Origin of the sequence: Comamonas sp. AG1104 (assembly GCF_003350425.1) — a bacterium.
GTDB classification, from domain to species: Bacteria; Pseudomonadota; Gammaproteobacteria; order Burkholderiales; family Burkholderiaceae_C; genus Comamonas; species Comamonas testosteroni.
Genome location: NZ_QQAS01000005.1, coordinates 404,413 through 461,442 on the forward strand (window position 1 = coordinate 404,413; position 57,030 = coordinate 461,442).

The window sequence follows — 57,030 nt, forward strand, 5'->3', positions numbered from 1 at the left end:
CCTTCGCGCTGGCGCTGGCTGCCGTCTGGCAAATAGTATTGAGCAGTTGAGTGGGGCACCGTGAGATAGCTGGCTCCCCACTCCAGGCCCGGTGCCATCGCATGTTCGACGTTCAGACCATTGATGCGCGTATGTGTGTCCAGCAGCGGCAACTCATCGGGATTTACATGGAATGCCTCCAGCTTCCACTGGTTGTAGCGCAGCTGCGCCAGGCCGACGAAATCCGATGCCCAACGGGCGTTAGCCTGCAAGGCAGCCCTGTCCTGACCGTTTGCCGCCGTGTTGACGATCAGCATGCCATCGCCCAGCGTGAAACGCTGACGTCCAGCAGAGACATGCAACACCCAGCGATCTCCTAGCTCCGTCGTCCTGCCTGTCACCAGGCCCACATAAGCCTCTTCGATATCCGCATTGCTGCGCGTCCGGTCGGTAAACAGCTCCCTGCCTTTGGAGCCTGTCAGCATCACGCTACCGCTGCCATACAAATAGGTATGGGGGCTGAGCGGAGTCAGGCCATAGAGCCCCGCATGGACATAGCCCTCCATCCACCCCTGGTAGCCAGCCCCCGAAGGTCGACCCTGCACCATAGGGTTGCCGGCCAGAAAACGATCGGGTCGGCCATACCAGGCATTTCTGTTGCCGTAATACAGACCCAGCGTCTCCAGCTTGACACGCAGAAAACTCCGGCTGTCCTGATACAGCAACGGAAAGCCTTGTGGTGAGTCCTTGACCAGGGCACCAGCAGGCCGGGAGCGATCGGGGGCGGCGTTGGCCGCCAGCTCCACATCCACCTGCACCACCACGCCACCTGTCGCCCCCCGCTGCACATCGAGCTCGGCGGCCGACACATTGGGGTTGCTGCGCAGTCTGGCGAGTTCAAAGTCCAGCTTTTCCTGGCTTGCCCGGTCTCCTGGAAAAATGGACATGGCCTTGCGCAGACGATCAATGGCACGCTCCAACGAATAGGCATCCTGCCCGGGATTTCTAACCTGAAACTGAACCGCCTCTATGCGCGGCGTTTCGTCCGGCCCCAGTGAATACTGGGCATATGCAGAATGTGCCAAACCAGCACAAAGCAGCAGTGCATGGCGTACACGCAGCCCTTGCATGGCAGACGTTGAGAGCAAGGTCTTTGCAAACCGCCACAGTGCCGCGTGCATGCACTTCGCGGCCACCTGAGGCCGGATGGCTGAGAAATCTCCAGCGCTCCGGCTCGAATCGGGGGTAAGGTCTCTGACAGTCATCAGCCAACCTCAGGGCTTGACAAAGCGCTGCCACTCACCGGCACGCAGCAGGCGCCGACAGCTTTGCCCATTGAGTGCGGCGCCCAAAAACTGGCCACGCTCGAGTGCCTTGTCCCTGGCCGCCAGCGCGCGCAGCCGATCGGAGCGGTGCATGACAGAAACCTCATCGGCGGCACGCAGCTGCGCCCATCGATAGCGCCGCAGATGATCGACATGCCGGTCGCCGCAGAAATGCATGGCACCGGCGAAAGCGCCTAGACGAAAGGCCTGATCGGCATCCTGTGCCCAGGCATGAGGAGAACCAATCCCGGATACAGCAAGAAAACTGACAGTAAATACATGTGACTTGATATTCATAGAGGGAGATTTTCATTTCCCGTCTTGCGGCGTCAATGCAATATCGCCCAAAATGGGCGCGCTGCACAAATCGCCCAGAATCAAGTCCTTGCCATTGACATTGATCAATGTTATGGTTGAAATGTCTATACAAAGATTTTTCACTGAAAAAATCAATATTCAATCAATTCAGAAAAATCTCTTTGCAAGACATTTAATAAATAAATACATTTCGATGATTTATATTAAATTTAATTGAAGACCGAAAAAATAAGGAGACAACATGAATGAAATAAACGAAAAACTCAATATCGGGTTCAAACATCACACCAGAATCAACTCTCTCAAGAATTTTCAGAATTTTGATATAGCCTACAATAAATCTTTTGTTCTAGTCGCATATATTGCCAATCGATTCCTTATCGATCACATGCTCCGATCAGCGCGGCTTTTTGCCAATAATGATTTCGAAACCATGGTCATCTGGGGGGTCCTGGCCCATCAGAATGTGGGCCATCTCATGCCACCTGGCACTGTTCCCGATGCCGTCCTGTCCGAACGTGGCCGTCTTGAGAGCGAAGAAAAACTGCGTCCATTGCGCTTGCGCGATGTTTCAGCCATTACGGGTATTCCACGAGAAACCACACGCCGTAAACTGGAGGCAATGGCCGACAAGGGATTTGTGCGTAAAACAGATTGCGGCTGGATTGTGATTGGAGAAAGAGCAGAGCCTGAAATACGTGAATTCACCAAAGAAACCATTATGAGAATGGTTTCCGCTTGTGACGATGTGCTGGCTGCCCTGAAGAAGTCGGACTCTGCCGCTGTGACGAGATATGCAGCATGACACAGCAGCGATTAAAAAAAGACACCGTAAATCGGTGTCTTTTTTATTGAACTCTTGAATCGACAATCTTCAACCAGATCAGATTAATAATGAAATACATCCAATCTCAACTTGAAATAAAATCAAAATGATTTGAACAAATTTAAAAACTGCGCAAACAGGCTGCTTAAGTAGAAGATTATTATTTAATCAAACAATTCTTACATGAAATTACTCCCTCCAAGAGCGGGTGATATTCCTTGCCGAATGCACCCACCGCCTCGCTGAGGCCCTCTTCAACCACGCGCCGGGGCTGATCTCCAGTCCCTTGTGAGGCGGCGACAGTTGCTGCCACGACATGTCCCAGCGCAGGTATGGTTGGCTCACTTCAAGTCAATTAGGTTTTTCCGAAGTCGCAGACCCTTGTCCTCAAGAGGCAGCGCTGATCGCCAATAGATATCAGCAAAAATCTAGTACAAAATCCTTATCCTGCTTGTGAAAATAGCTATCAAATAGATATCAATACATGCTGTCTCACCAGCTCAGCGCCTGGGCCAGCTGTTCGGCCCGGGTTTGCTCGCGCGGACTCGCCACCGAGGCGCGCAGGATGGCGCGGCTTTCGCCCTGGTCGACAATCCAGAAGACGACACGCTTGACGGGAGCTGCGCCCGACCTACTCTCCTGCGGGCTCACTTCAAACGTCCATTCGCGGCCTTCAGGCCGTCGGTCCCTGGAGCGCGTCTGTGCAGTGAAGCTGCGCTTCTTCAAGCTCCCCGCCTTCAAGCGGAACTGCTTTTCCAGCGCGGTGCGCAGCAGCTTTTCCTGCACCTCGTCGGACTCGGGGATCTTCAGCCCAGTGGTCAAGCCCAGTTGCTGCCCGGTCATCAGATCGCGGTACATCATGCGCTGCGAATCCTTAGGCTCTTGCAGATGAAAGCCTGCTGCGCGCATGGGCAGCACCATGCCGGTGCGACGATTTTCCAGGTCGGCCACCTGTGGGTCCCGGGCCTGCACCCAGATGTTCTGCAGCCCGCCCGCATTGCGCAGGTACTGGCGCATCAGTCGAGCGGCATCGGCGTCGCGGCCCTGCTGCGCCGCCAGCTCAGCCCCATATTGCTGAGCCTGGTCCACCAGCTCGGACTCCAGCCTGAACAAGCTGACATAGGGCCAGGCCTGCAGTGCCTGATCCAGATAGCGGCCAGCCTCGGCTTGCTGACCGGCCTTGAAGGCCGAGATGCCAGCCACTGTATTCAGGCGCGCAAGCTCGGCAGGGAACTGTGCATCGGCCAGGGCCGCGCGGGCCAGTTGCCCGGCCCTGGGCCAGTCGTCATCGACCCGCCAGGCATGACTCACCTCGCGCTCCTGGCGCGGTAGCTCTGGCGGCAGCTCGGGCGCTTTGGGCCATTGCATGGCCTGCCACAGCTGGGGCAGCTGCAGCAGCGCGCTATCACGCTCGCTGTCCATTTGCTCGGCGTGCAGGCTCAGTTTCCAGTTGCCGCGCACCAGCCCCCAATCCAGATGCAGGATGTCGGGCCTCCCCTCCTCTCTCTTCTCGCGGCTGGCCTGCTGGCTTTGCACTGCGTCGGCGAACGGCAGGGCCGGCAGCCTCAGCCCAGGCTCTGGCGTCTGCTCGCTGGCAAAAATGCCACGTTCCTGCTGCAACGACTTCTGCCTGGCTGCTGCTTCCATGTCTTTCAGACCATCGTCATAGCCGAGCCGCATGCGGACCCGCAGGCGCCTGCCATCGGGCTTCAGGTAGACATACTCCAGATTCGCGACCTCTTTGCGATCCCTGGCCGGCTCCAGCTGGACCAGTACCCAGCGCCCCTGCACCAGCGGCACGCTGAGCTGCGCGGCCTGGTAGTGCAGTTGCTGGTCTGCAGTATTCCACTGCCACAGCGGCTCAAAAGCCTTGGACTCCTGCTTGAGCGCCAGCAGATAGCGAGCCAGTGCGCCCTGATCGCCAGCCATCATTGCGGCCGTCAGACCGCGCTGTATCAGCGCCTGCATCTGACCGCTGACCGGGCCGTAGCCGTCGGCAGCGGCCAGAGCCATCATCTGGTCGGTCTGCAACACGGCCTGCGCGTACTGCCCCTGCTGATAAAGCAAGGCGTAGAGCAAGCCCGATGCATCGAGCTGCTCGTATGGATTGCCGCGCGGCAGCGTCATGTCCAGCAGCTTGCGCGCCTGGGCGATGGCATCGTCCCAGCGTCTGGCCTGCGCGGCCTCGACCACGGCACGGCGCAGCCTGAAAAAAGGCGAATCCTGTTCGGCAGGCGAATCCGCCTGTCGCGCAACCCCCGTCAGCCTTTCAGGCTCGGCCGCCTGCGGCGCAGGGCCCGCCAGCAACAAAGCCACCGCCATAGCGGTCAAGGAAACAGGCGCGGGAATGCGAGGTAAAAAAACCATGAAGTCGATCCACAAGACAGTTCAGCAGGCTTGCAGTATAGAAAGCGGCTGCCGGGCCGCAGGCCGGGGACGACTCAGGACAAAAAAAGAGCGGCCCAGGGCCGCTCTCTTTGCCAGACGGCAATGGCTTCAGTCCACCAGACCCGCGTAGACATGCTGCACGTCGTCGTCGTTTTCCAGACCGGCCAGGAATTCCTGCACTTCTTCCTGCTGCTCGGCAGACAGGCTGCTCATGCTGATGGGGTTCTTGGCCTTGTAGCCCAGCTTGACCGACAGCACCTTGATGCCTTGCGCCGGCAAAGCCTTGCTCACGGCGTCCAGATCGGCAATATCGGTAATGAACAGGGTGGTGCCTTCTTCTTCGCCAGCTTCGAAGTCTTGCGCGCCGGCTTCGATGGCGGCCATTTCGACGTCGGCACCGTTTTCAGGCTCGCCTTCGATCATGCCCACATGGTCAAAATCCCAGGCCACGGCGCTCATCTGGCCCTTGCGGAAGCAGACACGCATATTGGGAGCCGTGCGATTGGGATTGTCGGTCAGACATTCCACCATCACGGGCACGCGATGAGGGGCATAACCTTCAAACAGCACGCTGGAATAGTTCACGGCGTCGGCACCAACGCCGGCGCCCTTCTTGATGGCGCGATCCAGCGTGTCCTTGGGCATGGAAGCCTTGCGGGCCGCTTCCACCGCCATGCGCAGGCGCGAGTTGGCAGCAGGGTCGCCGCCGCCCAGTCGGGCTGCAACCATGATTTCCTTGACCAGCTTGCCAAACAGCTTACCCTTGGCATCGGCGACCAGCGCCTTGCCCTTTGCTTTCCATTGCGCGCCCATGGCTGCGTTCCTTGTTGAATGTTGTCAAAACCCGCGCTATGCACACGCAAGCCGCCCGCCAAAACATCGGCGAGCAAAAGCCGGATTTATACACCTGCGCGCGATCTTTTGTCGGCAAACTGCATCAAGTCCGGGTCATAAATACAGGCAAACAGCAAGCAGTTGACCGCCCACCCAGGAGGAAAAAATGCACCGCATCACCATTCACGCCCTCGCTTGCAGTGTGCTGGCCCTGCTCGGCTCGCAAACCCTGGCGGCCGCCGAGCTGAGCACGCAAACCGTGGCAACGGGGCTGGAGCACCCCTGGGCACTGGCCTTTTTGCCGGACGGACGCTATCTGGTCACGGAGCGCCCCGGCCGCATGCGTACTGTGGAGGCCGGGGGCAGGCTCAACGCCCCTCTCAAAGGCCTTCCCGCCATCGCTGCCGCCGGGCAAGGCGGCCTGCTGGACTTGGTGCTGGACAGCGACTTTGCCAGCAACCGCCAGCTCTATTTCTGCTTCTCGGAGCCGGGGCAAGGTGCGGACAGAGGCAAGAACAGCACGGCCCTGGCCAAAGCCCGGCTCTCGGCCGACGCCAGCGCCCTGGAAAACGTGCAGATTCTGTTCAGCCAGCGTCCCAAGATCGATTCGGCCTTGCACTTCGGCTGCCGCATCGTGGAACGCAAAGTCAACGGCAAACCCGACGGCTCGCTGTTTCTGACGCTCGGAGAGCGCTACAAGGCCATGCAGGAGGCCCAGAATCTGCAAACCCATCTGGGCAAGATCGTGCGCGTCAACAAGGATGGCAGCGTGCCTGGCGACAATCCCTTTGCGGGCAGGCCCGATGCACTGGCCGAGATCTGGAGCTATGGCCACCGCAACAGCCAGGGTGCGGCGCTGGGGCCAGGAGACGAGCTCTGGATGACAGAGCATGGCCCGCAGGGCGGCGATGAACTCAACCGCATCGAGCCGGGCAAGAATTACGGCTGGCCTGTCATCACATACGGCGAAAACTATGGAGGCGGCAAGATCGGTGCCGGCATCACCGAAAAGACGGGCATGGAACAACCCCGCCATTACTGGGTACCGTCCATCGCTACTTCCGGACTCGCCTATTTGAGCAGCGAGCGCTATGGCGTGGCCTGGAAAGGCTCGTTCATCACGGGTGCGCTCAAAGGCATGCAACTGCAGCGCCTGCAGATTGCCGATGGCAAGGTCACCGCCACCGAAGTGCTGCTGCCGCGCCTGGGCCAGCGCGTACGCGATGTGCGCCAGGGACCGGACGGCCTGCTGTACCTGCTCACCGATTCATCCAATGGGCAATTGATGCGCGTGCTGGCAACGCCTTGAGTTCGGATCAGCGCAGCACGCCGCGGCTTCTGAGCCAGTAGAGATAGCCCACAATGCAGAACCAGAAGATGGCCTCTCCCAGCCACAGGCCCAGCGACAGCATATCGACCTGGCTGCCGAGCCTGCTGACATACCAGAACATGCCAGCCTGGCTGACCACGCCGAGCACCACGTAAAGAACGCCTAGCAGCAAAGCCGCGCGATTGCGCGTCCACAGCAGCCACACCAGCGTGAAGCACATGGCCGAGTTCAGCGCCAGCATGGCCTGCAGCACCAGCGCCCACTGGAGCCTGGCGGCATTGCGCCAGCCGTCTGAAAAATCGGCCTCCAGCAACATCCATCCGCTCATCAGGCCAAGAAAACCGAACAGACACATCAACAGAGCCAGCCCCTTGCCATAGGGCTGCTCCCAGAGAGCTTGCTTTGCTGTCATCCGTCCACTGTCCCTGTCTGATTCAAAACATCTGAGGGCCCGTCATGCTCTCCCGGGCAACCAAGGTGCCACAGTGTGCCATTGCTGCCCCGGTTTCGCGCCACAATCGGCTGCAGTACAAAACAGGCGCTTATATGCTCAATGCCTTGTGGCTCGGTTTTTTTCTCGTGGCAGCGGCAGCTGCGCTCGCGCAGTGGCTGCTGGGCGGTCAGGCAGATGTGTTCTCGTCCATGGTGCAGGCCCTGTTTGCCATGGCCAAGCTGTCCGTCGAAGTGATGGTGCTGTTGTTTGGCACGCTCACGCTGTGGCTGGGCTTTCTGCGCATTGCAGAAAAAGCGGGCGTGGTCGAATGGCTGGCAAAAATGCTGGGCCCGCTGTTTGCCAAGCTCATGCCCGAGGTACCGCGCGGTCACCCCGCACTGGGCCTGATCACGCTGAACTTTGCCGCCAACGGGCTGGGGCTGGACAACGCGGCCACGCCCATGGGCCTCAAGGCCATGCGCGCTCTGCAGGAGCTGAACCCGAAGCCCGACACCGCGACCAATGCGCAGATCCTGTTTCTCGTGCTCAATGCCTCGTCACTGACGCTGCTGCCGGTCACCATCTTCATGTACCGCATGCAGCAGGGTGCGGCCGATCCGACGCTGGTCTTCCTGCCGATTCTGCTGGCCACGTCCGCTTCCACACTGGTGGGCCTGTTCAGCGTAGCACTCGTGCAGCGGCTGCCCCTGTTCAGTCCCGTGGTGCTGGCCTATCTGCTGCCCGTGGGGCTGGCGCTGGCAGCCTTCATGGCCTTTCTGGCCACGCTCAGCGCGGCGGCGCTGGCCCAGCTTTCCTCGCTCATGGGTAACCTCACTCTATTTGCGCTGATCGTGCTGTTCGTGGGTCTGGGTGCATTGCGCAAGGTGGCCGTGTACGACAGCTTTATCGAGGGGGCCAAGGAGGGCTTTGATGTGGCCAGAAACCTTCTGCCCTATCTGGTCGCCATGCTTTGCGCCGTGGGTGTGTTTCGCGCCTCGGGGGCACTGGAATATGCGCTGTCGGCCATCCGCTGGACGGTGGACGTCCTGGGCATGGATGCCCGCTTTGTCGATGCCCTGCCCACGGCGCTGGTCAAGCCCTTTTCCGGCAGCGCAGCGCGCGCCATGCTGATCGAGACCATGCAAAGCCAGGGCGTGGACAGTTTTGCAGCTCTGGCTGCAGCCACGATTCAGGGCAGCACCGAAACCACGTTCTACGTGCTGGCCGTGTACTTTGGTGCCGTGGGCATTCAGCGCGCGCGCCATGCCGTGCCCTGCGCGCTGGTGGCCGAGCTGGCCGGCGTGGTCGCTGCCATCGTGGTTTGCTATCAATTTTTTGGATAAATCTCAGAACTGGCGGTCGTTGCAAGCCGTTTTGCATCAAATCATTCAGAGAGAGAGAGAGAGAGCAAGGCCATGGACACTGCAGCTTCCCTGTTCCAAGCCTCCTGGCAACGCACATGGCAGGCCCTGGGCCTGAGCCCCCCCGCAGATCTGCTGCAATGCCTGCTCGCAGCCTGGGCCGAACCCCAGCGCCACTATCACACCCAACAGCATCTGGCCGAATGCCTGGGCCAACTCGACTGCGTCTGGGCACAGGCGCAGCGGCCCGGCGAAGTGGCTGTAGCACTCTGGTTTCACGATGCCGTCTACGACATCAAGGCCAGCGATAACGAGCTGCGCAGCGCCGACTGGGCGGCACAGGCACTGCAGGACAGTGGCGCGTCCGAGGCCTGCTGGCGCCGGGTGCATGAGCTGATCATGGCAACCTGCCACACCGCCACGCCCACGCAGGCCGATGCCAGGTTGCTGGTCGATATCGATCTGGCGATTCTGGGCGCCGACCCCGTACGCTTTGCCGAATACGACCGCCAGGTCGCCGCCGAATATGCCTGGGTGCCGCGTCTGGTCTATGGCTTCAAGCGCAAGCAGGTGCTGCGCGGCTTTCTGGACCAGGCCTTCATCTATGCCACGCCGCACTTTCGGCAACTGCTGGAGGCCAAGGCCCGCAGCAATCTGCAGCGGGTCACCTGAGCAGGCCTACATCTCGTCAATGATCGTGCTGGCCGTGGCGCTCAACGCGGGTGCCCGGCCCTCATCGGCTTCGACGGCAAAGCGGTCGCGGCAGTTGACGTAGAAGCTTGCCCCGAAACGCCCCACGGGGAAGAACTCCTGAAGACGCACCCGCCATTTCTCGGTGTCCACCAGCCCTTCGCGCACGGCCAGCCATTGGACGCGGCCGATAAAGACATAGCGGCTCTCGGTCTCCAGCGTCTCGTGCAACACGCATTCAAAGGCCACCGGCGCCTGGGCAATGCGCGGCGGCTGCACGCTCTGCGACGGGGTCGCTATCAAGCCTGTGTGCTGCAACTCGCTGTGCTCGGGCGGCAGGCTGTCGCCGCAGCGGTGCATGGCGGCGGCCATGGCCTCGTCGGTGATGTGCACCACGAACTCGCCCGTACGCAGGATATTGGTGGCCGTGTCCTTCTGCGCCATATCCTGGCGCTTGTTGACGCTGAGCATGACCACCGGCGGGTCCTCGCCCATCATGTTGAACATGCTGAAAGGCGCCGCGTTCACCGTGCCATCGACTCCCAGCGTGGTCACGAGTGCGATCGGGCGCGGCACGATCAGGCTGGCCATCAGCTTGTAGCGGGCATAGGTGTCCAGTTGCGCAAAATCAATTTCGGTCATTGCAGTCTCTCCCGGCCCTTGCGGCCGCTCTCGCCCTGGCGGCGGATCTGGTATGGATTCGATAGCAGGCTGCGCAATCAGCAGCAGCCCTGAAGCTGTACAGGACTGCAATATTCATGCCGGCCCCTCCAGCTAACCCGCACTCGATCTGCGCACGGTCACGCACCATCGCAGGCGCCCCATGCACCAGAGCCGGACATGCAGGTCCGGCACGCACCGTCGCAGTGCCCTCTCCAGCGGTTCACGCTTTGTATACACATTGGCATCGATCTTGCGCACAGGCAGCAGTCCCTTCGCCATCGATAAACCAAGGAGTCATATGCGCAAACGAACCTTTCTTCAGGCCGCCACGGCCGCTGCAGCTCTGAGCTGGGGAGCTGCCCAGGCGGCGGACACGCCGCTCAAGTTCCAGCTGGACTGGCGCTTCGAAGGACCTGCAGCCCTGTTTGTCCACCCCGAGCAAAAAGGCTATTTCAAACAGGCCGGTCTGGATGTGAATGTGGAGGCCGCCAGCGGCGCAGGCGCCATCCAGCGCGTGGCCTCAGGCACCCATGATCTGGGCTTTGCCGACCTCGCCGCGCTGATGGAATTCCACGCCAACAACCCCGACGCGCCCATCAAGCCCGTGGCCGTCATGGTGATCTACAACACCACACCGGCCTCGGTGATGGCACTCAGGAAGTCAGGCATCACCAAGGCCGCCGACCTGACGGGCAAGAAAATGGGAGCCCCCATCTTTGATGCCGGCCGCCGCACCTTCCCCATCTTCGCCCAGGCCAATGGCGTGGGCGAGGTGCAATGGAGCACCATGGAGCCGCAGCTGCGCGAAACCATGCTGGCGCGTGGCGACCTGGATGCCGTCACCGGCTACACCTTTACCAGCCTGCTCAATCTGGAGGCCCGCGGCATCAAGCGCGAGGATGTGGTGGTGCTGCCCTACGCCACCCACGGCGTTCAGCTCTACGGCAATGTGATCATCGCCAGCCCCAGGCTGATTGCGGAAAAGCCGGAAGCCGTGCGCGCCTTCCTCAAGGCCTTCGCGCGGGGTGCCAGGGAAGGCATTGCCAATCCCGAAGCCGCCATTGCGTCCATGAAAGCCAAGGATGGACTGGTCAACGTGCCGCAGGAGGTCAAACGCCTGAAGCTGACGATCGAAACCGCCATCGACAGCAAGGGCGCACGTGAAGAAGGCTTTGGTCAGTTGCGCACCGAGCGCCTGGCCAGGATGGCCGAGCAGGTCGCCAAGGCCTATGCCACCAAGAACCCGGTGCCGGCCAACGCTGTATGGAACGGCAGCTTCCTGCCCTCCGCAGCAGAGCTGGACATCCTGCCCAAACGCTAGGCCTGCATTGAGTCAGCCAGCGCCACCGCCGGGGCCTCAGGCCTCGGGCACCATGGCGTCGGCATAGTCGTAGAGCTCGCCCAGAATCTCCTCGGCGCGCTCGTCGGCGGTTTCGGACAGGGTGTCGATCATGGCGAACATCTGCTCCGCCGTGCGCGCCCCTCCCTGGCCTTCGATCAGGCAGGCAGCGCGGTGCTGCTCCCAGCGCTGCTGCTCGCCGGCATCCAGAGTCTGCGGGAAATTGCGCGCACGGTAGCGCCAGACCAGCTCGGTCAGGCGTGCGTCATCAAAGCCGGTCTTGTCCAGCGCCAGCTCCTGGGGCAAGAGGCGCTTGATGCGCTCCAGGCGGCGGCGGTCCTCGTTGCCTACAAAGCCGCCATACAGATCCTGGTCCGCGTCCAGCGGCTCACCCGCCTCGCGCGTGAAGACGGCCTTCCATTGCGCGCTCATGTCGGGCAGGTCGCGGGCAATCGCCGCATGCTGCATCGCCAGTTCCATGTCCACGCCCCATTTTTCGGCCATGGCCGGGCTCAGGGTCTTGAGGCTGCCCACCACCATGGGCGACTTGTTGACGTGGATGCTCTTGATGGGCAGACGGCTCACGCCTTCGGGCAGCTCTGCCTGACGCGTGAACAGACGCAGACACAGGTCCTCGATGCTGATGCCCGAAAGCTCGCTCGGGTCGGCCGCCAGATCCCAGCAGATGACTTCGTTCTTGTTGGTGGGGTGGGTGGCCAACGGCCACATCACGGCCAGGCAGCCACGCGCGGGGCTGATCATGCCAGTCACATGCAGAAAGGGCCGCGCGTGCTCCTGCGTGGCTGGCAGGCCCATCTCACGCAGGGCGCCGTCCTTTTTATGCAGGCCAAAGGCAAAGTCAAACAGGCGCGGCTGCTTTTCGCGGATCAGCCGGGCCAGGGCAATCGTGGCGCGCACATCGCTCAGCGCATCGTGGGCCTGCTCGTGCAGCAGGCCATTAGCGCGGGCCAGGTCCTCGAGTTTGAAGCTGGGCGTGCCGTCTTCCTTGGTCGGCCAGTGAATGCCGTCGGGACGCAGCGCATAGACCATGCGCACCACGTCGAGCAAATCCCAGCGGCCGCAGCCGTTTTGCCACTCGCGCGCATAGGGGTCGATGAGATTGCGCCAGAACATGAAGCGCGTGATCTCGTCGTCGAATCGAATCGTGTTGTAGCCCACGCCCACGGTACCGGCCTGGGCCAGCTCGGCCTCGATCAGCGCTGCAAACTCATGCTCGGCAACGCCTTGCTGCAGTGCACGCTGGGGCGTGATACCCGTGATCAGACAGGATTGCGGATCAGGCAGATAGTCATTGGCCGGCTGGCAGTACCACATCACGGGCTCGCCGATTTCGTTGAGCTGGTCATCCGTGCGTATGCCCGCAAACTGCGCGGGACGGTCATAGCGCGGCTGGGCGCCAAAGGTTTCGTAGTCGTGCCAGAAGAAGGTATGAGCCATGGGCCCGAAGTATGCCTGCGAACCGGCACAGCTTGCGGCTCAGCCCCATCAACTTCAAGCCTTTTTGGCCCTTATCCTTTATGAATAAAGCGCAAGCAGCTATCAATATGATTGTTTGAGCTGCTCCCAATTCAAACCAAATTTGTGCAGAAATTTGCGCAGCCGGTCTGCATCGTTGACCACGGCTTTTTGCTGGCGCGACTGGTCAAACAGTTTGCGCCCCGCATCGGACAGCGTGGTCGATGCGCGGCAGACTGCGATGACGGACTGCAGTTGCAAGCGGTCAAACAGATCGATCTGGGCGATGGCGTCTTCGGACAGATAGTCGCCCAGATCCACCTCAGCCTTGGGCAGGACATGGTTCTGCGCATGCTGCCACAACCAGTCCAGGCGCTTGATCTCGGCCTCCACCTGCCTGGTCGTAATGCGACCGCTGTCGGCCAGCGTGGCCAGCCGCGTGATGCTGGCCGCAAGGTCGCGGAAGTTGCCGCTCCAGGGAGCCTGGGCAGACTTGGCGAACTGCAGATACAGCGCCCTGGCCTCGGCGTTGAAGCGCACGGAACTGCCGGTCTCGGCCACGGCGCGCAGCAGCAGGTGGTCGATATTGGGCTCCAGATCTTCGGGGCGCTGTGCCAGACCCGGCAAGGTATAGGACCAGAGATTGATACGCGCAAACAGGTCTTCGCGAAAGCGCCCCTCGGCCACATCGACGCGCAGGTCACGGTGAGTGCCAGCTATGAGCTGAAAGTCGCTGCTGACCTCCTTGTCGCTGCCCATGGGGAAAAAGCGCTTTTCTTCCACGGCCTTGAGCAGCATGGCCTGCTCGTCCAGACCGAGCTCGCCGATCTCGTCGAGAAACAGCACGCCTTCATGCGCCGTGCGCAGCAGGCCGGCACGGTCTGCCGCCGCCCCGGTGAACGCTCCCTTTCTGTGGCCGAACAAGGTGGAAGCCGCGCCGTCACCACGCAAGGTGGCGCAGTTGACCTCGACAAAATCGCCGGCCACCTGGTGGCGCGATTTCTTGAGCTCGAAGATACGCCGCGCCAGATGTGACTTGCCCGCACCCGTGGGCCCTGTGAAAAGAATCGGTGCACGCGAGCGAATCGCCACGCGCTCTATCTCTTCAATCAGCTGGTTGAACTGCGGGTTGCGCGTGGCAATGCCGTTCTTGAGGAAGTCCAGCGCCTCGGTCTGGGCCAGATGGAAGCGCTGCGCCAGGGCTTCGTAGCGCGTGAGGTCCAGATCGATCAGGATCATGTTGCCCGGCGAGCCAGCCTGCTGCTTGCGCGGTGGCGAGGTCTGCAGCAGCACACCCGGTATCTGGCGCGACTCCACCATAAGGAACATGCAAATCTGCGCCACATGGGTGCCCGTGGTGATGTGTACCCAGTAATTCTCGCGCTCGGTATCAAAGCGGTAATTGCGCGCCCAGTCGTAAAGCGAGGCATACATCTCGCCAAAGTCCCAGGGGTCCTGGACATCGAATTCCACCAGATTGACCCGGGTTTCGGGCGAGACATTGGCAATGTCCTGCACCAGGGTCTGCGCCAGCTTGTCGTAGCGGCTGGAGTACAGCAGCTCCAGCCGGTCTATCACCTGGTCTTCATGCTGCATCAGAGATACCGTAGGCCGCCACTTGCTCCAGCGCCCTGCTCCCTGCCCTGAATCGAGCTGCGTGCCCATGAAGCCAATCACCACATTCTTTTTTGACATATCTTTTTAGATAAATATTTATCTTTAATTCTAATAATCTTTCAATTCCTCTTCCGCCGCATCTGCCACCCAAAGCAATTGAAATGAAATTTATCCAATTAATTCAATGACTTGAAAATTAACCACTCCACCTTCGAGAAGTTGGCACACCACTTGCAATAACCAAAGCATCTGCAAGTTGAATGCAAACAGGAGAAGAAGAATGGTCAACACGCAATTGTTTCAAACCAGCCGCGGCGCACTGACTGCAGCCTCCAACACGGTCAATCAGGAAGACGCCGCAGCCTATGCCTTCAGCCCCCGCCACCAACTGGCCCAGATGGCCGTGACCGGCTGCCTGAGCCAGACTTTCTATGCCAGCGGTCAGGATCAGCTGGAGCAGCTGGGCAATCTAGTGCTGGAGGTGGACACGCGCTTTACCGCCCAGACGGCCGTCTATGCCCGCCAACGCGGCTATATGAAGGACATGCCAGCCACCCTGGCTGCCGCGCTGGCTGTCTGGGATACCGCGCTGCTGAACCAGGTGTTTGGCCGCGTGATCGACAACGGCAAGATGCTGCGCAACTTTGTGCAGATCGTGCGCAGCGGCGCCATGGGTCGCAAGTCCCTGGGCTCGGCACCCAAGAAGCTGGTGCAGAACTGGCTGCTCAATGCGAGCGAGAAGCAACTGCTCAGCGCTTCCGTGGGCCAGCAGCCATCGCTGGCCGACGTAGTGAAGATGGTGCACCCCAAGCCTCAGGAGGCCTGGCGTTCCGCATGGTTTGCCTGGTTGATCGGCAAGCCTTTTGATGAAGCGGAGCTGCCTCCCATCACCCAGGCCTTCGAGCGCTTCAAGCGCGATGCGGCCCAGGGCCTGGTGAGTGCCGAGCTGCCTGATGTTCCGTTTCAGATGCTGACCGCACTCGAGCTGAAAGCCCAGCAATGGGCGCAGATCGCCTGCAGCGGCTCATGGCAGATGGTGCGCCAGAACCTCAACACCTTTGCACGCCATGGCGTGTTCGAGATCAAGGGAATGGCGGCACTGATCGCCCGCAAGCTGGGAGATGCCGACGCCGTGGCCAAGGCCCGTGCCATGCCCTACCAACTGCTGTCGGCCTACCAGGCTGCCGGTGAGCAGGTACCGGCCCAGGTGCGCGATGCGCTGCAGGATGCCATGGAGCATGCCATTGCCAATGTGCCCTGCTTTGCAGGAGCGGTGGTGGTCTGCCCCGATGTATCGGGCTCCATGCACAGCCCTGTGACGGGTTATCGCACCGGAGCCACCACGGCGGTGCGCTGCATCGATGTGGCCGGCCTGATGGCCGCCGCCGTGCTGCGCAAGAACAGGACGGCCCGTGTGCTGCCCTTCGAGCAGAAGGTGGTGAAGCTGGAACTCAACGGCCGCGACTCGGTGATGACCAATGCGACCAAGCTGGCAAAGATCGGCGGCGGCGGGACCAACTGCAGTGCACCACTGAAGCAACTGGCCGATGAAAAGGCAAGAGTGGATATGGTGATCATGGTCTCGGACAACGAGTCCTGGGTCGATGGTGTGCGCCGCGGTGCCACCGAAACCATGTTGCAGTGGGAGCGCATCAAGCAGCGCAACCCCGACGCCCGGCTGGTCTGCATAGACATCCAGCCCTATGGCACAACGCAGGCCATGGAGCGTGACGACATTCTGAATGTCGGCGGCTTCAGCGATGCGGTGTTCGATGTGGTGGCAAGTTTTGCCGAAGGCAGGCTTGGCGCCGAGCACTGGGTGGGCGAGATCGAGAAGATCGCTCTCGAGCCTCAGTGAGTTGAAGTGATCATCTGTTGCTGGCGAATGCTGGTGGGACTACATATCCAAACTGTCCCGTCTCACCAACCCCTTGTCGCCCGCAGCAGATGTCCTGAATGAAGTTGAACGGTTTGAATGACTGGCTGCGAATGCCGGTGGAACTACATGGGTGCCCGGATTGCAGGTTCGATTCCTGCCCGCCTCGTCGGATCGAAAGATCAACGAGCGGTAGCCAAAGGTACAGCGCGGGTTATGTTTCACCCAACCCTTGTCGCAGCAAGGCATTCATCACCATGGTTTGAGTTTGGCGCGAATGCCAGCAGGACTACATCTGGTTGCCGGGGTTCGATTCCCCAGCCGGGAAACCGGTCATGGCTATGTCTTGCTTCTCTGGTCGCGCCGCCTTTTTTGAACAGGACTTGCGCAAGCGTGAGTCCCATTGAATTTTCGGTTTGGCTGCCCTGCAGCGAATGCCGGTGGAACTACAGACTTTTAATCTCGTGGTCGCAGGTTCGAATCCTGCCAGCAGTTGCAAAGCTGTTGTAGCTCAGCCTGGTAGAGCACGATGTTTCACCAACCCTTGTCGCTGCAAGACCGCCATCGATGACATGAACAACAAGGAAACGACTTAGGCAAAACGGGTTCAGGCATGACGACTTCCTCAGTAGGTAGTCCGTTGTTGCGCTCCTGTTTGCGTAGGTCCTGAAGGAAATCAAGATGTCCGAACACAATTACCAACTACTGGAAGTCGCTGGCGGCGTGCCCGTCAAGATGTGGACCAAGGGTGTGCCCGTGGAAACCGAGGCCCGGCAACAGCTGGCCAACGCCGCGCGTCTGCCCGTTGTCTTCAAACATATTGCCGCCATGCCCGATGTGCACCTGGGCATTGGTGCCACCATCGGCTCGGTGATTCCCACCGTCAAGGCCATCATCCCCGCAGCCGTCGGCGTGGATATCGGCTGCGGCATGATGGCCGCCAAGACCACGCTTCGCGCCGAAGACCTGCCCGACAGCCTGGCCACGCTGCGCTCGGCCATCGAGAAAGCCGTGCCCCATGGGTCGGCACCCAAAAGCCGTGGCCGTGATCCTGGCGCCTGGGAGAACCCTCCCGATCTGGTGGACCAGAAATGGGCCACGCTGGTGGACGAGTTCGACGCGCTGTGCGAGCTGCACCCCCGCCTGGAAAAGACCAATAACCGCAAGCACCTGGGAACTCTGGGTAGCGGCAATCACTTCGTGGAAGTGTGCCTGGACGAACTGGGCTTTGTCTGGTTCATGCTGCACTCGGGCTCACGTGGCGTGGGCAATGCCATCGGCAACCATTTCATCGAGCTGGCCAAGAAGGATGCCGAGCTGCACCAGCGCAATCTGCCCGACCAGGACCTGGCCTACCTTGAAGAGGGTGCCCGCTATTTTGGCGACTATGTGCGCGCCGTGTCCTGGGCGCAGAAGTTCGCCATGAGCAACCGCGAAGTGATGATGGCCAACCTGATCGCCACCGTGCGCCAGGTGATTACCAAGCCTTTCGAGTCCCACGTGGAGGCCGTGAACTGCCACCACAACTATGTGCAGAAGGAGCATCACTTTGGCGAGGATGTGTTCGTCACCCGCAAGGGCGCCGTGAGCGCCAAGCGCGGCGAGATGGGCATCATCCCCGGCAGCATGGGCGCGCGCAGCTATATCGTGCGCGGCCTGGGCAACCCCGAGAGCTTTGAAAGCTGCAGCCACGGCGCGGGCCGCGTAATGAGCCGTACCAAGGCCAAAAAGCTGTACTCAGTGGCTGACCAGATCAAGGCCACCGAAGGCGTGGAATGCCGCAAGGACGAAGGCGTGATCGACGAGATCCCCATGGCCTACAAGGACATCGACGCTGTCATGGCCGCCCAGAAGGACCTGGTGGAAGTGGTCCATACCCTCAAGCAGGTGATCTGCATCAAGGGTTGAATGAAGCGGGAGCATGGACTCACGCCTCATTGCCAGAAAGGAGATCCATTGTGCAAACCATTGAGCACAAAGCCATTCCGGGTGCATACCTGCTACTGGAGGTCATGCGCGCCATGCACTGCAAACAGAAGCACGATATGACGGCACTGCTTGCCGGTGAATCGGGCAAGCAAGGCTGGGGCTTCACCTCGCCCAATAGCAACCAAGACTTGCTCATTTAGCAGGTTGTGCGATAGCGCACAGGTGAAGCAGATTCCGAAAACGCGTGTGCAGAGGCGTTAAGCTCAGCGCCCGAGAAGTGCATATGCTCAAGCCTGGAGCAAGGTGCAAGCAGCGATTCGGTTTTGTTGGAGAGTTGAATGAATGGTTCCGCAGTAGCGGCCCTACTACCGGTGATTGCGTTGATCGGTACAGGGTTTGGCTTGGCGCGTGTCGGACTGGTGCGACAGGCAGCAGTCAAGGACATGTCCAACCTTGTGTTCCTATTGCTGCTGCCTTCACTGCTGTTTCGCACCATGGCTCAGGTCCATATCGGCGAATTGGATTACCGACCGATTGGCGTGTATTTCCTATCGGCCATCATCGTATTCGTGACAACGATGCTGGTCTACGGGTTCAACACCCTGGCTGCGGCGCGCGGATTGGCCAGCATGTTCAGCAATGCAGCCATGATCGGCGTACCGCTCGTGGGCCTGGCCTTTGGCGAGCAGGGACTGGTGACGCTGTTCACCTTGATCTCGGTGCACGCCCTGGTATTGCTGACGGCCGCGACCATGGTGTTCGAGTTGGCATCCTCCCGTGAACAGCATGCGGACGACACCCACAACAAACGGTCCATGGGGCGCACTGTCTGGCAGGCAGTGCGCAATAGCGTCATCCACCCGGTGCCTTTGCCGATTCTGGCTGGCTTGCTGTGGTCATTGACAGGCTGGCCTCTGCCTGAAGTGCTTGATACCTCACTCAAGATGCTGGGCTCGGCCATGGGTCCCATGGCGTTGCTGCTCGTCGGCATCACGCTGGCCTACACCAGGATCGGTGCTTACTGGCGAGCCGCGATGCGCATCACGCTGGTCAAGTCGCTGGTGCACCCACTTGTGTTTCTCGTCTGCGCCTGGACACTTCAACTGCGCGGCCCGGCCATGGGGGTGATGCTGATCTGCTCAGCCTTGCCCGTGGGCGCCAACGCACTGCTCTTCACCCAGCGCTACCGGGTTGCCGAGGATGAGGTGGTGGCCAGCATTGCTCTCTCCACACTGCTGGCCCTGGTGACCATGCCGCTGCTGCTGATGCTGCTGCACGTCCTGCATGGGACATAGTCATCAAGGTAGTCCTTCGCGTATATCCACCCTGATTCAATCGGAGCTCGGTCTTGCCCTGCCGACGCATGGCACTGCGGCATTGGCTGAAACATTGCAGTGAACCGGCCATGAGCAGGCCAGTGAAAGTTGCAGCAAATCTCGACCTGTCCTGAAGAAAAGCTTGGCTTTGGCGTCCAGACAGCTACTCCCAAGTGCAGGACGGGATGACGCAGATCAGTAGACGGGGAACAACGCTCATCCAGTTCGGCAAGGAGGAAGAAGACAAGGACTTGGGCGCTGTCGCTCAGAAGCCGCAATCACTCATAAAAAAAGACGCCCCTGAAACCCGCACAAAGTTACACTTTGAATACATGAACACAAATTGACACGAGCTCTCAAACCGAAAACATTGGCTGCTAAAGGAGGCGCGCGAAATGGATCGTTTGAAAATTTCCACTCGGCTGACTTTCTCGTTCATGACATTGATGGTGCTGATACTAGTGCTGGGAGGGGTGGCACTTTGGGGGTCGTCGACTCAGCGCTCAGCCCTCACCGACATCACCCAGAAGCAAATCCCGATCATTCGCACGCTGAACACCATCACGGATGGTGCCAATGAACAGGCGATTCAATTCCGCAACCTAGCGATCTTTTCCACGGAGACGCTCCAGGCCTCGGCACGTGCCATGATTCAGAAGACCCGCACCGAACTGGCTGGAGAAATGGATTCGCTGAGCAAGCACACTCACTCCGGCCTGGGGCAATCGCTGCTGGAGGATCTGAAGCAGCGGCGCGTGGCCTTCCTCAAATCCGGTGATGAATTCCTTGCACTGCTCGATCAGGGCCACAGAGATGAAGCGCTGAAATTGCTGGAAACCCAACTACGCCCCAACCAGCTCGAATATCAGCGGGTTATCCGCAGCATGCTGGATCACCAGACTCAAAGCTCCGACGTGGCCAGCCAGAAGGCTGAAGCTGCTGCCGACAATCTGTTCCAGGAAGTGTTGGCGGCAGGCGCAATCGCCATTCTTCTAGCGGTAACCCTTGCCATCACGATTACCCGCTCCATCACACGCCCCCTGTCCCTGGCCATGGCAGCAGCCGACCGTGTGGCCAGAGGCGATCTCAGCGGCCAGATCACGGTGAAGTCTCAGGATGAGACCGGTCAACTGTTGAGTGCGCTGCAACGTATGCAACATAGCCTCGTGAGCACGGTGTCGGCGGTGCGCGGCAATGCTCAGGGAGTTGCGTCGGGCAGCGCTCAGATCGCCATGGGCAATAACGACCTATCCAGCCGCACGGAAGAGCAAGCAAGTGCTCTTGAACAAACTGCTGCATCCATGGAGCAGTTGAGTGCGACGGTCAAACAAAATGCCGACAACGCACGCCAGGCCAATCAGATGGCCGTGAATGCATCCTCTGTTGCCACACAGGGCGGCGAAGTGGTCGCAGAGGTAGTGGAGACCATGAAGAGCATCAATGAAAGCAGCCACAGGATTTCCGACATCATCGGTGTCATTGATGGCATCGCTTTCCAGACCAATATTCTGGCTTTGAACGCCGCCGTCGAAGCTGCCCGCGCCGGTGAGCAAGGACGGGGCTTTGCAGTGGTTGCAAGCGAAGTACGGGCTCTGGCTGGACGCTCCGCTGATGCAGCCAAGGAGATCAAGCAGCTCATTACCACCAGCGTCCAGCGCGTGGAGCAGGGCTCCTTGCTCGTGGACAAAGCCGGCGAAACCATGACCGATGTGGTCACGGCCATTCGGCGCGTCACCGATATCATGGGTGAAATCAGCGCTGCCAGCCACGAGCAAAGCTCGGGGATGGCCCAGATTGGGGAAGCCGTTACCCAAATGGATCAAACCACGCAGCAAAACGCAGCATTGGTCGAGGAAATGGCCGCCGCAGCCAGCAGCTTGCACAACCAAGCACAGTCGCTGGTCGAAGCAGTGGCAGTCTTCAAGTTGTCAGAGCACCAACAAAATACCTCTGCTGCAATGCAGGCAGCGTCGGTCAACCCATCAAGACCAGCGACAGTGGCAAAGGTATCGGAGTCGCCACCAAAGACCCTCGTGGCCACCAAGTCCCCTGTGCTGCGTCGACCAGTTGCCATTGCTGGAACACAGCAGGCTACGGATAAGAATGGCGATGACTGGGAAACTTTTTGAGGAAGCTTCCGAGCAGATCCAGTGAACAAAGGCGGTGAGGCGTCAAGCCTGCCGCCTTTTGAACTGATCGGTGTCGTTGCATAACTGCGTGCTTTGCAGCAGATATGCGTAGACGATGAGCAACTCCACGCACCAGGACCTGCTGCCAGTGGCTCCTTGGGAGCATTACAACGGCCAGCCCTGCGTGATGAGTCATCACCTCTGACAGCAACTCTGTTCTTATTCGAGACGATGATGGATCGGGATTCTGGGGGAGCTGCCTCCCCGCGCTAGAGCAGACATCCAAGTACTCGCATATCCCCGCCGTCTGCGGCGGTACTTCGCAGTTCACAGATTGTCATCATGGCCAGTTGGCTCGGAGCCCGGCTGGTCGCCCCACGCAAGGTGCAAGTTACGCGTTTCACGGAACGTGTACAGGTGTTTTACAGTTCCACCCGAGCTTCGCGCCGTACAGCCTGTGGCGGCATGCCGAAGCCGCGCAGGAAGGCTTCGCGCATATGGCGCCGGTCACGAAAACCCGTCTCCCGAGCAATCACCTCCAGCGGATGCCGACTGCCCTCAATCATCAGCCGCGCGGCTTCAAGCCGAAGGCCCTCCACGGCTTTGGCGGGGGACTGGCCCGTCTCGGCCGTGAACACCCGGCTGAACTGGCGTGGACTCAAGCTGGCAGCCTCGGCCAGCTCTTCCACACTCAGTGCTTGAGAAAGGTTGCGCCGTGCATGCTCCAACGCCTGCTGGATACGGTCTGACTTGGGTGCCAGCTTGAGCATCTCCGAGTGCTGTGACTGTCCGCCCGAGCGGCGCTGGTGCATGACCAAGCGATGTGCAACCGACCGTGCAACCTTCGCGCCCAGGTCTTTTTCCACCAGCGCTAACGCCAGGTCGATCTCCGCTGTCATACCGGCAGAGGTCCAGATCGGTCCGTCGGCGATGTAGATGCGGTCGGCCTCAATCTGCGCCTGTGGGTGGCGCTGCTGCAAGGCCTCGGCCCAATACCAGTGCGTGGTGGCGCGGCGTCCGTCAAGCAGGCCCGCGTCGCCCAGCAGGAAAGCGCCCGTGCACAGACCGGCCACGCGCCGCGCGGATACCGCCACCTTGCTCAGCAACCGGATCAGTTCCGGTGCCGGAGCGAAGTCCCTTGGAGTGAGGTTGCCCGCAACCAGCCAGGTGTCTGCCCTGCTGTGTACGGTGAGGGGCTTTGCCTGCAATGCAAGCCCGGCCGAGGCTCGGGCCGTACCACTCATCGCATAGGTTTCCACCTCATAGAAGGGCTTCTCCACCATCAGGTTGGCGAGTTCGAACACGGCCTGGGTGGCCAGCGCCATGACTTGGAAGCCTTCCGGCAGCATGTAACCGATGCGGTGCATAAGGAACGTCCTTTCCAATGTCCTTTTTCATGACTATATACGTCATTTACGACAAACCCCGCACATCGCACCATTGAGGCCATGGACAACATCCATCAACCTCAAGGAGTTTCACCATGGCACAAACCCATCTCGGTACAGCTCTCATTACCGGGGCGTCCAGCGGCATCGGTGCGCTATATGCAGAAAAGCTCGCTCAGCGTGGCTATGACCTGATCCTGGTCGCCCGCAACCGCGAACAGCTGAACGTGCTGGCGAGCAGCATCAGCACTCGCACCGGCCGTGCGGTAGAAGTCCTGCCGACCGACCTGAACAACCGCGCTGAACTGGCGCGCGTGGAAGAGCAATTGCGCACGGACGCCAGCATCACCTTGCTGGTCAACAACGCGGGCATGGGCACACATACGCCCCTGCTGCACAGCGACGTTGAAAAGATGACCCGCATGGTCGATCTGAATGCCACGGTACCTATGCGGCTGGCCTATGCGGCGGCTCCCGGCTTCGTGGCTCGCGGACGTGGAGCGATCATCAACATTGCTTCCGTCGTCGCCATCTCCCCAGAGACCCTGAATGGCGTCTACGGCGCCAGCAAGGCTTTTGTGCTGGCCTTCAGTCAGTCGCTTCAGCATGAGTTGACCGACAAAGGTGTTCGGGTACAGGCAGTGCTGCCCGGTGCTACGGCCACGGACTTCTGGGCCATCGGCGGATTGCCGGTAGAGAACCTGGATGCAAGCATCGTGATGAGCGCCGAAGACCTCGTCGATGCCGCATTGCTGGGGTTTGAGCGTGGAGAAAAGGTATCCATTCCCTCGCTGCATGCTGGCGAGAAGTGGGATGCCTATGAGAGCGCACGCCGAGCTATGGCCGGCCAGTTGTCCAGCAACATCGTCGCCCAGCGCTACGCCGCTGCGCACTGACTATCGCAAGGAGCCCATGTCATGAAAGCCGTTATTGCAGCTTATGCGCGCTCGCCGTTTCACTTCGCCCGCAAAGGCCGCTTGGCCGAAATGCGGCCGGACACGCTGGCAGCCCAGGTCGTACAGGGTTTGTTGAAGCGCTCGGACCTCGATTCTGCACTCCTGGAGGACGTGATCCTCGGCTGTGCCTACCCCGAGGCCTCGCAAGGCAACAATCTGGCGCGCATCGTCGGTCTGCTGGCCGGCCTGCCCGAAACCGTGGGAGGCATGACCGTGAACCGGTTTTGCGGCTCGTCGATGCAGGCCGTGCATATTGCCGCAGCACAGATCGAGGCCGGCATGGGCGACGCCTTCCTCTGCGTGGGTGTCGAATCCATGACGATGGTTCCGCAGGGCGGCTTCAACTTCTCGCCGAACCCCCAGTTGCAGGCAAATACCGACGCCTATATTTCAATGGGCGAAACAGCGGAAAACGTCGCGCAGAGATGGGGAGTGAGCCGCGCCGACCAGGAGTTGCTAGCACTGCAATCCCATCTGAAAGCCGCCGCTGCTCGCGACCAGGGTCTGCTGATCGATGAAATCGTGCCTATTCTTTTACCGGATGGAGAGCTGCTGGATGCAGACGGCTGCATACGCCCCGCCACCACACTGGAGGCACTGGCCGGGCTCAAGCCCGCCTTCAAGCCTGATGGCGTGGTCACGGCGGGCACATCGTCGCCGTTGACCGATGGCGCTGCTGCTGTGCTGGTCACCCGTGACGATTTTGCCGAACGCCATGGTCTGCAGGCACTGGCGCGCATCCGCAGCTTCGCGACCGTGGGAGTGGACCCGGCGATCATGGGCATAGGTCCGATACCTGCCGCACGCAAGGCGCTGGCCCGTGCAGGTCTCACTGTGGCCGATCTGGATGTGGTTGAGATCAACGAAGCTTTTTCGTCGCAGGCGCTGGCCTGCATCCGAGACCTCGGCCTGGACATGGCAACCGTGAATATCGACGGCGGCGGGCTGGCCATCGGTCATCCACTTGGCGCCACTGGTGCGCGTATCACAGGTAAGGCAGCTGCCTTGCTTGCACGACAGCAGGGACGATATGCCCTGGCCACTCAATGCATCGGCGGTGGGCAAGGTATTGCTACGGTGCTGGAGAGACCGTGAGCTCATATCGACAGAGACCAAGACTTCAACCCCACTCAAGGAAACCATGATGCTTCGTAGCACCGAAACCCTGGAAAGTCTGTTTGAACGCCAGCGCGGCACACTGCCCGATACCTTTGGCGCGCGGCCGCTGACACTTGCCGAAGGCCGCATGACCATGGAGCTGACTATTGAGCCGTGGATGATGGCACCCAACGGCTTTCTACATGCCGCCACTCAGGTGATGCTGGCCGACACCTGCGCCGGCTATGCGACGCTGGCGCATCTACCGGAGGGCGCGAAAGGTTTCACGACACTGGAGCTGAAATCTAACTTCCTTGGAACTGCGAAGCAAGGAGTCTTGCACGTGGAGGCTGTGGCCGAACATCTGGGCAGGACAACGCAGGTGTGGTCGGCCACCTTGTTCGATGACAAGGGACGTAAGCTATCGCTATTTCGTTGCTCGCAGATCGTTCTCTGGTGACTGGGCCCTTGCCGCGCTTGAGTCAGCAGCCTAAAAACATCCGACAGAAATCGATGGTTCCCAGGGTGCTGACGGAGCGCAGCACGTAGGCCAGGCTTTCGCTGTGACCTGCGATCCGCACGAACTGCCAACCTCTGTGCGGAGGTCAGCCGAGTCGACACCCAAGGTACTTCCCCGAGTACGCAGGAACCGGAATACCTGCGCCGCACATTCCGACGGCCCGAGCTCCGCCAGGAGTTTCACGCTGGAGCTTCGGCCGCATGAACCGCACCTATGCAGGCCACGAGCCGCTCAAGGGCGGCACACAAAATCCCTTGGCACTCCCCGCCGGTGCGCGCTCGGGGAGTATGCGGACTGTTTGCACCGCCCTGCCCTCATCGATTGCGCAAAGGCAGTGAGCTAGCTTGCCTCGATCAGGCCCATCAAGACCTGACCCACATCGGCCTCCACCTTGAAAGCCAGCAGTGCATCCGCCCTTGTCACACCTTGATTGATGGCCACGATGGACTTGCCCTGCTCATGCGCTGCCAGCGCAAAGCGGTAACCCGAATACACCATCAATGAAGAGCCGGCGATCAGCACGGCGTCGGCCCTGGCCACGGCAGCCATGCAGGTCTGCACGCGTTCACGCGGCACGGTCTCGCCAAAGAACACCACATCGGGCTTGATCAGGCCCGTTGCGCAATGTGGGCAGGCCGGCACGACAAAACGACTGAAGTCCTGGTTTTCCAGATCGGCGTCGCCATCAGGCGCCGGTGCAGCATACAGCTGGGCCCAGGCCGGGTTCAGTGCCAACAGCCGCTGCTGCAGGTCGGCGCGGGAAGAGCGCTTGTCGCAGTCCATGCAGCGCACGGTGTCGATGCGCCCGTGCAGGTCCACGATGTTCAGGCTTCCGGCCGCATCATGCAGGCCATCGACGTTCTGGGTGATCAGCAGCTCCATCCTGCCTTGCTGCTCCAGTCTCGCCAGCGCCTGGTGGGCGGAACCGGGGCGCGCCTGGCCCATCACGCGCCAGCCCAGCATGGAACGCGCCCAGTAGCGCTGACGCACCAGCACATCGCCAATGAAGGCCTGATAGGTCACGGGCTGGGGGCGCTTCCACTGTCCGTTGCGGTCACGATAGTCGGGAATGCCGACTTCGGTACTGCAGCCGGCGCCGCCAATGACCACCACGCGCGGGTGCGCATGCAGCCAGTCCTGCAGGCGCCACAGCGCCAGAGCGTCCACACAATGGTTCACGGCTTCACTCATTACAGCAGCGGTGATGTCAATCGGGCCACGGAGCCGATCAGCCGTCGTCGCAGTCCTTTTTCGCTGCGATACTGCACCATTCGAGCCTGACCCAGGTCGGCCTCGAACTGGGCAGCGATGGCCTGATTCAGCTCTGGCCCATAGCCGATCACACAGACCTCGTAGTTGAGGAAAAAGCTGCGATAGTCAAAATTGGCTGTGCCGATCATTGCCATATTGTCATCGACCACCAAGGTCTTGGAGTGCAGCATGCTGGCCGCATATTCATAGATATGCACACCACAGCGAATCAGCTCGTCAAAATAGGAGCGCGCAGCGGCCGTCACCAATAACGAATCCGACTTCTTCGGCACCAGAATGCGGACCTCCACACCGCGCAATGCAGCATTGGTGAGAGCCGTCAGCGCACCTTCGGTCGGCACAAAGTAAGGCGTGGTAAGCAAGATGCGCTGCTGGGCCGCGTTGATGGCCGCCAGATAGGCGCGGTAGATGGCGTCCAGCTGGTCGTCAGGCCCCGAGGTCACAACCTGCATGGGGATGGGGCCGTCTTCGCAATCGGGCAGCAGATCATCAAGATCGTCGGGCAGCCGGTGCGGATCGCCGCTGCGGGTGTAGGCCCAGTCCTCGAGAAACACTGTCTGCAGCCAGTTGACGACGGCGCCTTCGACCCTGACATGCACATCGTGATAGGCATCGTCACAAATGCGCTCGTTCTCTTCATCGGTGACGTTCACGCCCCCCGTAAAGCCCACTTTTCCATCGCAGACCAGAATCTTGCGGTGGGTGCGGAAGTTGATCACGGGTCGCAGTCGACGCCCTATCTTGGCGTCGTGAAAGCGCAGCACCTCCGCCCCGGCCTGCTGTAGCGGCTCCAGAAACTTTCGCCCCAGCTTCTTGGAGCCCAGAGCATCCACCAGCAAACGCACCTGCACGCCTGCACGTGCTTTCTCGATCAGCAAATCACGCAAGGCCGTGCCAGTCTGATCGGGCTCGTAGATGTAGTACTCCAGATGCACATGGTGGCGTGCTGCACTCACGGCCTCGGCAATCGCATCAAAGGTCGCGGCGCCCCCAACAAGCAACTGCATGGAGGTGGCCGTGCTTACCGGGAAATCGCTGGTCATGCCAACCAGCCGCGCCACCTGACGCAGGCGTTCCTGCCGGGCCGGAATGCGTTCCCTGAGCTTTTGCATGCTGTTGCGCACACGCGAACGCTTGCGCGAGCGCAGCCGCTTGATACGCTGGCGTTTCATGCGTTGCGGACCGAAGTAGTAATAGACCAGCAGGCCCACCACAGGTAGTGCTGCCATGGACAACAGCCAGCTCAGCGTGGCAATCGGCTGGCTGCGCTGCAGCAGAATCCAGATGCCTACCACGACGACATACAGCGACCAGCCCACGGACAGCCAGAGCTTGACGCTCTCGTGGCTCAGCTGCATTGCTATCCAGTCCAATTGCGCACTCCTGTTGTTCGATGAACCATCACCACCATGCCCTCGCAGTATGGCAGCGGCATGGCAGACTGCGGCGGTCCGCCTGGCCGGGGAAACACCCTCCAGCAGGCGCCATGCTTTTGTACCGCGCTACAAAGAGTATATTGATACGCATGATTTCCGAACTCATCACGACTCTGGCCCAGGCCCGCAAGGCCGCCCGCATCACCCAGGCCGATCTGGCCGAACGTGCCGGTCTGTCGCGCATGGCCGTACAACGCACTGAAACCGGCGATGTCGACCCGCGCTTTTCCACTTTGCAGGAAATGGCCCGTGTGCTGAATATGGAGCTGATCGCCGTGCCGGCCGAGCTGCACGCCCAGGTGCAGGCACTGATTCAGCCCCAGACCGACCAGACGGGTGCAGCCGACAGCATCGCCAGTCCGGTGACCAGCCAGGATTCACCTTGAAGTCTTACGTATTGTTAACTTGAGAGCCCTGTTTGCTCGGCCACAATGGCCCGAGGTTTTTTTGCGCGACATTCAGAGGTTTGAGAGATGGCGATTCACAACTGGGATTACGCACCGGAGGCACTGGAGGTACAGGTCAGCGAATTGTTGCTGGCCACGGCAGATCGAAGCGACGAACTGGTGGATGAAAACGTGCGTCTGGTCCTGCAGGAGCTGCGCCAGCACCTCAATATGGAGGTGATTTTTGTCTCCGAGATCCGCAACGGCCAACGTATGTTCCAGCATGTCGATACGGCCCCCGGCAAGGAATTGATTACTACTGGCGGCGGCGGCCCTCTGGAAGAGTCGTTTTGCCAGTGCGTGCTCGACGGCGTTCTGCCCGGTCTGGTCCATGACGCTGCCACCCACCCGGCCTTTTCCAAGCTGCCGGCAACTCCTTTTCGTGTAGGTGCACATCTGAGCACCCCTATCGTGCTGGCCAGCGGCAAGGTCTACGGCACGCTGTGCTGCTTCAGTCAGGCCGCCGATGAAAGCCTGACAGCCAAGGACCTGCAAAAACTCGAATGCGTGGCCAGGATCACGGCCAGGCGAATCGATATCAAGCAGGCCCAGCAACTGCAGCCGCTTGAAGAAAAGCGCACGTCTTCCGGCCCGGCTTCTCCCGGAACGCGCTGAAAACAGGCCCTCCGGGAGGAATCCAGCTCAGCTCGCGACCACGCGGACTTGGCGCTGCTCACCCGCGTGGGACGGCTGCCGATGACCACGCCCAGCCCCACCTTCCAGTCCACCTTGGTCGCGTCGGCGCTATCTGTATGGCGTCATCGGGCCCGCTGATGGCCGTGACTGCTTTCATGAACAGCACCGGATCGGCCACCTGGACCACATACAGGGCAGCCTGCGCCTGGAGGCCGATGCCGACGACGCTGATCTGGAGCAGATCCTGAGCGACCTTTGACCTGCACCAAGCGTCGCGCCCCGGCAACGGGAGCCATCAAAGTGATCGATACACCCTTCTCTACTGAAGATGGCTCGAGTCCATTTGCAGAGAAGCACCCGGATTAGCATTCACAGCTGACTCCGATCACTCTCTCCCTGAGGCCTTGAGACCCGCCCGATGAGCTCACCCGCCCCGCCGTCCTTGCCGCAAGCCGAGCGGCCACGCCCACGCCATCTGCGTGAACTGTTCTGGTCACTGACCTTTCTGGCCTTGCAGGGTTTTGGCGGCGTGCTGGCCGTGGTGCAGCGCGAACTGGTCGAAAAGCGCCAATGGCTGAGCAATGAGGAGTTCATGGAGGACTGGGCTGTGGCGCAGATCATGCCCGGGCCCAATGTGGTGAATCTTTCCATCATGCTGGGCGAGCGCTACTTCGGCTGGCGCGGTGCCATCGTGGGGCTGTGCGGAATGCTGACGTTTCCCATGCTGGTGGTCATCAGCCTCACCCTGGTCTACACCCAGTTCGCGACCAACCCGGCCGTGGCCGGAGCCCTGCGCGGCATGGGCGCCGTGGCGGCAGGGCTGGTGGCGGGCATGGGCCTGAAGCTGGCCGGCACGCTGCGCAAGCACCCGCTGGGCAAGTGGTATTGCGCAGGGCTGGCCATCGCAGCCTTTGTTCTGGTGGCCGTGCTGCGCCTGCCCCTGTTCTGGGCCTTGCTGCTGGTGGGCGCAACAGGCTGCGTGCTGACCTACCGGAGGCTGGCATGAGCCCGCTGGTGATCAATCTGCAGACCGTGGACTGGCTGCATCTTTTTGCCTATTTCCTGACGCTGTCGCTGATGGCCGTCGGTGGAGCCATCACCGCCGCACCCGACATGCACCGCTATCTGGTCGACGGCAACCACTGGCTTTCGGAAACCCAGTTCACCAGCTCCATCGCCATTGCCCAGGCCGCCCCCGGCCCCAATGTGCTGTTCATCGCCCTGCTGGGCTGGAACGTGGGACTGAATGCGGGTGGCGGCACCGGCCCTGCGGCCTGGGGTCTGGGAGCACTGGGTGTTGCCGTATGCATGGTGGGCATTTTGCTGCCCAGTTCGCTACTGACCTGGCAGGCCTCGCGCTGGGGTCAGCGCAACCGGGACAAACGCGGCGTGCGCGCCTTCAAGCAAGGCATGGCTCCGCTGGTGATCGGTCTGCTGCTGGCGACAGGCTGGCTGCTGGGCAGCGCCAGTGGCAATCCTGGCAAGGACTGGAAGCTATGGCTGCTGAGCCTAGCATGCACATTGCTGGTATGGCGCACACGCATTCATCTGCTGTGGCTGCTGGCTGCCGGTGCGGCGCTGGGTGCGCTGGGCTGGGTGTAAAGCAGTACCGCCAAGCTCCGGGTTCGGCAGATCAGGCATCAACTGCCAAAGCAGTCTCTTTCCTGAGGCCGCTGTTGGCTCCAATGCCTGCCTACTCGGGACTATCCAGCAGCAAGGGCAGCACCTGCGCCGACGGCATGGCGATCACCTGGTCCGCCACCGAGTCCAGCTCGCTTGCATGTGGGTTGATGACGACCACTCGCGCCTGGTTGCGCCGTGCGATCTTGGCCAGACCTGCTGCCGGGTAGACTGCGCCCGACGTGCCGATCACCAGCATCAGCTGACATTGCTCTGCCGCCTGCTCTGCCCTGGCCCAGGTCTGGCTGGGCAGAGACTCGCCAAACCACACGACGGCCGGCCGCAGAACATTGCCGCAGGCGGCGCAATGAGGCGGCTCCCCCGGGACAGCCTGCTCCAGGTCGCAGGACGCACAACGGCGATTGAGCCAGCGATTCCTGCTCAGCTCTCCATGCAGGCTCAGCACATCTTCACTGCCCGCCTGCTGGTGCAGGCCATCCACATTCTGCGTGATAAGTGTCATTCGACCGGGATGCAGCCTTGCCCAGCGCGCCAGTGCCAGGTGCCCCTCATTGGGAGCCACCTTGGCAACCAGCGCACGCCGGTGCTCGTACCAGCGCCAGACATGAGCCGGATCGCGGCGGTACCCCGCCTCGCTGGCCATTTCCTCAGGCTTGAACTGGGACCAATACCCGTTTGCATCCCCCCTGAAAGTGGGCACTCCCGACTCGGCGCTGACACCGGCCCCGGTAAGCACGGCCAGTCGCTGCGCCTCTCCCAGCCAGCGACGCACGCAGGCAATCGCCCCCGAGGACGCCGAAGAATTGTCAATAAGTGCTTGAACCAAGGCTATAACCTCAAAAATCGAGTTGCAACGTGGAATACTTGAATTCCTCTGCGGAGCTTCTTCTTTGCCTGATATTGCACCACACCAGCATATGAACGAATCGGGCCAATTGTTCGCACTTCAGCAAGCCATGACGCCTGCAGCATTGGCATGGGGTCTTGTTGATGTCCAGACATTGGAACTGCGCTTTGCCAATCGGGCATTGCAGCGCCTTCTGCAACCCAGCCATCAGGCCCACGGCATACCCGAGCGCGAGATTCTGGAAACAGCCAGGCTCGCGATCAGGCAGTGCATGGAAACAGGCCTGGAGACGACTGCAAGCTTGCCCGACCACCCCGGACTCTGGCATTTTTCACCGATTCACGGCGCCGGCACGACAGAAGCGGTGCAATGCTATGTATTGCCAACCGAATCCTCGTTTCGCGAACCTGATGACGAACTCGGGCTGGGACATGTCAACCGCTTTGAGGCCTTTCTGGATCACCTGCCCTACCAGATCTGGATTGCAACACCCCACGGAGAAGTGACCTGGCTCAACCGGGCCCTGCATGAATACGCCTACCAGGAAGTACGCCCCTTAAGCCTGCGCGAAGGCATCTGGATTGATATCGTGCATCCCGACGATCTGGCGACCGTCAACACCGGGCTGTCACGCGCCCTGATCACCGAAAAATCGACAGGATACCGGCTGCGCATCAAGCGCCATGACGGCCAGTACCACTGGTTTTTTTCGTCGCTGTCTCCCTTCAAGAATGCGCAGGGCAGGATTCTCTACTGGGTCGGCGCGAACCTGGGCATAGACAGCGTCCGGCAATCCGAGAATCAGCTGCGCGACCAGATCACCACACTGAGCCACCAGCTGAGGCTCAAGCAGCAGGCGCTGGATCAGGCCGAGACCTACCTCGCCCAGGCCCAGAAGATGGGCATGGTGAACCAGCTGTCTGCCGGTGTCGCACATGACATGAAGAACCTGCTTTTCATCACCGGCCTGCATGCCGGCATGCTGGAAAAGCAGCTGGGTGAGCCCGAGCAGCTCGAGCATGTGGATGTGATACTCAACACCATTCAGAAAGCAGGCAGCCTGGCATCGCATCTGACGGGGTTCAGCAGCCGCAAATCCATGCAGCTGGCTGCCGCCGACCCCCGTGCACTGGTGCAAGACCTGGAGCCGCTGCTGAGCAAGGCCGTCGGCCAGAACGCTGAACTGCAGCTGCATATGGCGTCCAGCATCTGGCCCATCAGCGTGGACAAGCTGTATTTCGAGAACTCGCTGATCAATCTCTGCATCAATGCGCGTGATGCCACCGAAGAGCAAGGCCAGATCACGCTGACAGCGGAGAACGTGCTGCTCAAGCGTGCCAGCCATGCGGGCGACTACGTGATGATCAGCGTGGCCGACAACGGCATGGGCATGAGCGAGGAGATCAAGGCCCGCATCTTCGACATGTTCTTCACCACCAAGCCCGAAGGCAAGGGCGCGGGCCTGGGCCTGCCCATGGTCAAGAACTTCATGGACCACGTCCAGGGCCTGATCGAAGTGGAAAGCACTCCAGGCCTGGGCACCATCGTGAGCCTGTACTTTCCGCGCGCACAACCGGTCGTCCCGCAGATCCCGCAAGCCTCCGCCCCTGCGGGCCGGCAGGAAACGATTTTGCTCATCGAGCCCGATCTGGCCACGCGCAATGCCATGGCCCAGGTGCTCTACGGACTTGGTTATCAGGTCGTGACCGCATATTTGCCCGAAGTCGCGCTGCGCTATATCAACAGCGGCATGAAGGTGGATCTCATCATTGCCGCCGATGAGTTTTCCGGTGCCTTGAGCATCGCAAAAATGCAGGAAAAGCTGGCCCGGGAGCATGTTCTCATTCCGCTCATCCTCATGACAAGCAGCGAAGAGGCCGAAGTGCCACATGCTCAGGAATGCCGCTATGTGGTGCTGAGCAAGCCCATGGATATTGGCGAGCTGGCACGCACCGTACAGCGCATGCTGCATCCGGACTTCACGACGCCTGCCGATCTGCCGGCCGTCTGAGAGCGGTTCGGACGCACGCAAAAAAAGGCGCCACTGCTCTCGCAGTCGCGCCTTGCTTTCGCTTTCAGCGGCTGGACCAGCCGGCTCAGGCCTTGATCGCCACGGCCGCTGCCAGACGCTGGCGCAACGCCTCATACAGGCATACCCCGCTGGCGACAGACACGTTCAGGCTTTCCACCGCGCCCTGCATGGGGATGCTGACCAGCGCATCGCAGGTCTTGCGGGTCAGCTGGCGCATGCCATCGCCCTCGGCCCCCAGCACCATCGCTGTCGGGCCGGTCAGATCCATCTGGTAGAGATGCTTGTCGGCATCGCCGCTGGTACCGATGATCCAGATGCCGCGCTCCTTGAGTTCCTTGAGCGTGCGCGCCAGATTGGTGACCATGAAGTAGGGCACGGTCTCGGCCGCACCGCTGGCCACCTTGGCCACAGTGGCGTTGATGCCGGCCGCGTGATCCTTGGGAGCGATCACGGCATGCACGCCGGCGCCGTCTGCTACACGCAGGCAGGCGCCCAGATTGTGAGGGTCGGTCACGCCGTCGAGCACCAGCAGCAGCGGGGCCTTCACGCCTTCATCTTCCAGGTCGTCGAGCAGCTCGTCGAGCGTGCGCGTGTCCTTGACTTCTTCCACGCGTGCAGCCACGCCTTGATGGCCGTGAGAGCCAGCCAGCTTGGCAATGCGCAGGGCATCGGCCTCGATCAGACGCACCCCGGCTTCCTTGGCGCGCTCCAGAAACTGGCGCATGCGCGCATCGCGACGCGAAGCCTCGAAATAGACTTCGATGATGGACTGAGGGGCGGTCTTCAGACGCACGCCTACGGCGTGAAAGCCGAAAAGAACTTTGGGGGACGACATGGGGCCACATTATCCCGGCGTTTGCGGCAGACCTGGGGCTCGCAGGGCCATGTCTGGGCTGGCAGCTGAGGTTTTTCATTGCCGCTACACTGCGCCCCCAACGGACGGCCCCCCATTCATCAGGCAGAACCGGCATGGCTTTTGCCGAGTGCAAGTCTTTACATGAAGCCGCGCAGCCGTCCAGAACGACTGGCAGCAGGCTTGCCCTGCAGCTCCCCCGGCATTCGCGTACAAGATCTCCTCATGCCCGGCATGACGAGATTGGCGCGCGTGCATCCTCTTCCAATCCCTTAACAAATACCCTGCATGCTCAAAGCCTTGCTCGATTGGTTCAACCGCACCAGCCTGGTGCTGCAGATTGTGATTGCCCTGGTTCTGGGCGGCCTGGTGGCCTGGCTGTGGCCTGCTGCCGCCCAGCCCGCATCCTTGCTGGGCAGTCTGTTCATTGCCGCCCTCAAGGCAGTGGCCCCGGTGCTGGTCCTGCTGCTGGTCATGGCAGCCATCAGCAGCCACCGCCCGGGCCAGGAAACGCAGATCAAGCCCGTGCTCTGGCTGTACGTCATCGGCACGCTGGCAGCGGCCTGCGTGGCCGTGGCAGCCAGCGCGCTCTTTCCCTCGGTGATTCACTTTCGTGAAGCGCCCAAAGTCCAGAGCGTGCCCGGCGAGATCAGCCAGGTGCTGAGCACCGTCGTCCAAAGCCTGTTCGACAACCCCGTCAATGCATTGCTGAACGCCAACTACATCGGCATTCTGGCCTGGGCTATCGCGCTGGGCATTGCACTGCGCCACGCCACGCCCACCACCCGCACCATGGTGGAGGACTTTGGCCATGCCATCACTCGCGTGATTCAAGGCGTGATTCGCCTGGCCCCCTTCGGCATCTTCGGCCTGGTCGTCGCCACCTTCTCTTCCGGCGGGCTCGATGCACTCAAGGACTACGCCCATCTGCTGGCCGTACTGGTCGGCTGTATGGTGTTTGTGGCATTGGTGATCAACCCAGTCATTGTCTGGACACAGACTCGCCGCAATCCCTACCCGCTGGTGCTGACCTGCCTGCGCGAAAGCGCAGTGACCGCCTTCTTCACGCGCAGCTCGGGAGCTAATATTCCCGTCAATCTGGCCCTGGCTCAGAAGCTCCGGCTCGACGAGAACACCTACAGCATCTCCATCCCGCTGGGCGCCACCATCAATATGGCCGGCGCGGCCGTCACCATCAGCGTGCTGACGCTGGCCGCCGCCCATACGCTCAATATCCCGGTGGACATCCCCACGGCCATATTGCTGTGCGTGGTCTCTGCGGTCTGTGCATGCGGCGCCTCGGGCGTACCCGGTGGCTCGCTGCTGCTGATTCCTCTGGCCTGCAGCCTGTTCAACATCCCCAACGATGTGGCAATGCAGGTGGTGGGTGTCGGCTATGTGATTGGCGTGATCCAGGACTCGACCGAGACAGCCCTCAATTCCTCGACCGACGTGCTGTTTACGGCAGCCGCCTGCCGCGCGGCAGAGCGCAGGGCCGGGCTGGAAGTCGCGCGCATCTGAGGCTTGAGCTCAGAGACTACTGATTTAATAGCTACAAGCGTTTATTTGATGAGCGCCAAAACCCCAAAAGGCCTGTGTTCACACAGGCCTTTTTGTTTTCAGACAGAGCGCCCGGCTTCTATGGTGATGCTGCGATCGCATTGCGCCGCAATCTCGCGGTCATGCGTAACCAGAATCAGGGTCGTGCCGCGCTCGCGGTTGAGTGCAAACATCAGCTCCATGATGGTCTGGCCCGTGGCGAAGTCCAGGCTCCCAGTGGGCTCGTCGGCCAGCAGCACGGCCGGCTCCACCACAAAAGCACGCGCCAGGGCCACGCGCTGCTGCTCGCCGCCCGACATCAGCCTGGGATAGTGATTGAGACGCTGACCCAGGCCCACACGCTCCAGCATCTGCGCGGCGCGCGCCCTCGCATCGCGCTGCCCCGCCAGCTCCAGCGGCAGCATGACGTTTTCCAGAGCCGTGAGATTGCCCAGCAACTGAAAGCTCTGGAAGACAAAGCCCATCTTCTGTGCCCGCACCGCCGCCCGGTCGTCCTCGCTGAGTGCAAACAGATCCTGGCCCAGCAAGCGGACCGTGCCGCGGCTGGGGGTATCGAGACCGGCCAGAATCGACAGCAAAGTACTCTTACCCGAGCCCGAGGCCCCCACAATGGCAACAGTTTCGCCGGCCGTGAAACTCAGATTGATATCCCGCAAAATATCCAGCACGCCTGTGGAATCGCTCACCGATTTGGACAGTTGCTCAACGGCAATCAAAGGAATGGCAAGAGTTGTGGACATGAATCAATTGGATAGCAAAAACGTCAAGAGTCGCAGCCAGCACTTTGCGCTGCAGCGTCGTCACTGTATCGCTGTTGCTCTGACGCTCGCCATTTCAGGGGCTTGCGTCGCGGCAGCAGCCTCATCGCCTGCCAGGAACAAAGAGCCGGCCAAGGCCGCCGCCAGCGCGAAACCCGGCCCGGTGCTGGTGCTTGGCGATTCTCTGAGCGCCGAATACGGCCTGACGCGCGGCAAGGGCTGGGTGCAGTTGCTGCAGCAGCGCATGAATGACGAAAAAAATCCGCGCAAGGTGGTCAATGCCAGTATCAGCGGCGAGACCACGGCCGGCGGCAGAGCGCGCCTGGCGTCGCTGCTCAGGCAGCATGAGCCGGGCATCTTGATTCTGGAGCTGGGCGGCAACGATGCATTGCGCGGCCTGGCGCTGCAGAGCACGCAGCAGAATCTGGAAGTCATGATCAAGGCCGCCAGGGAGGCCGGGGCCCAGGTGCTGCTGGTGGGCATGCAGGTACCGCCCAACTATGGAGCGGCCTATACCGAGCAGTTTGCCGATATGTTCAGGAGCATTGCCGACGCGCAAAAGCTGCCGCTGGTGCCGTTTCTGCTGTCGGGCATCGGCGATGCGGCTGATGCCGAGCGATGGTTTCAGAGCGACCGCATTCACCCCAATGCCCAGGCCCAACCCCAGATGCTGGCCAATGTCTGGCCCAAGCTCAGGCCCCTGCTGAAGTAAGCGACGGCCGCGCGGCCTCAGTCGCCGCCACCTCCGCCATCACCGCCAGAGTCCCCGCCGTCCGAGCTGCAAGCACTCTCGTTGCTGCCCGAGCCGCAAAAATAGCTGTCGTTGAAGACGTCGCGGCCGTCCTCGCGGCTGCTCGCCGAAGTCCAGGTCAGCTGCGAATCGGTGCTGTGGCCCGAGGCGCCTGGCTGGGGCGTAAAGACTTTTTTCAACCAGTTCCAGAACTCCATGGCATCCCCCTCATTGCGCCTCAAGCAGGCTCCTCCTTGCTTTCGGCGCGGACGCTGGCTTTATAGGCATGCCAGCTGGCGCAACCCAGCAGCGGCCCGATGACGATCAGACCTGCACTGTAGAAGAGCAGCGAGACCGCGATCAACACGGTGATGATCAGCCCCCACAGCAGCATCACACCCGTGTTGGCCCCCACCACGCGCATGCTGGTGATGCAGGCCGTCAAGGCATCGGTATCCAGATCGAGAATGGCGGGCAGTGAAACCACCATGCTGGCAAACACCAAGGCTGCAAATATCCCGCCAACTGCGGTGTAGCCCAGCAGGAACGCCCAGTTCTCGGGCCGCAGCAGGGTCTGCAGCAGGGTTGCCGTACTGGGCATACCTGTGTCAAACGAGATGGCGAACACCACCATGGCGGCGCGCCCCCAGAGCATCTCCAGCACCATCAGCACCATGACCAGCATGCCCATGCTGGCCAGATGCTTGTCCCAGCAGGTCAAGGACTGCGACAGCAGCACGGGCTTGCCCTGCTCCAGCTGCTTGCTGACGTAGTACAGGCCCATGGCCAGGAAGGGGCCGACCAGCAGACAGCCGCTGGCCATGGACATCAGATATTCGGGGCTGGCGCGAAACACCCAGGCCATCAGACGCGCCATGCCCCAGAAACACAGGCCGTAGAACAGCGCAATCATGGGTGCGCGCCGCACATCGCCAAGGCCGAGCAGCAGCCATTGCCAGGGCTCTCTCCAGCGCAGTTGCAGAATCTGCAGATTACCGGACTCGGCCTTGACCTCGGAAACAGGGGAAGCTTGCATGCGAGACCCTCCTTGTCGCCCATGCCGCGCCTCGGTGGCGGCAACTGACAGGAACAAGTTACCCGCTCAACCCTGAATCTGCATTGCGGAAAGCCCGCATGTCAGCCCTCGCATTTTCACTATAAAAACAAGAGCTTATAGCGCCTATCAAATATTGATTTCAGACAATAATGATAATGAAATCGTTTATTCACAGGCGCTTAAAGCTCCTAATTAAATAGCATCAACCAAAGGCCTTGAGCAGCGCCTGGGCCAGATCAGCCTGCAAATCGGCCGTATCTTCGAGGCCGATGGCAAAGCGCACCACGGTCCCCGCCTTGATATGCGGTGTGGCACGGCTGCGCATCTCGGGCAGCTCGTAGGGCACGACCAGGCTCACAGGCCCGCCCCAGCTGTAGCCCAGCTTGAACAGGCGCAGGTTGTCGCAGAAGCGATCCACGGCCGCCTGATCGAAGCGCTCGTCGATGACCACACTGAACAGACCGGCAGCCACGCCATCCTGGCCCTGGCCTTGTGCGCACAGCTGCTTCCAGCAAGCATGGCCAGGGGCGTCAGGCATGGCGGGGTGCAAGACCTGCGCCACAGCACTCTGGGTGGCCAGCCACTGCGCCAGCTGGCGTGCCGAGCGATCCTGTGCGTGATAGCGCAGGCCGATGCTGGGCAGGCTGCGCAGCACGGACTCTGCGTCGTTGCCGCTCACGCCCAGACCCAGGCGCATGTGCGCGAGCTTGATGCGCATATGCAGGGGCTGGTTGCGCGTGATGATGCTGCCCATCAGCACATCGCCGCCGCCGCTGGGGTACTTGGTCAGGGCATGGGCCGTGACATCGACGCCCAGGCTGCCGTCGCCCAGCAGGTCGAAGGGGCGAAAAGCCAGGCCCGCGCCCCAGGTGTTGTCCAGCACCATGGTCACGCCCCTGGCGCGGCACAGGCGCACCTGCTCGACGAGATTCGGGAACTCCATGGTCACCGAGCCCGGAGCCTCCAGCCAGACCAGCTTGGTAGCCGGCGTGATCTTGGCCGCCAGATCCTCGACGCTCATGGGGTCGTAGTACTGATGGCGAATGCCGAAATGGGCCAGCTCGCCCTCGGTCAGCGTCTTGTTGGGACCGTATGCGTTATCGGGCACCAGCACCTCGTCACCCGTCCTGAGCAGCGCCAGCGACACCGTAGCAATCGCGGCCAGGCCGCTGGGCACCAGCAGACATTGCAGACCGCCCTCCAGCGAGGCCAGACGCTCTTCCAGGGCATAGGTCGTGGGCGTGCCATGCAGGCCGTAGGTGTAGCTGCTCTTGTCCAGCCAGCGGCGTTCGCGCATCGCCTGCACGTTCTCGAAGTACACGGTCGAGGCCTTGTGCACGGCCGGCTGCGGGCCTTCGAAGTCCGTGGGTGGCTTGTAGGGATGGTGGATCAGATGGGTGGAAAGCTTGTGGTCGGCTTGGGTCATGCCCTGATCTTAGTGCCATGCAGCCACAAAAAAGCCAGAGGGCTTGCGCGCTCTGGCTTCATGCGAGATGCAGACTGAAAGGTCTCAGCCTGCCTTCACGGTCAGATTGTTGTTGACCGAGGTCACGCCCTTGGCTGCCTTGGCGATATCGCCGGCCTGGGTCTTGACAGCTTCGCTGGGCACGGTGCCGGTCAAGGTCACTGCGCCGCCCTTGGTGTCCACATTGATCTGCAGAGCGCTGATTTCCGGGGCCTTGATCAAATCGGTCTTGACGGCAGCGGTGATGCCAGCGTCATCGAGGGCAGCACCCGCCTTGGCAGCGCCTTCCTCCATCTTGTTGCCTGCCTTTTCCATGGCGGCACCAGTAGCTTCACCAGCCTTTGCCAATGCATCGGCAGCTGCATCGCCGGCCTTGGCCGTACCTTCTTCAATCTTGCTGCCTGCATTTTCCGCAGCCTTCTCGGTCTGGGAAATGGCGGAATCGAGCTTCTGGCCAGCGGTCTTGTTGTCGTCGGACTTGCCGCAGGCAGCCAAGCCAAAGGCCAAGGCGGTAATGGCCAGAACTTGAGCGGAACGCTTGAACATAGTGGTCATATCGATTTCTCCCTTAATGCTTGCAAAAACATGACGGTCAACTGTAACCAGCCACCATTTTGGCCCGGATACGAACTTTTCCCGCATCCCTGTAGGACAAATTTGTCCGAATTTGTGACATTTAATTAATAAATGTTTTCTTCTGTGATTTACAGAAACTCTATGCAAGCCATGCACTAATCCGCAACCCCTTGCATGCGCGGATGGCGCGCAAATGCCAAGCCCAGCAGGGTAGCCAACAGCATGACAAAGCAGGCAAACAGGCTCACGGCCAGCTTCACGCTCCAGTGGTCGGCAATCCAGCCCACTGCCATCATGGGCAGCATGGATCCCAGCAAACCGATGGTCTGATAGGTAGACAACATGCCCGCCCGGTTATCGGGCCTGGCAAGACGGCCCACCATGGTCATGCCGGCCAGCATGCACAAGCCATGTCCCAGTGCCGTCAAGCCCACGCCCAAGATGAACAGCAGCGTTGATTGCAGTTGCAGATTCAGCAACAGCATGCCGTTGATCAGCACCAGCAGCGCCATGCCGGCAAAACCGCAGCGGTGCAGCGGCAGGCTGGCAGCCACCAGCTGAATGCCCGCAGAGACGAGCAAAATCACCGCAATGGCCGTACCGCTGACCATAGGGCCGCTCCAGGGGATCATCTGCTGCAGAAACAGCGGCGCCATGGAGGCATACAGTCCGAATACGCCGAACGCCACGAACGGATAGCCGCAGGTCAGTGCAAAAGCCAGGGAATCCTCGCGCACAGGCCAGGTCAGCCGCGGCAGACAGTCCCGCCAGTGCAGACGTTCGGGGGCCTGTCCCAGTTGGTCCACATCCCGCTGCACCGACTCCGGCAGCTTGAGCATGACAACGCCCGCCACACCGATGCAGCCCAGCACCAGCGGCACCAGATAGGCCGTCGTCAAGGGCTGAGGCAGCCACTGCCCCGCCATGCCACCGATCAAGGGCCCCAGACCAAAGCCCAGCACATTGAGAAAGCTGGCCACCATGGCCACGCGCCGAGGCTGCAGACCGGTACTTCCGCTGGCAGCCAGCAGTGTCAGCCCCGTGGTGGCGCTGATGGTGATGAGGCTTGACGACACCCCCACCATGAAGCGCCCGACGATCAGACTGGGCAGATTCCAGGCCAGCATGGAGATCAGGGTGCCCACCAGCGTCAGACACAGGAAACACAGCATCACGCGCTGAAAGCCGATGCGGTCGGGCAGGCGCCCCAGAAACAGCAGGGCGCACAGCCCGCCGCACATATAAAGCACATAGATCAGCGAGATATCGCTGGGCCGCAACTGCCAGGCCTGCTGATAGAGCGCATAAAGCGGACTGATCAGCGCCGCCCCCAGCACTCCCACTACCAGGCCGAAACCCACCCACCAGACCGAGGCCTGTGCCGTTGTGGCGCCGGCCTGCCATGTATTGCTTTGCGACATTTGCTGCCTCTTGATCGGGCCGGGCCTGCGACAGGGTCAGAGCGCTCAGGCGTTCGTCCTGTCGCGCCGTCAGAGCGGGCCAGCCACCTGCGTGTGATGAGAACATTGTCTGCACAGCCGCATCGGCACGCATAGGCCAAACAAAGGATATATGCCCCAAACTATTTGCTGCCAAGCACAGGGGGCTATGCTTTTTGACGATCAAAACCAGTACGTCAACGCATCAAACACCCGTCGCTATACTTTGCGCCCTAATGACAGCAGGATTTCCCGGCATGCGCCTGAACGTTTTTTTGCGCCCCTTGGTCTGTTTGAGTCTGCTTGGCCTTGCCGCCTGCGGCAGCAATCCCCCCAGCCCCGCAGCGACACCCGAGCCGCCCACCGCAACCACGTCAGCCCCCCCGATCAAGATCGGTCTGGCGCTGGGCGGCGGTGCGGCCAAGGGCTTTGCCCATATCGGCGTCATCAAGATGCTCGAGGCCAATGGCCTCACGCCCTCGTTCGTGGCCGGCACCAGCGCCGGCAGCGTGGTGGGTGCGCTCTATGCAAGCGGCATGAACGCCTTTGAGCTGCAGGAAAAAGCCGTGGCGCTGGACGAGGCCAAGATCCGCGACCTGCAACTGTCCGCTGGCGGTCTGGTACTGGGGCAGAAGCTTGAGGACTATGTGAATGAACAAGTCCACCGCAAGCCGCTGGAGCAGATGACCAAGCCCTTTGTCGCCATCTCCACGCGCCTGGAAGACGGTGAACGCACGGTGTTTGCACGTGGCAATGTGGGACAGGCCGTGCGCGCCTCCAGCAGCGTGCCGGGCGTGTTCCAGCCCGTCACCATCGGAAAGTACCACTATGTGGACGGCGGCATTGTCAGCCCCGTGCCGGTCGATGCCGTGCGCAATCTGGGGGCCGACATCGTGATTGCCGTGGACATCTCCAACAAGGCCAGCGGCAAGACCCCGGCCAATATGCTGGGCGCGCTCAATCAGTCGATTGCCATCATGGGCCAGAAGCTGGGTCAGGCCGAGCTGGCGCGAGCCGACATCATCATTCGTCCCAAGGTGCTGGACATCGGCCCGGCCGACTTCGCGCAGCGCAGCCATGCGATTGTGGAAGGCGAGAAGGCCGCCACTGCACTGATGCCGCAGATTCGCGAACGCATCGCCCAGCTGCGCGCCGAACGCGCCAAGGCCACTCAGGTAGCGCAGCAAAAGGCCGCCGAAGCCAGCTATCAGGACTGCCTGAAGCAGCGCTCCAGCCTTCAAAAGCTTTCCGGCATGGTGGGCATGAGCGGCAACTGCGAAAAGCCCTGAGCTGAACCTGCCCCATGAAAAAGGCCCGCTGACGCGGGCCTTTTTGCAACGCTGCGAGGCTCAGAACGCATCTTCCTCCATCGCTGCACAGGTCATGTCGCGCGCCTTGACCACCTGTAGCCAGGCACCGATGCGCGGCAACTCGTAATGGAAGAAGTAGCGCTGCGCCGCCATGCTGCCGCGATGAGCTGCAATGGCAAGATCCTTGTCCATGGCCAGTACGGCCAGCGCGACATCCAGCCAGATCCATGCCAGCACCAGGTGACCGAAGGCCTGCATATAGGGCACGGCATTGGCCAGTGCATCCTGCGGATTGCCCGTGGCCCAGGCCGCCTTGGTGGTTGATCCAACATCGGCCAGCGCACGCGCCAGCTGGTTGGCATAGGTGCCCAGCTTCTCATGCTGCATGGCTCGCTGGATGGTGACGTTGATGCGTGCCGCCAGCAGCTGCAGCCCCTTGCCGCCGTCCATGACGACCTTGCGGCCCAGCAGATCCATGGCCTGGATGCCGTGCGTGCCCTCGTGAATCATGTTCAGGCGGTTGTCTCGCCAGTACTGCTCGACCGCGAAGTCGCGCGTATAGCCGTAGCCACCATGGATCTGGATGGCCAGCGAATTGGCTTCCAGGCAGAACTCGCTGGGCCAGCTCTTGGCCACCGGCGTCAGCACCTCCAGCAGCAGCCTGGCTTCTGCCGCCTCCTGGCTCTGGCCGGTGTACTGCTCGTCCACCAGTCTCGCGCACAGCAGGTTCAGGGCCAGCGCGCCTTCGCAATAGGCCTTCTGCGCCAGCAGCATGCGCTTGACGTCGGCATGCTCGATGATGCGCGACTGCGGCCGGCTCGCATCCTTGCCGCCCTCGCCTATGGGCCTGCCCTGTGGGCGGCTTTGCGCATATTCGAGACTGGCGTGATAGCCGGCCATGCCCAGCATGGAGGCCGCCATGCCGATGGAGATGCGCGCCTCGTTCATCATGTGGAACATGCACTTCAGGCCCTCGCCGGGCTTGCCGACCAGGTAGCCGATCGCACCCGCGCCGCGGCCATCCAGGCCCCCGCCATGCTGGCCGCGCACCGGGTATTTGCCTTCGCCAAAATTGAGCAAGGTATTGGTCGTTCCGCGCCAGCCCAGCTTGTGGTTGAGGCCTGCCAGGGCCACATCGTTGCGCTCGCCGGTCAGCCGCCCTTCGGCATCGACCAGCTTCTTGGGCACGATGAACAGCGAAATGCCCTTCACGCCGGCAATGGTCTTGCCATCAGCGCCGGGAATCTTGGCCAGCACCAGATGCACGATGTTCTCGGTCATCTCGTGGTCGCCCGAGCTGATCCACATCTTGTTGCCCTTGAGGCGATAGCGCGGCCCCAGCGCGTCACTCTCATGCTCGATGCCATCGGGCTCGGCACGCGTGGCGATATCCGACAGCGACGAGCCCGCCTGCGGCTCGGACAAGGCCATGGTTCCGGCCCAGCGGCCGTTGAACTCATTGGCGGCAAAGACTTTTTTCTGCCGCTCGGTGCCATGGGCCATGATGGCGTTGGCATTGCCCGAGGTCAGCATGTTCGAGCCAATGCTGATCGAGGCCGCTGCAAAAAAACAGTTGGCCGCCGCCTCCACCGTGTAGGGCAGCTGCATGCCGCCCATCTCGTAGTCCTGGGCAGCACTGAGCATGCCCGAGTCGGCATAGGCCTCGCGGGCTTCATAGGTGCATTGGGGCAGGATGACTTTTTCGCCGTCGAACTGCGGCTCCTGCAAGTCCACCGTGCGGTTGAAGGGCGCGTATTTCTCGCGCGCGATGCGCTCGCAGGTATCCATCACCGCATCAAAGGTATCACGCGAATGATCGGCAAAGCGTGAGCGGCTGGTCAGGCCTTCGGCCTGCAGCCAGTCGTAGAGCAGAAAGTCAATGGTGGAACGCAGGCGCATAGATTACCCATCAAAACATGCTTCATCGCTTATGGACAAAGCGATAAAAGCTATCAATTTCATATATCCAGAGGAGAAAAAAGCCGCCTCCAGCCCCTACCCCAAGGTGGCCAGAAGGCGGCTTGGCCAAAGCCTTGCTTACAGCACTTCAAACACGCCCGCCGCGCCCATGCCTCCGCCGATGCACATGGTCACGCAGACACGCTTGGCGCCGCGGCGCTTGCCTTCGATCAGTGCATGCCCCGTCAGGCGCTGGCCCGAGACACCATAGGGGTGGCCCACGGCAATCGCGCCGCCGTTGACGTTGAGCCTGTCGGCCGGAATGCCCAGCTTGTCGCGGCAGTAGATGACCTGCACGGCAAAGGCTTCGTTGAGCTCCCACAGGTCGATATCGTTGATCGACAGACCCAGCTTCTTGAGCACCTTGGGAATGGCGTAGATGGGGCCGATGCCCATTTCGTCTGGCTCGCAGCCAGCCACGGCAAAGCCCAGGAAACGGCCCAGGGGCTTGAGGCCCTTGCGCGAGGCGTATTCCTCGCTGACCACGGCGCAGGCGCCGGCCCCGTCGGAGAACTGGCTCGCATTGCCGGCCGTGATCACCCCGCCGGGCAGCGCGCTGCGCAGACCGCTGATGCCTTCCTTGGTCGTGCCCTCGCGAATGCCCTCATCCTTGCTGACGGTCACCTCCTTGGTGATCAGGCCGCGCACCTTGTCGGCCACGCCCATGACGGTCTTCATGGGAGCAATTTCCGCTTCGAACAGGCCGGCCGCCTGTGCCGCAGCCGCTTTCTGCTGGCTGGAGGCGCCGTACTCATCCTGGGCATCGCGACTGATGTTGTAGCGCTTGGCCACCTGCTCGGCAGTCTGCAGCATGCTCCAGTAGATCTCTGGCTTCATGGCCGTCAGCTCGGGATCGAAAGCCATGTGCGGATTCAGGTGGGGCTGCACGCAGGAGATGCTCTCCAGACCGCCCGCCACCAGCACATCGTTCTCGCCCGCGATGATGCGCTGGGCAGCCAGCGCAATCGCCTGCAGGCCCGAGGAGCAGAAGCGGTTGATGGTCAGGCCCGATGTAGTGACCGGCAGACCTGCACGCATGGCGATCAGACGGGCGACGTTGCCGCCGGTCGTGCCTTCGGGCAGGGACATGCCCATGATCACGTCCTCGACCTCGGCACCCTCAATGCCGGCGCGCTCCACTGCGGCCTTGACGGCGTGGGCCCCCAGGGTGGGACCGTAAGTCATGTTGAAAGCGCCCTTCCAGCTCTTGGCCAGCGGAGTGCGCGCGGTAGAAACAATCACTGCGGATGTCATGTTCTGTCCTTTGATTCTGGGTGTTTCGTGGCAAATCGTCCGCGCCTAGCTGAACTGCTTGCCTTCGGCGGCCAGCTTGGCCAGCAGCGGTGCGGGCTGCCAGAACTTGGCATCGTCGTTGGGGTTCTGGGCAAAGCGCCCCATGGCCTGAACCACGTTGAACAGGCCAACCTCGCCCGCATAGTGCATAGGGCCGCCGCGCCACAGCGGAAAGCCGTAGCCGGTCAGATACACCATGTCGATGTCGCCGGACTTGCTGGCAATGCCGTCCTCCAGAATGTGCGCGCCTTCGTTGACCAGCGCATAGACCAGGCGCTGCACGATTTCCTCGTCGGAGATCTTGCGCGGCGTGATACCCAGGCTCTTGCGGTGCTCGTCGATCATCTTGGCTACCACCTCCGAAGGGATGGCATCGCGCTTGCCAGGCACATAGTCATACCAGCCCGCACCGGTCTTCTGGCCAAAGCGGCCCAGCTCGCACAGACGGTCCGCACTGGCGCTGTACTTCATATCGGGTTTTTCGACATAACGGCGCTTGCGAATCGCCCAACCGATGTCGTTGCCCGCCAGATCGCCCATGCGGAACGGGCCCATGGCAAAGCCGAACTTCTCGATGGCCTTGTCCACCTGCTGTGGCGATGCACCTTCGTCCAGCAGGAAGCCGGCCTGGCGCGAGTACTGCTCGATCATGCGGTTGCCGATGAAGCCGTCGCAGACGCCGGAGACCACGGCCGTCTTCTTGATCTTCTTGCCCACCTTCATCACCGTGGCCAGCACATCCTTGGCTGTGGCCTTGCCGCGCACCACTTCCAGCAGCTTCATCACATTGGCGGGACTGAAGAAATGCATGCCCACCACGTCTTGAGGACGCTTGGTGAAAGCGGCAATCTTGTCCACATCGAGCGTGGAGGTGTTGGATGCCAGAATCGCACCGGGCTTGGTCACTTCATCGAGCTGCTTGAAGACCTGCTCCTTCACGCCCAGCTCCTCGAACACGGCCTCGATGATGAGGTCGGCATTCTTCAGGTCGCCATAGTTGAGCGTGGTGGACAGCAGGCCCATGCGCTGCTCGTACTTCTGCTCGGAGAGCTTGCCCTTCTTGACCTGAGCCTCGTAGTTCTTGCGGATGGTCGCCACACCGCGATCCAGGGCTTCCTGCTTGGTCTCCAGAATCGTGACGGGAATGCCCGCATTCAGGAAATTCATGGAAATGCCGCCGCCCATGGTGCCGGCGCCGATCACGCCCACGGTGCGGATCTCGCGCACCGGTGTATCACCGGGCACATCTGGGATCTTGGAGGCGGCACGCTCGGCCATGAACAGATGGCGCAGCGAACGCGACTCGGGCGTCATCATCAGCTGCATGAAGGCTTCGCGCTCGGCCACCATGCCATCGTCGAACTTCTTGGTCGTGGCGTTCTTGACGGCCTCAAGACAGCGCAGGGGCGCAGGGAAGTTCTTGGACATGCCCTGCACCATGGTGGCGGCAAACTCGAAATAGGCCTCGCCCTGGGGATGCTTGCAGGACAGGTCACGCACACGCGGCAGCGGGCGGACATCGGCGACCTCCAGCGCCAAGGCCTTGGCCTCGGCCAGCAGCGTCTCGGCCGATGCAGACATCTTGTTGAACAGCTTCTGGCCGGGCAGCATGGCAAGCATTTCGCTCATCACAGTCTCGCCGCTGACGATCATGTTGAGAGCGGCTTCCACACCCAGTACACGCGGCAGGCGCTGGGTGCCGCCGGCGCCTGGCAGCAGGCCCAGCTTGACCTCTGGCAGTGCCACGGCCGTGCCAGGGGCGGCAATGCGGTAATGACAGCCCAGCGCCAGCTCCAGCCCGCCCCCCATGCAGACGCTGTGAATCGCAGCAATCACGGGCTTGGTCGACAGGTCCAACTGCTGGATGACCGAGATCAGATGCGGCTCGCGGTAGGCATCTTCCTTGCCGAACTCGGTGATATCGGCTCCGCCCGAGAAAGCCTTGCCAGCGCCGGTAATGACGATGGCCTTGACGGCATCATCCGCCAGAGCCTGGCGCAAACCTTCGACCACACCTCGTCTGGTGGCCAGACCCAGGCCGTTGACCGGCGGGTTGTTCAAGGTAATGACGGCGATGGCTCCGTCCACTTTGTATTCAGCAGTCATGCTGTTGTCCCCTGTTCAATAAATAGAAAAGAACGGTCGTGCGTTTTTATTTTCCGAATTTTGCTGCGTTGCGCAACTGATGCTTGTCCTGAGCGAGACAGCTCACACAATGAGCACACCTCATGTCAAAGACATCAAGCAAGGGCCTGGGCGGCCCCACCGCCCCGCAGCAAGGATGTCGTCCCCCTCCCGCAAAGCGAGAGAGGGGGAAGCGGCAAAGCCGCTCAAGGGGTGTGTCAGCTCACACCTCCAGCCACTCCTTGCGAACCTTTTCGTTCGCCCTGAGGGTCTCAGGGGTGCCGTCAAACACGATATGTCCATGGCCCATGACCAGGGCCCGATCCGAGATATTCATGGCGATAGTGAGCTTTTGCTCGATCAGCAGCACGGACACGCCGCGATCCTTGATCTTCTTGAGGTATTCGCCCACCAGCTCCACGATCTTGGGTGCCAGCCCTTCCGTGGGTTCGTCGATGATGATGAGATCCGGGTCGCCCATCAGCGTGCGGCAGAGTGTGAGCATCTGCTGCTCGCCGCCCGACATCACGCCGGCCTCGGTGTGCTGACGCTCCTTGAGGCGGGGAAACATGGCATACATATCGTCAAAACCCCAGCGGCTGCCTTTGCCCTTGCCTTTCTGCCCCAGCATCAGGTTCTGATGTACGGTCAGATTGGGGAACACATCGCGGCTCTCCGGCACATAGCCGATACCCAGATGGGCCACCTCATAGGCTTTCTTGCCATGCAGGTTCTTGCCTTTCCAGTCCAGTGCCCCCTCCCAGTGCACCAGTCCCATGATGGCCTTGGCTGTGGTGGAGCGGCCCGAGCCGTTACGCCCCAGCAAGGCCACGATCTCGCCGGCATGGACCTCGAAGTCCACGCCATGCAGCACATGGCTTTTGCCGTAGTAGGCATGCAAATCGTTGATCTTCAGCATCTCAATGCGCTCCTGCCTGTTGGTCTGCGACGGAAGATCCCAGATATGCTTCTTGCACTCTGGCGTTGGCACGCACGGCTTCAGGCGTGTCATAGGCGATGACCTCGCCGTAGACCACCACGGCAATCTTGTCCGCCAGCCCGAAGACCACGCCCATGTCGTGCTCCACGGTCAGCAGCGTCTTGCCTTCGGTAACCTTCTTGATCAGCTGGATGAAATGCGCGGTTTCGCTGTTGCTCATGCCGGCCGTGGGTTCGTCCAGCAAGATGACGCTGGCACCGCCGCCGATGGTGATGCCGATCTCCAGCGCACGCTGCTCGGCATAGGTCAGGTTCACGGCCAGCGTGTCGCGCTTGCGGTGCAGACCGATCATCTCCATCAGCTCATTGGCGCGTTCGTTGGCGTCATGCAGATTGGAGAGAAAGCGCCAGAAGCTATAGCGATAGCCCAGACTCCAGAGCACGCTGCAGCGCAGGTTTTCAAACACCGATAGCTTGGGAAAGATGTTCGTGATCTGAAAGCTGCGCGACAGCCCCATGCGGTTGATCTCGAACGGCTTTTTGCCGTTGATACGCTGGCCGTGCAGCAGCACCTCGCCGCTGCTGGGCTCGAAACGGCCGCTGATCAGATTGAACAACGTGCTCTTGCCCGCGCCGTTGGGGCCGATGATGGCAATACGTTCGCCGGCATTGACCGCCAGGTTGGCGCCGCGAATGATTTCTGTCTTGCCGAAGCTCTTGCGCAGATCGCGCAGCTCCAGTGCATGGCCTGACTGCTGCGCCGCTTGCGCAGCCGGTTGATGGATGGCGATGCTGGACATGGTTCAGCCCTCCCCTTTCTTGATGCTTTCTTCAATCGCTTCCTGAATGCGACCCCAGCGACGGGCCGTCAGTCGGCGCACGCCCTCCAGCAGGCCCAGGCCCACCACGAACACCACAATCGCCACGGTCCAGGTGGAGGCAGCACCGGTGTCCAGCTCAGCTTCCATGAAGGGCACCTTGGGGCCCAGCGCCGCATTGAGCTGCATGTGATAGATCATCTCGATCAGCGACGCGGCACCGACCACGGTCACGATGCCGGCCGCCAGAATGCCCAGATAGGGCATGAGCAGGCGCTTGAAATGACCGAACTTGGCTACGCGCAGATTCATCATGATCAGGCTGGCCACACCGCCGGGGGCATACATGACCATGAGCAGGAACACCAGGCCCAGGTACAGCAGCCAGGCCTTGGTCAGCTCGGACAGCAGCACCGATGCCAGCACCAGCAGCACGGCACCGATGATGGGGCCGAAGAAGAAGGTGGCGCCGCCCAGGAAGGTGAACAGCAGATAGCCGCCCGAGCGCACCACGCTGACACTGTCCATGGCCGTGATGATCTCGAAGTTGATGGCCGTCAAGCCGCCACCGATGCCCGCAAAAAAGCCCGCGATGATGAAGGCGAAGTAGCGCACGCGCTGGGTGTTGTAGCCCACGAATTCCACGCGCTCCGGGTTGTCGCGCACGGCGTTCAGCATGCGCCCCAGCGGCGTGCCGGTGAAGGCAAACATGGCAGCAGTGCAGACGAAGCAGTACACGGCAATCAGGTAGTACACCTGCAGGCCCGAGCCGAAATCCAGCCCGAAGAACTTGCTGTAGACCCGGTCCGTGGTGATGCCACCCTCGCCGCCGAAGAACTCGGGAAACATCAGCGCCATGGACGCCACCAGCTCTCCCAGCCCCATGGTGATCATGGCAAAGGTGGTACCCGATTTCTTGGTCGTCACATAGCCGAAGAGCGCCGCGAAGAACATGCCCGCCAGGCCGCCCACGATGGGAATCAGCACCAGCGGAATGGCCATCTCGCCAGCAGCGGCCTTGTTCATGGCATGAATGGCCAGGAACGATCCGAGGCCGGTGTAGACAGCATGCCCGAAGCTCAGCATGCCGCCCTGCCCCAGCAGGATGTTGTAGGACAGGCAGATGATGATCAGATAGCCGATCTGGCTGAGCATGGTCAGAGCCAGCGAGCTGGTGAAGATCAGCGGTGCCACGATCAGCGCCAGCGCAAACAGGCCCCAGATCAGAATTCGCCCTATGTTCAAGGGCTTGAAGCGGTAATGCGCCTGAGCCCGAGCTTTGTCGGCAGCAGAAGAATTCATGGATGTTTTTGCAATCGAAGACATGGCTCAATCCCCTCTGGTACCCAGCAAGCCCTTGGGGCGGAAGATCAGAATCAGCACCAGGAACAGGTAAGGCAGGATGGGCGCAACCTGCGACAGCGTCAGCCGCAGCACGGGCCAGCCGAAGGTGGATTCATTGACCTGATGCCCCATGGAAGCGAACAGGCCAGCCAGCGACCAGTCCAGCGCCACGGCAAAGGTCTGCACCACGCCGATCAGCAGCGAAGCCACGAAAGCCCCCGCCAGCGAGCCCATGCCGCCCACCACCACCACCACGAAAATGATGGAGCCCACGGAGGCCGCCATGGCGGGCTCGGTCACATAGGTGTTGCCGCCAATCACGCCGGCCAGACCGGCCAGCGCGCAGCCGCCGCCAAACACCAGCATGAACACGCGCGGCACGTTGTGGCCCAGCGCCTCCACCATTTCCGGGTTCTTGAGCGCGGCCTGAATCACCAGGCCGATGCGCGTGCGCGTCAGCAGCAGCCAGACGGCCACCAGCATCAGCAGCGCCACCAGCATCACAAAGGAACGCGACTTGGGGAACTGTGTGCCATACAAGGTAAACAGCGGCCCCTGCAGCGCCGATGGCAGCGCATAAGGCACTGTGCCGCGCCCCCAGACGAGCTGCACCACTTCCAGAATCAGATAGGACAGGCCAAAGGTCACCAGCAGCTCGGGCACATGGCCGTATTTGTGCACGCGGCGCAGGCTGTAGCGCTCGAACAGCGCTCCCAGCACGCCCACCAGCACCGGGCTGAAAAAGAGCGCGGGCCAGAACCCGATGATGCCGCTGAGCGTGTACGCGAAATACGCGCCCAGCATGTAGAAGCTGGTGTGGGCGAAATTCAGCACGCCCATCATGCTGAAGATCAGCGTCAGGCCTGAGCTGAGCATGAAAAGCAACAGCCCGTAGCTCACTCCGTTGAGCATCGATATGGTGAAAAATTCAGGCGTCATCGACTTGCCTTGTTCTCATTAGCAAAAAGACCGCTGCAGCACTGCACCTGTTATGCGCTCTTGTGGGTGCGGATGCTGCAGCACGAGGGAGAGTGAGAATATGCGAGCCTGACTCAGGACGGACGCTTCATCTGGCAGCTGGTGGGCGTGCTGGCCACATAGGGCTCGTAGTACTTCACGGGGGCGAAGGTGTAGCCGGTGTTTTCCGCGTCATAGGGGAACTTGCCGCCGGCCTTCTGCCACTTCGAGATGTACAAGCCCTGCTGCAGCTGGTGGTCACTCTTGCGCATCTCGACATCGCCGTTGAAGCTTTTGAGCTTCATGCCCTCAAGCACCGCCGCAACCTTGACCGGGTCGGTGGATCCCGTCTTGACAAAGGCCGCATCCAGCAAGGCGAACACATGGTAGATCGAGCTTTGCGTCAGGTCGTCATTGAACTTCTTCTTGAAGCTGTCCATGCTGGCCTGAATCGGCGCGCCCATGTTGTAGTGCCCGTAGGTCACGGTATAGACCTTGCCGTCGGAGGCCGCGCCCATGGCTGTGGGAGCGCCGGCGCCAAACGCGTAATAGGTATAGAACTTGACGTTGTTCAGGCCCGCGTCGTTGGCAGCCTTGAGCAGCAGCGACAGATCCGCGCCCCAGTTGCCGGTGATCACGGTATCGGCTCCCGACTGCTTGATCTTGGCTACATAGGGCGCGAAGTCGCGTACCTGGGCCAGCGGAGAAAAGTCATCGCCCACGATCTGCACATCGGGACGCTTTCTCTTGAGCAGGTCCTTGGCGTACTTGGACACCTGCTGACCATGCCCGTAGTTCTGGTTGATCAGATAGACCTTCTTGACCTCGGCATCGTCCTTCATGAAGGTGGTCAGCGCCTCCATCTTCATGGAGGTATCGGCATCAAGTCGGAAATGCCAGTAGCTGCACTTGCTGTTGGTCAGGTCGGGATCCACGGCCGCGTAGTTGAGATAGAGCAGCTCCTTGCCCTTGTTGCGCGCATTGTGCTTTTCCAGCGCATCCATGATCGCCAGCGCCGGGCCCGAGCCATTGCCCTGCGTCACATAGCGCACGCCCTGATCCATGGCCGAGCGCAGCGCGGCCGTGGTCTCCTGCGGGCTGAGCTTGTTGTCCAGTGCCACGATCTCGAACTTCACGCCCGAGGCATTTTTCTTGTTGAACTCTTCCGCCAGCAGTTGAAAGGTCTTGAGCTGATTCGTTCCCACGGCAGCCATCAGACCCGACAAGGGATCAATCCAGGCGACCTTGACGGTTTCGCCCTTCTGAGCCCAGGCTCCACCTGCACTCACTGCCATGGCCGAGACGGCCACTGCTCGCATAACCCATTTCATACTTGTCTCCTTTCACCATTTTTGCTAGCGACTGACGCCAATCTACCGGCCGGTAGACTTTTTCCCGCTGGGGAAAGCCTTAGGAACTATCACGCATGCGACTTGCCGGGCCGATTCGCGGCAGTTGGCGACACTTGCGCGACAGCTGCTCGCACTTGCAGACGAATGAAACCCGGGAATAAAAAAGGACGCCACCAGGGCGCCCCGAAATCCGCTTCTCTCGCATCGCCTCAGGAGGGACGCTTCATCTGGCAGCTGGTGGGAGTGCTTGCCACATAGGGCTCGAAGTACTTCACGGGTGCAAAGGTATAGCCCGTGTTCTCGGAGTCCATGGGGTATTTGCCGCCGGCCTTCTCCCATCGCGCGATGTACAGGCCCTGCTGCAGTTGGTGATCGCTCTTGCGCATCTCGACCTCGCCGTTGTAGTTCTGGAACTTCATGCCCTCCATGGTCGCGGCGACCTTGACCGGGTCGGTGGTCTTGGCTTTTGCAAAAGCCTGGTCGAGCATGTTCAGGCCCGTGTACACGGTGCCGGTGTACATATCCTCGTTGACCTTGGCCTTGAAGCCCTTGACGATCTTGTCCATGGCGCCGGGCATGTTCAGGTGGCCGTAGCCCACCATATAGACCTTGCCTGCCGCCGCCGCACCCATGGCCGTGGGAGCACCCGTGGCAATGGCGTAATAGGTGTAGAACTTGACGTTGTTCAGGCCCGCATCGTTGGCGGCCTTGATGAGCAGCGCCAGATCCGAGCCCCAATTGCCGGTGATCACCGTGTCTGCGCCCGACTGCTTGATCTTGGCCACATAGGGCGCGAAGTCGCGCACCTGGGCCAGCGGCGAGAAATCATCACCCACGACTTCCACATCGGGGCGCTTGCGCTTGAGCATCTCCTTGGCGTACTTGGACACCTGCTGGCCATGCGAGTAGTTCTGGTTGATCAGATAGACCTTCTTGATCTCAGGCACGTCCTTCATATACGTGGTCAAGGCCTCCATCTTCATGGAAGTATCGGCATCGAGGCGGAAATGCCAGTAGCTGCACTTGCTGTTGGTCAGATCAGGGTCCACGGCCGCATAGTTGAGGAACACGACCTCCTTGCCCTTGTTGCGCGCATTGTGCTTTTCCAGTGCATCCATGATGGCCAGCGCCGGGCCCGAGCCATTGCCCTGGAACACATAGCGCACGCCCTGGTCCATGGCCGAGCGCAACGCGGCCGTGGTCTCCTGCGGGCTGAGCTTGTTGTCGATGCCGATGATCTCGAACTTCACCCCCGAAGCATTGCCCTTGTTGAGTTCCTCTGCCACATACTGCAGGCTTTTGAGCTGGTTGGATCCCAGCGCTGCCATCAGGCCCGAGAGCGGGTCAATCCAGGCGACCTTGACGGTCTCACCCTTCTGGGCCATCGCACTCCCCGCGCACGCCAGGATCACCGATGCTGTCAAAGCCTTGATTGCAAACTTCATAGAGCGTCTCCGTTGGTGTTTATGAGCGACGCCCAGACTAAAGGGCAAGCCAGCGCCTGCGGCTTGGGGGTTGCCCTAGCGCATATCACATTGGTGACTGCAGGGTTTACCTCAGGCCACAACTTCAAAAACCATAGCTGGTGTCTCCCGCACATAAAGGGCCAGAGGCACTTCTGACTTCGACAGTCTAGAGCGGTAACTGGCTTTCCGTCAGCGGCAGGCCGCTGGAGCTGCTCAGCACCTGAGGCTCGGGCAACTCCCTGCCATCCAGAAGCGGACCTATATCGCGCATCAGCTGGTCGAAGCTCAGCCTGCCGGCCTTGACCCTTGCCAGCAGCTCGACCACTCCGGGCAACTGATCAAAGCGTGCACCCGCAATCAGCGCCAGGCACAGATAGTTGAGCAGGTCACGTGTGCCGGTTAGCCCCTGGCGGTGTGCAAACACCAGTTGCTGACGCACAAACCAGTGCATGGCCAGTGGTGGCAATCTGTCGCGCAGATGGGTCTGATTCAGATTGAGGTAGTAGATCAGCAGATCGGGCACATTGCCCTTTACCAGCGCATCGACCTGAGCGGTGCCGAGCTGCAGCGGCAGGGGCGCCGCAGGCCCGGCAAAATCAGCCACTGCATATTCATGCAACCGGCCTGATCGACTCCAGCACCACCAGCGTGCGACCGGCCCCAGCAAGGCCCGGCACTGCGCGGGCTGCAGCACGGGATCGATGCCGGATTGCGTGTCCGGATCGCTCTGCCCCAGCAAGGCCGCCAGCACGGCCGGATCCCAGAAGGCAAGATAGCTGCCGTCGCCGTCAGGCAGTCTTGGATCCATGGCCAGGCGCAGATGGGCCAGCAGCGTCGGCATCTCGCATTCGCTTGCCAGCAGGCTGGCGCAGGGACTGGCCTGCACCACATCGAGCACGGCATCGAGAAGATCCTGCTGCGGCATTTTC

Annotated in this window: 50 protein-coding genes (2 of these 50 cut by a window edge); 21 read left to right on the plus strand and 29 right to left on the minus strand. The window is 61.1% G+C overall.

Features of this window, described 5'->3' with window-relative positions; genetic code table 11:
* Positions 1–1,064, minus strand: partial view of an alginate export family protein gene (locus DFO48_RS16550; RefSeq protein WP_158545675.1) — the 5' portion only. It extends 616 nt beyond the left edge of the window; the window shows 1,064 of its 1,680 coding nt (coding positions 1–1,064); its start codon is at positions 1,062–1,064; the stop codon falls past the left edge of the window.
* Positions 1,065–1,253: 189 nt separating this feature from the next.
* Positions 1,254–1,397 carry a hypothetical protein gene (locus tag DFO48_RS25310; RefSeq protein WP_158545676.1) on the minus strand — a complete coding sequence of 48 codons (144 nt, stop codon included), beginning with the start codon at positions 1,395–1,397 and terminating at the stop codon, positions 1,254–1,256.
* 466 nt (positions 1,398–1,863) lie between these two features.
* Here DFO48_RS25310 and DFO48_RS16560 point away from each other — a divergent pair, with 466 nt between their 5' ends.
* Positions 1,864–2,427, plus strand: coding sequence for a helix-turn-helix domain-containing protein (locus tag DFO48_RS16560; RefSeq protein ID WP_114864125.1), 564 nt, complete (start codon positions 1,864–1,866; stop codon positions 2,425–2,427).
* Positions 2,428–2,940: 513 nt separating this feature from the next.
* Here the strand turns inward: DFO48_RS16560 and DFO48_RS16565 are convergent.
* Positions 2,941–4,815 carry a hypothetical protein gene (locus DFO48_RS16565; RefSeq protein WP_233506425.1) on the minus strand — a complete coding sequence of 625 codons (1,875 nt, stop codon included), beginning with the start codon at positions 4,813–4,815 and terminating at the stop codon, positions 2,941–2,943.
* 129 nt (positions 4,816–4,944) lie between these two features.
* Positions 4,945–5,649, minus strand: a complete 705-nt coding sequence (locus tag DFO48_RS16570) for a YebC/PmpR family DNA-binding transcriptional regulator (protein WP_003053809.1) — start codon at positions 5,647–5,649, stop codon at positions 4,945–4,947.
* Positions 5,650–5,836: 187 nt separating this feature from the next.
* Here DFO48_RS16570 and DFO48_RS16575 point away from each other — a divergent pair, with 187 nt between their 5' ends.
* The gene (locus DFO48_RS16575; RefSeq protein ID WP_114864127.1) at positions 5,837–6,979 is read left to right on the plus strand and encodes a PQQ-dependent sugar dehydrogenase; all 1,143 of its coding nucleotides are present in this window, start codon (positions 5,837–5,839) and stop codon (positions 6,977–6,979) included.
* A 7-nt stretch (positions 6,980–6,986) separates the two neighbouring features.
* On the opposite strand, the gene DFO48_RS16580 is transcribed toward DFO48_RS16575, so the two are convergent.
* Positions 6,987–7,412, minus strand: a complete 426-nt coding sequence (locus DFO48_RS16580) for a virulence factor MviN (RefSeq protein ID WP_114864128.1) — start codon at positions 7,410–7,412, stop codon at positions 6,987–6,989.
* 134 nt (positions 7,413–7,546) lie between these two features.
* On the opposite strand from DFO48_RS16580, the gene DFO48_RS16585 reads away from it, so the two are divergent.
* Together DFO48_RS16585 and DFO48_RS16590 are read left to right on the plus strand one after the other, a co-directional pair.
* Positions 7,547–8,776 (plus strand): nucleoside recognition domain-containing protein, encoded by a 1,230-nt coding sequence (locus DFO48_RS16585; protein WP_114864264.1) that lies wholly within the window; start codon positions 7,547–7,549, stop codon positions 8,774–8,776.
* A 72-nt stretch (positions 8,777–8,848) separates the two neighbouring features.
* The gene (locus tag DFO48_RS16590; RefSeq protein WP_114864129.1) at positions 8,849–9,466 is read left to right on the plus strand and encodes an N-methyl-D-aspartate receptor NMDAR2C subunit; all 618 of its coding nucleotides are present in this window, start codon (positions 8,849–8,851) and stop codon (positions 9,464–9,466) included.
* A gap of 6 nt (positions 9,467–9,472) precedes the next feature.
* Here DFO48_RS16590 and DFO48_RS16595 read toward each other — a convergent pair whose 3' ends face one another.
* Positions 9,473–10,126, minus strand: a complete 654-nt coding sequence (locus DFO48_RS16595; protein ID WP_114864130.1) for a flavin reductase family protein — start codon at positions 10,124–10,126, stop codon at positions 9,473–9,475.
* 319 nt (positions 10,127–10,445) lie between these two features.
* On the opposite strand from DFO48_RS16595, the gene DFO48_RS16600 reads away from it, so the two are divergent.
* Positions 10,446–11,468, plus strand: coding sequence for an ABC transporter substrate-binding protein (locus tag DFO48_RS16600; protein ID WP_114864131.1), 1,023 nt, complete (start codon positions 10,446–10,448; stop codon positions 11,466–11,468).
* 36 nt (positions 11,469–11,504) lie between these two features.
* Here DFO48_RS16600 and sbcB read toward each other — a convergent pair whose 3' ends face one another.
* Together sbcB and rtcR are read right to left on the minus strand one after the other, a co-directional pair.
* Positions 11,505–12,944, minus strand: a complete 1,440-nt coding sequence (gene sbcB / locus DFO48_RS16605; protein ID WP_114864132.1) for an exodeoxyribonuclease I — start codon at positions 12,942–12,944, stop codon at positions 11,505–11,507.
* Positions 12,945–13,046: 102 nt separating this feature from the next.
* Complete coding sequence (gene rtcR, locus DFO48_RS16610) at positions 13,047–14,657, minus strand: RNA repair transcriptional activator RtcR (protein WP_114864133.1); 1,611 nt, start codon at positions 14,655–14,657, stop codon at positions 13,047–13,049.
* A gap of 202 nt (positions 14,658–14,859) precedes the next feature.
* Between rtcR and DFO48_RS16615 the strand changes: the two genes are divergently transcribed.
* The 5 genes from DFO48_RS16615 (at position 14,860) to DFO48_RS16630 (ending at position 21,829) form a co-directional block, all read left to right on the plus strand.
* Positions 14,860–16,437 carry an RNA-binding protein gene (locus DFO48_RS16615; protein WP_114864134.1) on the plus strand — a complete coding sequence of 526 codons (1,578 nt, stop codon included), beginning with the start codon at positions 14,860–14,862 and terminating at the stop codon, positions 16,435–16,437.
* 699 nt (positions 16,438–17,136) lie between these two features.
* Positions 17,137–18,363, plus strand: a complete 1,227-nt coding sequence (locus DFO48_RS16620) for an RtcB family protein (protein ID WP_114864135.1) — start codon at positions 17,137–17,139, stop codon at positions 18,361–18,363.
* A gap of 50 nt (positions 18,364–18,413) precedes the next feature.
* Complete coding sequence (locus DFO48_RS25315) at positions 18,414–18,584, plus strand: nucleotidyltransferase domain-containing protein (RefSeq protein WP_158545677.1); 171 nt, start codon at positions 18,414–18,416, stop codon at positions 18,582–18,584.
* Positions 18,585–18,722: 138 nt separating this feature from the next.
* Positions 18,723–19,679: an AEC family transporter gene (locus DFO48_RS16625; RefSeq protein WP_114864136.1), complete on the plus strand. Its 957-nt coding sequence runs from the start codon at positions 18,723–18,725 to the stop codon at positions 19,677–19,679.
* Positions 19,680–20,095: 416 nt separating this feature from the next.
* Positions 20,096–21,829 (plus strand): methyl-accepting chemotaxis protein, encoded by a 1,734-nt coding sequence (locus tag DFO48_RS16630; RefSeq protein WP_114864137.1) that lies wholly within the window; start codon positions 20,096–20,098, stop codon positions 21,827–21,829.
* 422 nt (positions 21,830–22,251) lie between these two features.
* On the opposite strand, the gene DFO48_RS16635 is transcribed toward DFO48_RS16630, so the two are convergent.
* Complete coding sequence (locus DFO48_RS16635; protein WP_054075060.1) at positions 22,252–23,196, minus strand: GlxA family transcriptional regulator; 945 nt, start codon at positions 23,194–23,196, stop codon at positions 22,252–22,254.
* 116 nt (positions 23,197–23,312) lie between these two features.
* On the opposite strand from DFO48_RS16635, the gene DFO48_RS16640 reads away from it, so the two are divergent.
* Genes DFO48_RS16640 through DFO48_RS16650 form a run of 3 tightly spaced genes read left to right on the plus strand, consistent with a single transcriptional unit; the run spans position 23,313 to position 25,731 of the window.
* Entirely contained in the window at positions 23,313–24,113 is an 801-nt protein-coding gene (locus tag DFO48_RS16640; protein WP_003077779.1) for an SDR family oxidoreductase, read from the plus strand.
* 21 nt (positions 24,114–24,134) lie between these two features.
* Positions 24,135–25,268: a thiolase family protein gene (locus DFO48_RS16645; RefSeq protein ID WP_114864138.1), complete on the plus strand. Its 1,134-nt coding sequence runs from the start codon at positions 24,135–24,137 to the stop codon at positions 25,266–25,268.
* Between the two features lie 46 nt (positions 25,269–25,314).
* Entirely contained in the window at positions 25,315–25,731 is a 417-nt protein-coding gene (locus DFO48_RS16650; protein WP_003077786.1) for a PaaI family thioesterase, read from the plus strand.
* A 399-nt stretch (positions 25,732–26,130) separates the two neighbouring features.
* On the opposite strand, the gene DFO48_RS16655 is transcribed toward DFO48_RS16650, so the two are convergent.
* Entirely contained in the window at positions 26,131–26,982 is an 852-nt protein-coding gene (locus DFO48_RS16655) for an NAD-dependent protein deacetylase (RefSeq protein ID WP_114864139.1), read from the minus strand.
* Positions 26,982–28,421, minus strand: coding sequence for a cardiolipin synthase (cls, locus tag DFO48_RS16660; RefSeq protein ID WP_370449590.1), 1,440 nt, complete (start codon positions 28,419–28,421; stop codon positions 26,982–26,984). The genes DFO48_RS16655 and cls overlap by 1 nt, the downstream gene beginning before the upstream one ends.
* Positions 28,422–28,588: 167 nt before the next feature.
* Between cls and DFO48_RS16665 the strand changes: the two genes are divergently transcribed.
* From DFO48_RS16665 to DFO48_RS16685, 4 genes are all read left to right on the plus strand, one after another.
* The gene (locus tag DFO48_RS16665) at positions 28,589–28,885 is read left to right on the plus strand and encodes a helix-turn-helix transcriptional regulator (RefSeq protein ID WP_114864141.1); all 297 of its coding nucleotides are present in this window, start codon (positions 28,589–28,591) and stop codon (positions 28,883–28,885) included.
* Positions 28,886–28,972: 87 nt separating this feature from the next.
* Positions 28,973–29,560: a GAF domain-containing protein gene (locus tag DFO48_RS16670; protein ID WP_114864142.1), complete on the plus strand. Its 588-nt coding sequence runs from the start codon at positions 28,973–28,975 to the stop codon at positions 29,558–29,560.
* A 439-nt stretch (positions 29,561–29,999) separates the two neighbouring features.
* Complete coding sequence (locus DFO48_RS16680; RefSeq protein ID WP_003077805.1) at positions 30,000–30,587, plus strand: chromate transporter; 588 nt, start codon at positions 30,000–30,002, stop codon at positions 30,585–30,587.
* Positions 30,584–31,183: a chromate transporter gene (locus tag DFO48_RS16685; protein WP_114864143.1), complete on the plus strand. Its 600-nt coding sequence runs from the start codon at positions 30,584–30,586 to the stop codon at positions 31,181–31,183. The genes DFO48_RS16680 and DFO48_RS16685 overlap by 4 nt, the downstream gene beginning before the upstream one ends.
* Positions 31,184–31,274: 91 nt before the next feature.
* Here the strand turns inward: DFO48_RS16685 and DFO48_RS16690 are convergent, their stop codons facing one another.
* A complete protein-coding gene (locus tag DFO48_RS16690) occupies positions 31,275–32,048 on the minus strand; it encodes an NAD-dependent deacylase (RefSeq protein ID WP_114864144.1) in 774 nt (257 codons plus the stop codon).
* 91 nt (positions 32,049–32,139) lie between these two features.
* Here DFO48_RS16690 and DFO48_RS16695 point away from each other — a divergent pair, with 91 nt between their 5' ends.
* The gene (locus DFO48_RS16695) at positions 32,140–34,080 is read left to right on the plus strand and encodes a hybrid sensor histidine kinase/response regulator (RefSeq protein WP_114864145.1); all 1,941 of its coding nucleotides are present in this window, start codon (positions 32,140–32,142) and stop codon (positions 34,078–34,080) included.
* An 85-nt stretch (positions 34,081–34,165) separates the two neighbouring features.
* On the opposite strand, the gene rlmB is transcribed toward DFO48_RS16695, so the two are convergent.
* Positions 34,166–34,936, minus strand: a complete 771-nt coding sequence (gene rlmB / locus DFO48_RS16700) for a 23S rRNA (guanosine(2251)-2'-O)-methyltransferase RlmB (RefSeq protein WP_114864146.1) — start codon at positions 34,934–34,936, stop codon at positions 34,166–34,168.
* A 306-nt stretch (positions 34,937–35,242) separates the two neighbouring features.
* Between rlmB and sstT the strand changes: the two genes are divergently transcribed.
* Positions 35,243–36,475 carry a serine/threonine transporter SstT gene (gene sstT, locus DFO48_RS16705; RefSeq protein ID WP_003077814.1) on the plus strand — a complete coding sequence of 411 codons (1,233 nt, stop codon included), beginning with the start codon at positions 35,243–35,245 and terminating at the stop codon, positions 36,473–36,475.
* Positions 36,476–36,573: 98 nt separating this feature from the next.
* Here the strand turns inward: sstT and DFO48_RS16710 are convergent, their stop codons facing one another.
* Positions 36,574–37,254 carry an ABC transporter ATP-binding protein gene (locus DFO48_RS16710; RefSeq protein ID WP_003077816.1) on the minus strand — a complete coding sequence of 227 codons (681 nt, stop codon included), beginning with the start codon at positions 37,252–37,254 and terminating at the stop codon, positions 36,574–36,576.
* Here DFO48_RS16710 and DFO48_RS16715 point away from each other — a divergent pair.
* Positions 37,253–37,984 carry an arylesterase gene (locus DFO48_RS16715; RefSeq protein WP_114864147.1) on the plus strand — a complete coding sequence of 244 codons (732 nt, stop codon included), beginning with the start codon at positions 37,253–37,255 and terminating at the stop codon, positions 37,982–37,984. The genes DFO48_RS16710 and DFO48_RS16715 overlap by 2 nt on opposite strands.
* 17 nt (positions 37,985–38,001) lie before the next feature.
* On the opposite strand, the gene DFO48_RS16720 is transcribed toward DFO48_RS16715, so the two are convergent.
* From DFO48_RS16720 to DFO48_RS16740, 5 genes are all read right to left on the minus strand, one after another.
* Positions 38,002–38,220 (minus strand): hypothetical protein, encoded by a 219-nt coding sequence (locus tag DFO48_RS16720; protein ID WP_114864148.1) that lies wholly within the window; start codon positions 38,218–38,220, stop codon positions 38,002–38,004.
* 20 nt (positions 38,221–38,240) lie between these two features.
* Positions 38,241–39,038 (minus strand): DUF2189 domain-containing protein, encoded by a 798-nt coding sequence (locus tag DFO48_RS16725; protein WP_114864149.1) that lies wholly within the window; start codon positions 39,036–39,038, stop codon positions 38,241–38,243.
* 223 nt (positions 39,039–39,261) lie between these two features.
* On the minus strand, positions 39,262–40,485 hold the full coding sequence (locus DFO48_RS16730) for a PLP-dependent transferase (RefSeq protein ID WP_114864150.1): 1,224 nt from the start codon (positions 40,483–40,485) through the stop codon (positions 39,262–39,264).
* Positions 40,486–40,569: 84 nt separating this feature from the next.
* Positions 40,570–41,079 (minus strand): BON domain-containing protein, encoded by a 510-nt coding sequence (locus DFO48_RS16735; RefSeq protein ID WP_003077826.1) that lies wholly within the window; start codon positions 41,077–41,079, stop codon positions 40,570–40,572.
* Between the two features lie 176 nt (positions 41,080–41,255).
* Positions 41,256–42,521, minus strand: a complete 1,266-nt coding sequence (locus tag DFO48_RS16740) for an MFS transporter (protein ID WP_114864151.1) — start codon at positions 42,519–42,521, stop codon at positions 41,256–41,258.
* 275 nt (positions 42,522–42,796) lie between these two features.
* Here DFO48_RS16740 and DFO48_RS16745 point away from each other — a divergent pair, with 275 nt between their 5' ends.
* Complete coding sequence (locus tag DFO48_RS16745) at positions 42,797–43,828, plus strand: patatin-like phospholipase family protein (RefSeq protein ID WP_003077831.1); 1,032 nt, start codon at positions 42,797–42,799, stop codon at positions 43,826–43,828.
* Between the two features lie 60 nt (positions 43,829–43,888).
* Here DFO48_RS16745 and DFO48_RS16750 read toward each other — a convergent pair whose 3' ends face one another.
* From DFO48_RS16750 to DFO48_RS16800, 10 genes are all read right to left on the minus strand, one after another.
* Positions 43,889–45,748 carry an acyl-CoA dehydrogenase gene (locus DFO48_RS16750; RefSeq protein ID WP_114864152.1) on the minus strand — a complete coding sequence of 620 codons (1,860 nt, stop codon included), beginning with the start codon at positions 45,746–45,748 and terminating at the stop codon, positions 43,889–43,891.
* A 138-nt stretch (positions 45,749–45,886) separates the two neighbouring features.
* Positions 45,887–47,062, minus strand: coding sequence for an acetyl-CoA C-acyltransferase (locus DFO48_RS16755; RefSeq protein WP_003069486.1), 1,176 nt, complete (start codon positions 47,060–47,062; stop codon positions 45,887–45,889).
* A gap of 45 nt (positions 47,063–47,107) precedes the next feature.
* A complete protein-coding gene (locus DFO48_RS16760; RefSeq protein ID WP_114864153.1) occupies positions 47,108–49,207 on the minus strand; it encodes a 3-hydroxyacyl-CoA dehydrogenase NAD-binding domain-containing protein in 2,100 nt (699 codons plus the stop codon).
* A 241-nt stretch (positions 49,208–49,448) separates the two neighbouring features.
* A complete protein-coding gene (locus tag DFO48_RS16770; RefSeq protein ID WP_003069489.1) occupies positions 49,449–50,144 on the minus strand; it encodes an ABC transporter ATP-binding protein in 696 nt (231 codons plus the stop codon).
* Position 50,145: 1 nt separating this feature from the next.
* On the minus strand, positions 50,146–50,964 hold the full coding sequence (locus tag DFO48_RS16775; protein WP_046460817.1) for an ABC transporter ATP-binding protein: 819 nt from the start codon (positions 50,962–50,964) through the stop codon (positions 50,146–50,148).
* 3 nt (positions 50,965–50,967) lie between these two features.
* A complete protein-coding gene (locus tag DFO48_RS16780) occupies positions 50,968–52,308 on the minus strand; it encodes a branched-chain amino acid ABC transporter permease (protein ID WP_114864154.1) in 1,341 nt (446 codons plus the stop codon).
* 3 nt (positions 52,309–52,311) lie between these two features.
* Entirely contained in the window at positions 52,312–53,265 is a 954-nt protein-coding gene (locus DFO48_RS16785; RefSeq protein ID WP_003069495.1) for a branched-chain amino acid ABC transporter permease, read from the minus strand.
* Between the two features lie 113 nt (positions 53,266–53,378).
* Positions 53,379–54,614, minus strand: coding sequence for a branched-chain amino acid ABC transporter substrate-binding protein (locus DFO48_RS16790; protein ID WP_114864155.1), 1,236 nt, complete (start codon positions 54,612–54,614; stop codon positions 53,379–53,381).
* 230 nt (positions 54,615–54,844) lie between these two features.
* A complete protein-coding gene (locus DFO48_RS16795) occupies positions 54,845–56,080 on the minus strand; it encodes a branched-chain amino acid ABC transporter substrate-binding protein (RefSeq protein WP_003053735.1) in 1,236 nt (411 codons plus the stop codon).
* Between the two features lie 187 nt (positions 56,081–56,267).
* On the minus strand, positions 56,268–57,030 hold the 3' portion of the coding sequence (locus DFO48_RS16800) for a DUF4123 domain-containing protein (RefSeq protein WP_114864156.1). The gene runs 260 nt beyond the window's last position; the window shows 763 of its 1,023 coding nt (coding positions 261–1,023); its start codon lies beyond the right edge, outside the window — the gene reads right to left on this strand; it ends in the stop codon at positions 56,268–56,270.

Excerpts from the sequence above, each read along its gene's own strand:
- DFO48_RS25310 (WP_158545676.1), bottom strand. The coding sequence starts at position 1,397 with ATGCACCGCTCCGATCGGCTGCGCGCGCTGGCGGCCAGGGACAAGGCA.
- DFO48_RS16560 (WP_114864125.1), top strand. The coding sequence starts at position 1,864 with ATGAATGAAATAAACGAAAAACTCAATATCGGGTTCAAACATCACACC.
- DFO48_RS16565 (WP_233506425.1), bottom strand. The coding sequence starts at position 4,815 with ATGGTTTTTTTACCTCGCATTCCCGCGCCTGTTTCCTTGACCGCTATG.
- DFO48_RS16570 (WP_003053809.1), bottom strand. The coding sequence starts at position 5,649 with ATGGGCGCGCAATGGAAAGCAAAGGGCAAGGCGCTGGTCGCCGATGCC.
- DFO48_RS16575 (WP_114864127.1), top strand. The coding sequence starts at position 5,837 with ATGCACCGCATCACCATTCACGCCCTCGCTTGCAGTGTGCTGGCCCTG.
- DFO48_RS16580 (WP_114864128.1), bottom strand. The coding sequence starts at position 7,412 with ATGACAGCAAAGCAAGCTCTCTGGGAGCAGCCCTATGGCAAGGGGCTG.
- DFO48_RS16585 (WP_114864264.1), top strand. The coding sequence starts at position 7,547 with ATGCTCAATGCCTTGTGGCTCGGTTTTTTTCTCGTGGCAGCGGCAGCT.
- DFO48_RS16590 (WP_114864129.1), top strand. The coding sequence starts at position 8,849 with ATGGACACTGCAGCTTCCCTGTTCCAAGCCTCCTGGCAACGCACATGG.
- DFO48_RS16595 (WP_114864130.1), bottom strand. The coding sequence starts at position 10,126 with ATGACCGAAATTGATTTTGCGCAACTGGACACCTATGCCCGCTACAAG.
- DFO48_RS16600 (WP_114864131.1), top strand. The coding sequence starts at position 10,446 with ATGCGCAAACGAACCTTTCTTCAGGCCGCCACGGCCGCTGCAGCTCTG.
- sbcB (WP_114864132.1), bottom strand. The coding sequence starts at position 12,944 with ATGGCTCATACCTTCTTCTGGCACGACTACGAAACCTTTGGCGCCCAG.
- rtcR (WP_114864133.1), bottom strand. The coding sequence starts at position 14,657 with ATGTCAAAAAAGAATGTGGTGATTGGCTTCATGGGCACGCAGCTCGAT.
- DFO48_RS16615 (WP_114864134.1), top strand. The coding sequence starts at position 14,860 with ATGGTCAACACGCAATTGTTTCAAACCAGCCGCGGCGCACTGACTGCA.
- DFO48_RS16620 (WP_114864135.1), top strand. The coding sequence starts at position 17,137 with ATGTCCGAACACAATTACCAACTACTGGAAGTCGCTGGCGGCGTGCCC.
- DFO48_RS16625 (WP_114864136.1), top strand. The coding sequence starts at position 18,723 with ATGAATGGTTCCGCAGTAGCGGCCCTACTACCGGTGATTGCGTTGATC.
- DFO48_RS16630 (WP_114864137.1), top strand. The coding sequence starts at position 20,096 with ATGGATCGTTTGAAAATTTCCACTCGGCTGACTTTCTCGTTCATGACA.
- DFO48_RS16635 (WP_054075060.1), bottom strand. The coding sequence starts at position 23,196 with ATGCACCGCATCGGTTACATGCTGCCGGAAGGCTTCCAAGTCATGGCG.
- DFO48_RS16640 (WP_003077779.1), top strand. The coding sequence starts at position 23,313 with ATGGCACAAACCCATCTCGGTACAGCTCTCATTACCGGGGCGTCCAGC.
- DFO48_RS16645 (WP_114864138.1), top strand. The coding sequence starts at position 24,135 with ATGAAAGCCGTTATTGCAGCTTATGCGCGCTCGCCGTTTCACTTCGCC.
- DFO48_RS16650 (WP_003077786.1), top strand. The coding sequence starts at position 25,315 with ATGATGCTTCGTAGCACCGAAACCCTGGAAAGTCTGTTTGAACGCCAG.
- DFO48_RS16655 (WP_114864139.1), bottom strand. The coding sequence starts at position 26,982 with ATGAGTGAAGCCGTGAACCATTGTGTGGACGCTCTGGCGCTGTGGCGC.
- cls (WP_370449590.1), bottom strand. The coding sequence starts at position 28,421 with ATGCAGCTGAGCCACGAGAGCGTCAAGCTCTGGCTGTCCGTGGGCTGG.
- DFO48_RS16665 (WP_114864141.1), top strand. The coding sequence starts at position 28,589 with ATGATTTCCGAACTCATCACGACTCTGGCCCAGGCCCGCAAGGCCGCC.
- DFO48_RS16670 (WP_114864142.1), top strand. The coding sequence starts at position 28,973 with ATGGCGATTCACAACTGGGATTACGCACCGGAGGCACTGGAGGTACAG.
- DFO48_RS16680 (WP_003077805.1), top strand. The coding sequence starts at position 30,000 with ATGAGCTCACCCGCCCCGCCGTCCTTGCCGCAAGCCGAGCGGCCACGC.
- DFO48_RS16685 (WP_114864143.1), top strand. The coding sequence starts at position 30,584 with ATGAGCCCGCTGGTGATCAATCTGCAGACCGTGGACTGGCTGCATCTT.
- DFO48_RS16695 (WP_114864145.1), top strand. The coding sequence starts at position 32,140 with ATGAACGAATCGGGCCAATTGTTCGCACTTCAGCAAGCCATGACGCCT.
- rlmB (WP_114864146.1), bottom strand. The coding sequence starts at position 34,936 with ATGTCGTCCCCCAAAGTTCTTTTCGGCTTTCACGCCGTAGGCGTGCGT.
- sstT (WP_003077814.1), top strand. The coding sequence starts at position 35,243 with ATGCTCAAAGCCTTGCTCGATTGGTTCAACCGCACCAGCCTGGTGCTG.
- DFO48_RS16715 (WP_114864147.1), top strand. The coding sequence starts at position 37,253 with ATGAATCAATTGGATAGCAAAAACGTCAAGAGTCGCAGCCAGCACTTT.
- DFO48_RS16710 (WP_003077816.1), bottom strand. The coding sequence starts at position 37,254 with ATGTCCACAACTCTTGCCATTCCTTTGATTGCCGTTGAGCAACTGTCC.
- DFO48_RS16720 (WP_114864148.1), bottom strand. The coding sequence starts at position 38,220 with ATGGAGTTCTGGAACTGGTTGAAAAAAGTCTTTACGCCCCAGCCAGGC.
- DFO48_RS16725 (WP_114864149.1), bottom strand. The coding sequence starts at position 39,038 with ATGCAAGCTTCCCCTGTTTCCGAGGTCAAGGCCGAGTCCGGTAATCTG.
- DFO48_RS16730 (WP_114864150.1), bottom strand. The coding sequence starts at position 40,485 with ATGACCCAAGCCGACCACAAGCTTTCCACCCATCTGATCCACCATCCC.
- DFO48_RS16735 (WP_003077826.1), bottom strand. The coding sequence starts at position 41,079 with ATGACCACTATGTTCAAGCGTTCCGCTCAAGTTCTGGCCATTACCGCC.
- DFO48_RS16740 (WP_114864151.1), bottom strand. The coding sequence starts at position 42,521 with ATGTCGCAAAGCAATACATGGCAGGCCGGCGCCACAACGGCACAGGCC.
- DFO48_RS16745 (WP_003077831.1), top strand. The coding sequence starts at position 42,797 with ATGCGCCTGAACGTTTTTTTGCGCCCCTTGGTCTGTTTGAGTCTGCTT.
- DFO48_RS16750 (WP_114864152.1), bottom strand. The coding sequence starts at position 45,748 with ATGCGCCTGCGTTCCACCATTGACTTTCTGCTCTACGACTGGCTGCAG.
- DFO48_RS16755 (WP_003069486.1), bottom strand. The coding sequence starts at position 47,062 with ATGACATCCGCAGTGATTGTTTCTACCGCGCGCACTCCGCTGGCCAAG.
- DFO48_RS16760 (WP_114864153.1), bottom strand. The coding sequence starts at position 49,207 with ATGACTGCTGAATACAAAGTGGACGGAGCCATCGCCGTCATTACCTTG.
- DFO48_RS16770 (WP_003069489.1), bottom strand. The coding sequence starts at position 50,144 with ATGCTGAAGATCAACGATTTGCATGCCTACTACGGCAAAAGCCATGTG.
- DFO48_RS16775 (WP_046460817.1), bottom strand. The coding sequence starts at position 50,964 with ATGTCCAGCATCGCCATCCATCAACCGGCTGCGCAAGCGGCGCAGCAG.
- DFO48_RS16780 (WP_114864154.1), bottom strand. The coding sequence starts at position 52,308 with ATGTCTTCGATTGCAAAAACATCCATGAATTCTTCTGCTGCCGACAAA.
- DFO48_RS16785 (WP_003069495.1), bottom strand. The coding sequence starts at position 53,265 with ATGACGCCTGAATTTTTCACCATATCGATGCTCAACGGAGTGAGCTAC.
- DFO48_RS16790 (WP_114864155.1), bottom strand. The coding sequence starts at position 54,614 with ATGAAATGGGTTATGCGAGCAGTGGCCGTCTCGGCCATGGCAGTGAGT.
- DFO48_RS16795 (WP_003053735.1), bottom strand. The coding sequence starts at position 56,080 with ATGAAGTTTGCAATCAAGGCTTTGACAGCATCGGTGATCCTGGCGTGC.